The organism is Sanguibacter suarezii NBRC 16159, assembly GCF_001552735.1.
In the GTDB taxonomy this organism is placed as follows: domain Bacteria; phylum Actinomycetota; class Actinomycetes; order Actinomycetales; family Cellulomonadaceae; genus Sanguibacter; species Sanguibacter suarezii.
Genome location: NZ_BCRT01000011.1, coordinates 1 through 57,671, shown reverse-complemented (window position 1 = coordinate 57,671; position 57,671 = coordinate 1). Strand labels below are relative to the sequence as shown.

Annotated in this window: 49 protein-coding genes (1 of these 49 running past the window's edge); 9 read left to right on the top strand and 40 right to left on the bottom strand. The window is 69.1% G+C overall.

The genetic code is table 11. The features are described from left to right. The 8 genes from mihF to pyrR all read right to left on the bottom strand — a co-directional run. On the bottom strand, positions 1–91 hold the beginning of the coding sequence (gene mihF / locus SS2_RS07365) for an integration host factor, actinobacterial type (RefSeq protein ID WP_066462604.1). The gene continues 221 nt to the left of window position 1, outside the view; the window shows 91 of its 312 coding nt (coding positions 1–91); its start codon is at positions 89–91; its stop codon lies beyond the left edge, outside the window. Between the two features lie 258 nt (positions 92–349). Then, positions 350–1,258, bottom strand: a complete 909-nt coding sequence (pyrF, locus tag SS2_RS07360) for an orotidine-5'-phosphate decarboxylase (RefSeq protein WP_066462602.1) — start codon at positions 1,256–1,258, stop codon at positions 350–352. Then, a complete protein-coding gene (carB, locus tag SS2_RS07355; protein ID WP_066462599.1) occupies positions 1,255–4,578 on the bottom strand; it encodes a carbamoyl-phosphate synthase large subunit in 3,324 nt (1,107 codons plus the stop codon). The genes pyrF and carB overlap by 4 nt, the downstream gene beginning before the upstream one ends. Positions 4,579–4,581: 3 nt before the next feature. Beyond that, positions 4,582–5,859, bottom strand: coding sequence for a glutamine-hydrolyzing carbamoyl-phosphate synthase small subunit (carA, locus tag SS2_RS07350; protein WP_066462597.1), 1,278 nt, complete (start codon positions 5,857–5,859; stop codon positions 4,582–4,584). After that, on the bottom strand, positions 5,856–6,422 hold the full coding sequence (locus tag SS2_RS07345) for a PH-like domain-containing protein (RefSeq protein ID WP_157607231.1): 567 nt from the start codon (positions 6,420–6,422) through the stop codon (positions 5,856–5,858). Before SS2_RS07345 ends, carA begins: the two co-directional genes overlap by 4 nt. Then, positions 6,419–7,765: a dihydroorotase gene (locus tag SS2_RS07340; RefSeq protein WP_066462595.1), complete on the bottom strand. Its 1,347-nt coding sequence runs from the start codon at positions 7,763–7,765 to the stop codon at positions 6,419–6,421. The genes SS2_RS07345 and SS2_RS07340 overlap by 4 nt, the downstream gene beginning before the upstream one ends. Then, a complete protein-coding gene (locus tag SS2_RS07335; protein ID WP_066462594.1) occupies positions 7,762–8,793 on the bottom strand; it encodes an aspartate carbamoyltransferase catalytic subunit in 1,032 nt (343 codons plus the stop codon). The genes SS2_RS07340 and SS2_RS07335 overlap by 4 nt, the downstream gene beginning before the upstream one ends. After that, positions 8,790–9,395 (bottom strand): bifunctional pyr operon transcriptional regulator/uracil phosphoribosyltransferase PyrR, encoded by a 606-nt coding sequence (gene pyrR / locus SS2_RS07330; protein ID WP_066462593.1) that lies wholly within the window; start codon positions 9,393–9,395, stop codon positions 8,790–8,792. The genes SS2_RS07335 and pyrR overlap by 4 nt, the downstream gene beginning before the upstream one ends. 232 nt (positions 9,396–9,627) lie before the next feature. Here pyrR and SS2_RS07325 point away from each other — a divergent pair, with 232 nt between their 5' ends. Next, a complete protein-coding gene (locus SS2_RS07325; protein WP_066462592.1) occupies positions 9,628–11,556 on the top strand; it encodes an oxidoreductase in 1,929 nt (642 codons plus the stop codon). Positions 11,557–11,736: 180 nt separating this feature from the next. Here the strand turns inward: SS2_RS07325 and SS2_RS07320 are convergent, their stop codons facing one another. Continuing rightward, the gene (locus SS2_RS07320; protein WP_066462770.1) at positions 11,737–13,461 is read right to left on the bottom strand and encodes an AMP-binding protein; all 1,725 of its coding nucleotides are present in this window, start codon (positions 13,459–13,461) and stop codon (positions 11,737–11,739) included. Between the two features lie 100 nt (positions 13,462–13,561). On the opposite strand from SS2_RS07320, the gene SS2_RS07315 reads away from it, so the two are divergent. Then, complete coding sequence (locus tag SS2_RS07315) at positions 13,562–15,748, top strand: putative bifunctional diguanylate cyclase/phosphodiesterase (protein WP_066462591.1); 2,187 nt, start codon at positions 13,562–13,564, stop codon at positions 15,746–15,748. Positions 15,749–15,835: 87 nt separating this feature from the next. Here SS2_RS07315 and nusB read toward each other — a convergent pair whose 3' ends face one another. The 9 genes from nusB to aroC all read right to left on the bottom strand — a co-directional run bounded on the left by nusB (position 15,836) and on the right by aroC (position 23,999). After that, entirely contained in the window at positions 15,836–16,252 is a 417-nt protein-coding gene (nusB, locus tag SS2_RS07310) for a transcription antitermination factor NusB (protein WP_066462589.1), read from the bottom strand. A 1-nt stretch (position 16,253) separates the two neighbouring features. Beyond that, the gene (gene efp, locus SS2_RS07305; protein WP_066462588.1) at positions 16,254–16,817 is read right to left on the bottom strand and encodes an elongation factor P; all 564 of its coding nucleotides are present in this window, start codon (positions 16,815–16,817) and stop codon (positions 16,254–16,256) included. A 120-nt stretch (positions 16,818–16,937) separates the two neighbouring features. Next, on the bottom strand, positions 16,938–17,393 hold the full coding sequence (locus SS2_RS07300; protein ID WP_066462587.1) for a hypothetical protein: 456 nt from the start codon (positions 17,391–17,393) through the stop codon (positions 16,938–16,940). Beyond that, positions 17,378–17,968: a hypothetical protein gene (locus SS2_RS07295; protein ID WP_369405203.1), complete on the bottom strand. Its 591-nt coding sequence runs from the start codon at positions 17,966–17,968 to the stop codon at positions 17,378–17,380. The genes SS2_RS07300 and SS2_RS07295 overlap by 16 nt, the downstream gene beginning before the upstream one ends. Positions 17,969–18,370: 402 nt before the next feature. Continuing rightward, positions 18,371–20,143: an HNH endonuclease signature motif containing protein gene (locus SS2_RS07290; RefSeq protein WP_083941928.1), complete on the bottom strand. Its 1,773-nt coding sequence runs from the start codon at positions 20,141–20,143 to the stop codon at positions 18,371–18,373. Positions 20,144–20,473: 330 nt separating this feature from the next. Next, complete coding sequence (locus tag SS2_RS07285; protein ID WP_066462581.1) at positions 20,474–20,911, bottom strand: type II 3-dehydroquinate dehydratase; 438 nt, start codon at positions 20,909–20,911, stop codon at positions 20,474–20,476. Positions 20,912–21,020: 109 nt separating this feature from the next. Next, positions 21,021–22,166, bottom strand: coding sequence for a 3-dehydroquinate synthase (gene aroB, locus SS2_RS07280; RefSeq protein WP_245643430.1), 1,146 nt, complete (start codon positions 22,164–22,166; stop codon positions 21,021–21,023). Further along, complete coding sequence (locus SS2_RS07275) at positions 22,163–22,801, bottom strand: shikimate kinase (protein ID WP_083941926.1); 639 nt, start codon at positions 22,799–22,801, stop codon at positions 22,163–22,165. The genes aroB and SS2_RS07275 overlap by 4 nt, the downstream gene beginning before the upstream one ends. Positions 22,802–22,811: 10 nt before the next feature. Further along, complete coding sequence (aroC, locus tag SS2_RS07270) at positions 22,812–23,999, bottom strand: chorismate synthase (protein WP_066462574.1); 1,188 nt, start codon at positions 23,997–23,999, stop codon at positions 22,812–22,814. A gap of 222 nt (positions 24,000–24,221) precedes the next feature. Here aroC and SS2_RS17935 point away from each other — a divergent pair, with 222 nt between their 5' ends. From SS2_RS17935 to SS2_RS17355, 3 genes are all read left to right on the top strand, one after another. Beyond that, positions 24,222–25,022, top strand: coding sequence for a Fic family protein (locus tag SS2_RS17935; RefSeq protein WP_245643428.1), 801 nt, complete (start codon positions 24,222–24,224; stop codon positions 25,020–25,022). A 73-nt stretch (positions 25,023–25,095) separates the two neighbouring features. Further along, positions 25,096–25,515 carry a Fic family protein gene (locus tag SS2_RS17930; RefSeq protein WP_245643427.1) on the top strand — a complete coding sequence of 140 codons (420 nt, stop codon included), beginning with the start codon at positions 25,096–25,098 and terminating at the stop codon, positions 25,513–25,515. Between the two features lie 508 nt (positions 25,516–26,023). Continuing rightward, positions 26,024–26,257 carry a hypothetical protein gene (locus SS2_RS17355; protein WP_157607230.1) on the top strand — a complete coding sequence of 78 codons (234 nt, stop codon included), beginning with the start codon at positions 26,024–26,026 and terminating at the stop codon, positions 26,255–26,257. 493 nt (positions 26,258–26,750) lie between these two features. Here the strand turns inward: SS2_RS17355 and SS2_RS07260 are convergent, their stop codons facing one another. The 20 genes from SS2_RS07260 to SS2_RS07165 form a co-directional block, all read right to left on the bottom strand. Continuing rightward, positions 26,751–27,518, bottom strand: coding sequence for a hypothetical protein (locus SS2_RS07260; RefSeq protein WP_157607229.1), 768 nt, complete (start codon positions 27,516–27,518; stop codon positions 26,751–26,753). Beyond that, positions 27,515–28,216, bottom strand: coding sequence for a PilN domain-containing protein (locus SS2_RS07255; protein WP_066462570.1), 702 nt, complete (start codon positions 28,214–28,216; stop codon positions 27,515–27,517). Before SS2_RS07255 ends, SS2_RS07260 begins: the two co-directional genes overlap by 4 nt. Continuing rightward, positions 28,213–29,262: a type IV pilus assembly protein PilM gene (gene pilM, locus SS2_RS07250; RefSeq protein ID WP_066462568.1), complete on the bottom strand. Its 1,050-nt coding sequence runs from the start codon at positions 29,260–29,262 to the stop codon at positions 28,213–28,215. Before pilM ends, SS2_RS07255 begins: the two co-directional genes overlap by 4 nt. A 95-nt stretch (positions 29,263–29,357) precedes the next feature. After that, entirely contained in the window at positions 29,358–30,173 is an 816-nt protein-coding gene (locus SS2_RS07245; protein WP_245643426.1) for a prepilin peptidase, read from the bottom strand. A 2-nt stretch (positions 30,174–30,175) separates the two neighbouring features. Next, on the bottom strand, positions 30,176–31,672 hold the full coding sequence (locus tag SS2_RS07240; RefSeq protein WP_157607228.1) for an RICIN domain-containing protein: 1,497 nt from the start codon (positions 31,670–31,672) through the stop codon (positions 30,176–30,178). A 56-nt stretch (positions 31,673–31,728) separates the two neighbouring features. Beyond that, entirely contained in the window at positions 31,729–32,391 is a 663-nt protein-coding gene (locus tag SS2_RS07235) for a type II secretion system protein (RefSeq protein ID WP_083941922.1), read from the bottom strand. Further along, a complete protein-coding gene (locus SS2_RS07230) occupies positions 32,388–34,247 on the bottom strand; it encodes an Ig-like domain-containing protein (protein ID WP_169796274.1) in 1,860 nt (619 codons plus the stop codon). Before SS2_RS07230 ends, SS2_RS07235 begins: the two co-directional genes overlap by 4 nt. Positions 34,248–34,333: 86 nt before the next feature. After that, positions 34,334–34,771, bottom strand: a complete 438-nt coding sequence (locus SS2_RS18185) for a prepilin-type N-terminal cleavage/methylation domain-containing protein (RefSeq protein ID WP_066462560.1) — start codon at positions 34,769–34,771, stop codon at positions 34,334–34,336. 154 nt (positions 34,772–34,925) lie between these two features. After that, positions 34,926–35,369 (bottom strand): type II secretion system protein, encoded by a 444-nt coding sequence (locus SS2_RS18120; protein ID WP_157607226.1) that lies wholly within the window; start codon positions 35,367–35,369, stop codon positions 34,926–34,928. After that, on the bottom strand, positions 35,369–36,598 hold the full coding sequence (locus SS2_RS07215) for a type II secretion system F family protein (protein WP_066462556.1): 1,230 nt from the start codon (positions 36,596–36,598) through the stop codon (positions 35,369–35,371). Before SS2_RS07215 ends, SS2_RS18120 begins: the two co-directional genes overlap by 1 nt. Then, positions 36,598–38,091: a type IV pilus twitching motility protein PilT gene (locus tag SS2_RS07210; protein ID WP_245643425.1), complete on the bottom strand. Its 1,494-nt coding sequence runs from the start codon at positions 38,089–38,091 to the stop codon at positions 36,598–36,600. The genes SS2_RS07215 and SS2_RS07210 overlap by 1 nt, the downstream gene beginning before the upstream one ends. A 71-nt stretch (positions 38,092–38,162) precedes the next feature. Next, positions 38,163–39,836 (bottom strand): GspE/PulE family protein, encoded by a 1,674-nt coding sequence (locus SS2_RS07205; RefSeq protein WP_066462555.1) that lies wholly within the window; start codon positions 39,834–39,836, stop codon positions 38,163–38,165. Between the two features lie 121 nt (positions 39,837–39,957). After that, a complete protein-coding gene (locus tag SS2_RS07200) occupies positions 39,958–40,905 on the bottom strand; it encodes a shikimate dehydrogenase (RefSeq protein ID WP_245643423.1) in 948 nt (315 codons plus the stop codon). Further along, positions 40,902–42,083, bottom strand: a complete 1,182-nt coding sequence (gene mltG, locus SS2_RS07195) for an endolytic transglycosylase MltG (RefSeq protein WP_066462550.1) — start codon at positions 42,081–42,083, stop codon at positions 40,902–40,904. The genes SS2_RS07200 and mltG overlap by 4 nt, the downstream gene beginning before the upstream one ends. Before the next feature lie 117 nt (positions 42,084–42,200). Next, positions 42,201–42,695 (bottom strand): Holliday junction resolvase RuvX, encoded by a 495-nt coding sequence (ruvX, locus tag SS2_RS07190; protein ID WP_066462549.1) that lies wholly within the window; start codon positions 42,693–42,695, stop codon positions 42,201–42,203. Beyond that, complete coding sequence (alaS, locus tag SS2_RS07185) at positions 42,692–45,385, bottom strand: alanine--tRNA ligase (RefSeq protein ID WP_066462547.1); 2,694 nt, start codon at positions 45,383–45,385, stop codon at positions 42,692–42,694. The genes ruvX and alaS overlap by 4 nt, the downstream gene beginning before the upstream one ends. Before the next feature lie 140 nt (positions 45,386–45,525). After that, positions 45,526–45,918: a hypothetical protein gene (locus tag SS2_RS07180; protein WP_066462546.1), complete on the bottom strand. Its 393-nt coding sequence runs from the start codon at positions 45,916–45,918 to the stop codon at positions 45,526–45,528. Further along, positions 45,918–46,298 (bottom strand): DUF948 domain-containing protein, encoded by a 381-nt coding sequence (locus tag SS2_RS07175; RefSeq protein ID WP_245643421.1) that lies wholly within the window; start codon positions 46,296–46,298, stop codon positions 45,918–45,920. The genes SS2_RS07180 and SS2_RS07175 overlap by 1 nt, the downstream gene beginning before the upstream one ends. A 198-nt stretch (positions 46,299–46,496) precedes the next feature. After that, complete coding sequence (rpsD, locus tag SS2_RS07170) at positions 46,497–47,123, bottom strand: 30S ribosomal protein S4 (protein WP_066462544.1); 627 nt, start codon at positions 47,121–47,123, stop codon at positions 46,497–46,499. 174 nt (positions 47,124–47,297) lie between these two features. Continuing rightward, complete coding sequence (locus SS2_RS07165; RefSeq protein ID WP_066462533.1) at positions 47,298–48,689, bottom strand: replication-associated recombination protein A; 1,392 nt, start codon at positions 48,687–48,689, stop codon at positions 47,298–47,300. A 54-nt stretch (positions 48,690–48,743) separates the two neighbouring features. Here SS2_RS07165 and SS2_RS07160 point away from each other — a divergent pair, with 54 nt between their 5' ends. The 3 genes from SS2_RS07160 to SS2_RS07150 all read left to right on the top strand — a co-directional run bounded on the left by SS2_RS07160 (position 48,744) and on the right by SS2_RS07150 (position 52,114). Next, positions 48,744–50,984: an MMPL family transporter gene (locus tag SS2_RS07160; protein WP_066462529.1), complete on the top strand. Its 2,241-nt coding sequence runs from the start codon at positions 48,744–48,746 to the stop codon at positions 50,982–50,984. Between the two features lie 124 nt (positions 50,985–51,108). Then, entirely contained in the window at positions 51,109–51,498 is a 390-nt protein-coding gene (locus SS2_RS07155; protein WP_157607225.1) for a hypothetical protein, read from the top strand. Positions 51,499–51,616: 118 nt separating this feature from the next. Further along, positions 51,617–52,114, top strand: coding sequence for a hypothetical protein (locus SS2_RS07150; protein ID WP_066462526.1), 498 nt, complete (start codon positions 51,617–51,619; stop codon positions 52,112–52,114). 323 nt (positions 52,115–52,437) lie between these two features. On the opposite strand, the gene aspS is transcribed toward SS2_RS07150, so the two are convergent. Together aspS and hisS are read right to left on the bottom strand one after the other, a co-directional pair. After that, the gene (gene aspS, locus SS2_RS07145; protein ID WP_066462525.1) at positions 52,438–54,267 is read right to left on the bottom strand and encodes an aspartate--tRNA ligase; all 1,830 of its coding nucleotides are present in this window, start codon (positions 54,265–54,267) and stop codon (positions 52,438–52,440) included. A 65-nt stretch (positions 54,268–54,332) separates the two neighbouring features. Further along, a complete protein-coding gene (gene hisS / locus SS2_RS07140; protein ID WP_066462524.1) occupies positions 54,333–55,727 on the bottom strand; it encodes a histidine--tRNA ligase in 1,395 nt (464 codons plus the stop codon). A 236-nt stretch (positions 55,728–55,963) separates the two neighbouring features. Here hisS and SS2_RS07135 point away from each other — a divergent pair, with 236 nt between their 5' ends. After that, positions 55,964–57,616 carry a DUF349 domain-containing protein gene (locus tag SS2_RS07135; protein WP_066462523.1) on the top strand — a complete coding sequence of 551 codons (1,653 nt, stop codon included), beginning with the start codon at positions 55,964–55,966 and terminating at the stop codon, positions 57,614–57,616. The last annotated feature ends 55 nt before the right edge of the window (positions 57,617–57,671 follow it).

Here is a 57,671-nt window from a genome sequence, read left to right as displayed (position 1 = left end):
GGTTCTTGACCTCCGCACGTGCGCGCCGGGCAGCGGCGGCCTTCTCAAGCGCGGCGGAACGCTGTTCTGGGGTTAGCTCAGGTAGAGGCACACCGGTCACCTTCTTCTAACGCGCGGAAACGTACTGCGAAACTATCCATGATCACCAGCGTCGGCAACGTGAACAACAGACCTTCACATGCCGTCACCTGCATGATCACTCACAACTGATGAGGTCGCCCGTTGTGAGCTCGGCAGCGTCTCGCGCGCACCGCGCGCGGCCACCCGCTGATGGTCTGCGGGTGGTCGCACGCGGAGCCGCTGTGACCTCGGCACAGGTCGGTGACCTGCGCCGATGCACGGCGCGGAGTCAGGCGCGCAGCGCCTGGGCGGCGTCGTCCGCGGCCCGGCGCGCAGCGGCCAGCAGAGCCCGCACGTCCGGTCCCGCACCGAGGACGCCGCGTGAGGACGAGGCAAGAACCTGCTCGCGAGCGTCCCCGAAGACCTCGGCCAGCTCGGCCGGCCCGGCCCCCTGCGCACCCACACCGGGGGCCAGCAGCGGACCGCGCACCGCGGCGAGGTCGACCCCGGTGGTCCGGGCGGCGTCGCCGATGGTGGCACCGACCACGAGCCCGAGGGACCCCAGGCCACCGGCCGTCAGCCCCTGGGCGGAGAGCTCGGCGGCGTTGGCCGCCGCGGCCTCCCGGGCGATGAGCGCAGCCACGCTCTCCCCCGACTCCGTGCGGGCGTGCTGGACCTGCGCGCCCTCGGGGTTGGAGGTCAGGCACAGGGCGAACAGGCCGCGACCGTTCGCCGCTGCCAGGTCGATGGCCGGCTGCAGCGAGCCGAAACCCAGGTACGGCGAGACGGTCAGGGCGTCTCCGGCGAGGGGTGAGCCCTCCTGCAGGTACGCCTGGGCGTAGCCGGCCATGGTGGAACCGATGTCTCCGCGCTTGGCGTCGACGATGGTCAGCGTGCCCGCTGCGCGCGCCGCCGCGATGACCTCTTCGAGGACCGCGACGCCGGCCGAGCCGTGCCGCTCGAACAGCGCGGACTGCGGCTTGAGCGCCGCGACCCGCCCGCCGAGGGCGTCGACGACCGTCAGCGCGAAGGACCGCAGCCCCTCGACGTCGTCAGACAGGCCCCAGGCGGTGAGCAGACCGGGGTGCGGGTCGATGCCCGCGCACAGCGGACCGTGGGCCGCCATGGCGGCCGCGAGCCGCTCCCCGAAGGGAGCGGGCCGGGCCGCCGTGGCGGCGGACGGGAGCGAGGACGTCACGGGCGCACCTCGACCTTGACGTACTCCTGCAGGCTGCGGACCGTGAACGGACGGTCCCGGATGACCTCGATGCCCTGCACCGCGGCACCCAGCTGGGCGACCGTGGTGACGATCGGCTTGTCCGCCGCGGTCGTGGCTGCCCGGATCTCGTAGCCGTCGGCGCGGGCGCCCTGGCCGGAGGGGGTGTTGACGACCATGTCGACCGAACCCGCGGTGATGAGGTCGACGATCGTCGGCTCGCCGTTGGCCCCACGCCCCTCGGAGTGCTTGCGCACCACCGTGGACGGGATGCCGTTGCGGCGCAGCACGTTCGCGGTGCCCGCGGTGGCGAGGATCTCGAAGCCGAGCTCGGTGAGGCGCTTGACCGGGAAGACGATCGCGCGCTTGTCCCGGTCCGCCACGGAGATGAACACCGAGCCGGAGGTGGGCAGCCCGCCGAAGGCTGCGGCCTGGGACTTGGCGAAGGCGGTCGGGAAGTCCTCGTCGAAGCCCATCACCTCACCGGTCGAGCGCATCTCCGGGCCCAGGACGGTGTCCACGGCCACGCCCTCGGTGGTGCGGAAGCGCTTGAAGGGCAGGACGGCTTCCTTGACCGCGATGGGTGCGTCGAGGTCGAGGGTGCCGCCGTCGCCGGTCAGCGGGAGCACGCCGCTGGCGCGCAGGTCGGCGATGGAGTGGCCGACCATGACCAGGGACGCCGCCTTGGCCAGGGACACGCCGGTGGCCTTGGAGACGAAGGGCACCGTGCGCGAGGCGCGCGGGTTGGCCTCCAGGACGTAGAGCACGTCGGAGACGAGCGCGTACTGGACGTTGAGCAGGCCGCGCACGCCCACGCCCTTGGCGATGGCCTCGGTCGAGCGGCGGATCCGCTCGATCTCGGCCTCGGACAGGGACACCGGCGGCAGCACGCAGGCGGAGTCGCCGGAGTGGATGCCGGCCTCTTCGATGTGCTCCATGACGCCACCGAGGAACATCTCCTCGCCGTCGTAGAGGGCGTCGACGTCGATCTCCATCGCGTCGTCGAGGAACCGGTCGATGAGGATCGGGGCGAGGTGACCGCCGGAGCGGGCGACCTCACCGAGGGCACGCTCGACGTAGCCGGTGAGCTGCTCCTCGGAGTAGACGATCTCCATACCGCGCCCACCGAGCACGTAGGACGGGCGCACCAGGACCGGGTAGCCGATGCCGGCGGCGATCTCGACGGCCGCGGCGAGGGTCGTCGCGGTGCCGAAGGCCGGTGCGGGCAGGCCCGCCTCGGCGAGCACCCGGCCGAAGGCCGCGCGGTCCTCGGCGGCGTCGATCGCCTCGGGCGAGGTACCCAGGATCGGCAGACCGGCGTCGGACAGGCGCTGGGCCAGGCTCAGCGGGGTCTGTCCGCCGAGCTGGACGATGATGCCCTTGACCGGACCGGCGGCGAGCTCGGCCTCGTAGACCTCGAGGACGTCCTCGAAGGTCAGCGGCTCGAAGTACAGGCGGTCCGCGGTGTCGTAGTCGGTCGAGACGGTCTCGGGGTTGCAGTTGACCATGACGGTCTCGTAGTCGCCCTTGAGCGCCAGCGCCGCGTGCACGCAGGAGTAGTCGAACTCGATGCCCTGACCGATGCGGTTGGGGCCGGAGCCGAGGATGAGGACGGCCTCGCGCTCGCGCGGACGGACCTCGGTCTCGGAGTCGTAGGTCGAGTAGTAGTACGGCGTCTCGGCCTTGAACTCCGCGGCGCAGGTGTCCACCGTCTTGAAGACCGGGCGCACGCCGAGGGCGCGGCGGACCTCGCGGACCGTGGCCTCCCCCGCTGCCCGGGTGCCGCCGATGCCCCGCAGCGAGGCGATCTGGGCGTCGGACAGGCCGTGCCGCTTGGCGCGGGCCAGGACGTCCTTGGTGAGCGCGGGCGCCGCGGCGACCTCGGCGGCGATCTCGTTGATGAGCTGGATCTGGTCGAGGTACCACGGGTCGATCTTCGTGGCCTCGAAGACCTGCTCGACGGTCGCTCCCCCGCGCAGCGCCTGCTGGGTCTGGACCAGGCGACTCTCGGTGGGGCGGGCGATCGTGGTGAGCAGCTCCTCGAGGGCGGCGCCGGAGGGCGCCTCGCCGTCCCAGTGGAAGGTCGCGCCGGACTTGTCGATCGAGCGCAGCGCCTTGCCGAGGGCCTCGGTGAAGTTGCGGCCCATGGACATGGCCTCGCCGACCGACTTCATGGTCGTGGTGAGCGTGTCGTCCGCGGCCGGGAACTTCTCGAAGGCGAAGCGGGGCACCTTGACCACGACGTAGTCGAGCGAAGGCTCGAAGGAGGCCGGGGTGGAGCCAGTGATGTCGTTGGGGATCTCGTCGAGGGTGTACCCGACGGCCAGCTTGGCGGCGATCTTGGCGATCGGGAAGCCGGTGGCCTTGGAGGCCAGCGCCGAGGAGCGCGAGACGCGGGGGTTCATCTCGATGACCACGACGCGCCCGGTCTCGGGGTGCACGGCGTACTGGATGTTGCAGCCGCCGGTGTCCACGCCGACCTCGCGGATGACCGCGATGCCGATGTCACGCAGGTTCTGGTACTCGCGGTCGGTGAGCGTCAGGGCAGGCGCCACGGTGACGGAGTCGCCGGTGTGCACGCCGACCGGGTCGACGTTCTCGATCGAGCAGATGACCACGACGTTGTCAGCCTTGTCGCGCATGAGCTCGAGCTCGTACTCCTTCCAGCCGAGGATGGACTCCTCCAGGAGCACCTCGGTCGTGGGTGAGTAGTGCAGGCCCTGCCCGACGATCCGGCGCAGCTGCTCCTCGTCGTAGGCGATGCCCGAGCCGAGCCCGCCCATCGTGAAGGAGGGGCGCACGACCATCGGGTAGCCGAGGTCCTCGGCGGCCGCGACGGCCTCGTCGATCGCGTGGATGATGACCGAGCGGGCGGACTCGCCGCCGCACTTCTCCACGACCTCCTTGAACTGCAGGCGGTCCTCGCCCTTCTGGATCGCGGCGATGTTCGCCCCGATGAGCTCGACGCCGTACTCGGCCAGCACGCCGGCCTCGTCCAGGGCGATCGCCGCGTTGAGCGCGGTCTGCCCGCCCAGGGTCGCCAGGACGGCGTCGGGACGCTCCTTGGCGATGATCGAGGTGAGCACCTCGGTGGTGATCGGCTCGATGTACGTGGCGTCGGCGAACTCCGGGTCGGTCATGATCGTGGCCGGGTTGGAGTTGACGAGGATGACACGGATGCCCTCCTCCTTGAGCACGCGGCAGGCCTGCGTACCGGAGTAGTCGAACTCGCACGCCTGGCCGATGACGATCGGGCCGGAGCCGATGACCAGGACGGAGTTGATGTCTGTTCTGCGAGGCACTGGTCAGTTCTCCTTGGAGAGCGAGTCGGAGGCGGGCTCGGTGGACGCGGTCGCGGCCGAGAGGCCTTCCGCCGACGGGGCACCGGACGTCATGAGGTCGAGGAAGCGGTCGAAGAGGTATGCGGCGTCGTGCGGGCCGGCGGCCGCCTCGGGGTGGTACTGGACGGAGAAGGCTGGGATGTCCAGGCACTCCAGGCCTTCCACGACGTTGTCGTTGAGGCCGATGTGCGAGACGACGACGCGGCCGTAGCGGCCCTCGCCGTGCGGTGCCGGCGCCTCTTCCCCGATCGGGGCGTCGACGGCGAAGCCGTGGTTCTGGGAGGTGATCTCCACCTTGCGGGTGGCCAGGTCCATGACGGGCTGGTTGATGCCGCGGTGGCCGTAGGCGAGCTTGTAGGTGCCGAAGCCCAGCGCGCGACCGAGGATCTGGTTGCCGAAGCAGATGCCGAAGTACGGCAGACCGCGGTCGAGCACCTCGCGGAGCAGGGCCACCTCGTGCGTGGCGGCGCTGGGGTCACCGGGGCCGTTGGAGAAGAAGACGCCGTCGGGGTTGAGGGCGAGGATGTCCTCGATGGTCACCGAGTGCGGCACCACGTGCACGCGCATGCCGCGCTCGGCCAGACGCTGGGGGGTCATGGACTTGATGCCCAGGTCCACCGCGACGACGGTCTTGATCGGCTCCTTGCCGGCGAACTCGCCCAGCGGCTCCACGACGTAGGCGGTGGGGGTGCTCACCTCGGCGACGAGGTTGGCGCCGGCCATGGAGGCGGTGGCGCGGACCTCAGCGACGAAGGAGTCGATCGAGCGCGGGTAGCCGCCGTCGAGCAGCGCGTCGCCGGAGAAGATCCCGGCGCGCATGACGCCGGCCTCGCGCAGGTGGCGGGTGAGGGCGCGGGTGTCGACCTCGGAGATCCCCACGATGCCCTGGCGGACGAGCTCGTCGTCGAGGGTCCCCTCCGAGCGCCAGCTGGACGGGCGGCGGGCAGGGTCGCGCACGACGAAGCCGGCGACCCAGATCTTCACCGACTCCGGGTCGTCGTGGTTGACACCGGTGTTGCCGATGTGCGGAGCCGTCATGACCACGATCTGGCGGTGGTAGGAGGGGTCCGTCAGGGTCTCCTGGTAGCCGCTCATACCGGTGTTGAAGACGATCTCTGCGGTCGTGGTGCCGGTCGCGCCGTAGGCACGTCCGGCGAAGGTGCGGCCGTCCTCGAGAACGAGCAGCGCGGCGTCGGAGACCGCCTCGCCGGGGGTCTTGGTCGCGTGCAGGTGCGTAGTCACTCGGACTCCTTCAGGTTGTGCGAGTCAGGGGGAAGCGGGGGCGGGGTGGCCACGAGGGCGGTGACCGCATCGATGAGGGTGGATCGGTCCGCGGCGTGCAGGGTGCGGATCCCGGTGTCCAGGGCGGTGGGGGTGCCGTCCGCGGCGAGGGTGGTCCATCGAAGGACGACGATGCCCTTCCCGCCGACGTACTTTCCGGCGATGCCGGAGGTCAGCCGCGCGCCGTCGAGCGCGCTGACCGGGATGAACAGGTCCGTGGCACCGGCGCGGGCGATCTGCACGCCGGCGTCGTGGACCTGCACGACGGCGCGGGCACGGAACCCGAGGTCACCGGCGCCCACCCGGTCGAGCCAGTCGCCCGCACCGGTGGTGGAGACGTAGGTGCCTTCGATCGGCGCGGTGCGCGCCTGGCCGAGCGCTGCGGCGTCGGGCAGGGTGGGCAGGGCGCCGACGCGGGGCTCGCTGCGGCGGGCCAGGCCGCGCCAGCCGCGCCACATCCCCCACAGGATCAGCGCGCCGACGGCGAGCATGAGGCCGACCGCGACCGGCATGGGGAGGTTCATGCGAGGGTCCCCGCCCGCTCGACGGGGCGGGCGTCGAGCACGGTGGCGCGCCCGCGCAGGAAGGTCGCCACGACCTGCCCGGGCAGCTCCTGGCCGCCGAAGGGCGAGTTGGCGCTGGCGGTGGCCTGCTCGGTGGGCACGACCAGGCGGGTGGCGGCCGGGTCGACGAGCACGACGTTGGCCGGTTCGCCGACCTCCAGCGGGCGTCCCTGCGGGCGCGGCCCGTCGGTGATCCGGCCGATCCGGGCCGGCGCGGTGGACAGCACCCGGGCGACGTCGGCCCAGGTCATGCGACCGGTGTCGACCATGGTCTGCTGGACCACGCTGAGCGCGGTCTCCAGGCCGGTCATCCCGAAGGCGGCCGCGGACCACTCGCAGTCCTTGTCCTCGCGGGTGTGCGGGGCGTGGTCGGTGGCGACGATGTCGATGGTGCCGTCAGCCAGGCCTTCGCGGACCGCCTCGACGTCGGCCGCGGTGCGCAGCGGGGGGTTGACCTTGAACAGCGGGTCGTAGCCGCGGGCCAGCTCGTCGGTGAGGACGAGGTGGTGCGGGGTGACCTCGGCGGTGACGTTGATCCCGCGGGCCTTGGCCCAGCGGATGAGGTCGACCGACCCGGCGGTGGACAGGTGGCACACGTGCAGGCGGGAGCCGACGTGCTCGGCGAGCAGGACGTCGCGGGCGATGATCGCCTCTTCGGCGACGGCCGGCCAGCCGGCCAGGCCGATCTCGGCGGAGACGACGCCCTCGTTCATCTGGGCGCCCTCGGTCAGGCGCGGCTCCTGGGCGTGCTGGGCGATGACTCCGTCGAAAGCCTTGACGTACTCCAGGGCGCGGCGCATGAGGACCGGGTCCCAGACGCACTTGCCGTCGTCGGAGAAGACGCGGACCTGGGCGGCGGAGTCGGCCATCGCGCTGAGCTCGGCGAGGTGGGTGCCGTCCAGCCCGACGCTCACGGCGCCGACGGGGTGCACGTCGACCCAGCCGGCCTCGGTGCCGATGCGCCAGACCTGCTCCACGACGCCCGCGGTGTCCTGCACCGGGGTGGTGTTGGCCATGGCGTGCACCGCGGTGAAGCCGCCCGCGGCGGCGGCACGGGTGCCGGAGTGGATGGTCTCGGCGTCTTCGCGGCCGGGCTCGCGCAGGTGGGTGTGCAGGTCGACGAGGCCCGGCAGGGCGATGAGCGCGCCGGCCTCGATGACGACGGTGGAGTCGTCGGCGGTCAGGGTGCCGGCGGGTTCGATCGCGGCGATGACGCCGTCGGCGAGGAGCATGTCCACGCGGTCACCACCCAGGGGGGCGACGTCGCGCAGGAGGTACCGGTCCTGGGTGGGAGCCGCGGTCATGACTGGCCTGCCTTCTGTGATGAGACTTCGTTCGACATGTCTCCTGCGAGCAGGAGGTAGAGGACTGCCATGCGCACAGCGACGCCGTTGGCGACCTGCTCGACGATGACCGCGCGCGGGGAGTCGGCGGCCTCGGCGGAGATCTCCAGGCCGCGGTTCATCGGGCCGGGGTGCATGACGATGGTGTGGTCGGACAGGCGCGCCAGGCGGCGCGGGTCCAGGCCGTAGTTGCGGGTGTACTCCAGCGGGCTGGGGAAGAACCCGCCACCGGCGCTGGACATCCGCTCGCGCTGCACGCGGAGCATCATGACGGCGTCGGGCTGCAGGTCGGTGAGCACCTCGTCGAGGTTGTAGGACACCTGGCAGGGCCAGGCGTCCACGCCGACCGGGACGAGGGTCGGCGGTGCGACGAGGGTGACCTCCGCGCCCAGGGTGTGCAGCAGGTGGACGTTGGAGCGGGCGACGCGGGAGTGCAGCACGTCTCCCACGATGGCGACCTTGAGGCCTGCGAGGTCTCCCCCGATACCGGCGCCGGGCAGCGGCTGAGCAGCGGGGTCACGGGCGTCGCGGCGCTCTCCGGAGAGGTGGCGGCGCAGGGTGTACGCGTCGAGCAGCGCCTGGGTGGGGTGCTGGTGCATCCCGTCGCCGGCGTTGATGACCGAGGAGTCCACCCAGCCGGAGGCGGCCAGGGTGTGCGGGGCGCCGGAGGACTGGTGGCGGATGACGACCGCGTCGGCTCCCATGGCCTGCAGGGTGAGGGCGGTGTCCTTGAGGGACTCCCCCTTGGACACGCTCGAGCCCTTGGCGGAGAAGTTGATGACGTCGGCCGAGAGTCGCTTGGCGGCGGTCTCGAAGGAGATCCGGGTGCGGGTGGAGTCTTCGAAGAAGAGGTTGACCACGGTGCGTCCGCGCAGCGTGGGGAGCTTCTTGATCTCCCGGGACTGGGTGGCGGCCATCTGCGCGGCGGTGTCGAGGATCCGGATCGCGTCGGCGCGCGAGAGGTCCTTCGTGCTGAGCAGATGCTTCATGCGTGGGCCTCCCCGGCGGGCTGGGAGATGAGGACCGCGTCGTCACCGTCGATCTCGACGAGGCGGACCTGGACCCGTTCGCTCAGGGAGGTGGGGAGGTTCTTGCCGACATAGTCGGGGCGGATGGGCAGCTCGCGGTGGCCTCGGTCGACGAGCGCGGCGAGCTGGACCGCGCGGGGGCGGCCGATGTCGCTCAGGGCGTCCAGGGCGGCGCGGATGGTCCGTCCGGAGAAGAGCACGTCGTCGACGAGCACGACGACGCGGCCGTCGATGCCGCCGTCGGGCAGCTCGGTCGAGCCGATGAGGCGGGGCGGCTGGCGGTGCAGGTCGTCGCGGTGCATCGTCACGTCGAGGGTGCCGACGAGGGCGGACACGTCCAGGCCGGGCTCGACCTCGGCGAGGCGTTCGGCGAGGCGACGGGCGAGCGGCACACCGCGGGTGGGGATGCCGAGCAGGACGACGTCGGCGCCGCCCTTGTTGCGCTCGAGGATCTCGTGCGCGATGCGGGTCAGCGCACGGGAGATCTCCGCAGCTCCGAGGACCTCGGTCGACTCGGGGGGCATGTTGGGACCGGATGCGGGCGTCACAGGGCCAGATGTCATCTGGCGACCTCCTTCTCCGCCTCTCTGGACGGCTCTTAAAGGATGGCAAGCAGGATGGCTCGATCTTACCTCCTGCGAGGAGGCGCCCTGATCGGTGTCCACGGACGGGGACGGCGGCCCTCCTACGGCTCCCAGCAGGGCGAACGGTGGGTGGACCGGGACCATCAGCCCAGGGGTGAACACGGTTTCAGTGATCAGATGAGACGTACCTCACCCCCCCTCTGGAGGAACCATGACCACGTACGACACCCTGCTGCGCCCTACGACCCTGGGCTCCCTCGCCCTGCCCAACCGGATCATCATGGCGCCCATGGGCACCGAGATGTGCACCGAGGACGGGCGGTCCACCGACCGCGAGATCGCCTACTACGTCGAGCGGGCACGCGGTGGGACCGGTCTGGTGCTCACGGGCATCACCGCGGTGCAGCAGGACGTGGAGCAGCTCGCGCACGGCCTCGGCCGGATCGACACCGACGCCCACGTCCCCGACCTCGCTCGGCTCACCGCCGCGGTGCACGCGGTGGGCGGGCGCATCGGCCTGCAGCTCACCGCGGGCCTGGGACGCAACATCAACACCCTCACCCCGAGCCAGCCGCCCGTCTCTGCCTCGGACAACACGTGGTTCGCCGACCCGTCGGTCACCTGCCGCCCACTGACCACGCAGGAGATCGCGCTCATCGTCCAGCGCTTCGGAGAGGCAGCAGCGCGCGCGGCCGCCGCCGGCTTCGACGCGATCGACATCCACGGGCACACCGGGTACCTCATCGACCAGTTCCTCTCCGCCGTGTGGAACCGGCGCACCGACTCCTACGGCGGGTCGGTGGAGAACCGCTGCCGCTTCGCGGTGGAGATCATCGAGGCCGTCCACGCCAACGCCCCGGGACTGCCGGTGAGCTTCCGCCTCAGCGTCGACCACAAGTTCCCCGGCGGGCGCGGGGTGGCCGAGGCCCAGGCCATCGCCGTCGAGCTGGAGAAGGCCGGGCTCGACCTCATGATCGCCGACGACGGCTCCTACGAGGCCATGGACTACGTCTTCCCGCCCTACTACCTCGGTGACGCGTGCATGGTGCCCGCCGCCCGGGCGCTCAAGGAGGTGCTGAGCATCCCGGTCATGGCGGTCGGCAACATCACCCCCGAGGACGGGGAGCGGATCCTCACCGACGGCGACGCGGACTTCATCGGCATCGGGCGTGGTCTCATCGCTGACCCGGACCTGGTCAACAAGCTCGCGGCCGGACGCCGGGAGGACATCCGCCCGTGCATCCGCTGCAACGCGATGTGCGTGGGCAACGCCTTCTACGCCCTGCCGCTCGGGTGCGCGGTCAACCCCCAGGTGGGTCAGGAGCGGGAGCGGGTCATCACCCTGAGCGAGCGACCCCGCCACGTGGTGGTCGTCGGCGCCGGCCCGGGTGGGCTGGAGGCCGCCCGGGTGGCGGGCCTGCGCGGGCACCGGGTGGACGTCTACGAGGCCAGCGACCGCCTGGGCGGGGTGCTGTGGCCCGCGGCGACGCCGGACTTCAAGAAAGAGCTGCGCTCCATGATCGCCTGGTGGGAGCGTCAGCTGGCCGCGCTGCCGGTGACCGTCCACCTCTCGCACCCGATCAGCCCCGACTCCCCCGAGCTGCTGGCCGCCGACGAGGTCATCGTGGCCACCGGCTCGGTGCCGATCCTTCCCTCCGCGATCACCGGGATCGACCGTCCCGAGGTGATCGACGTGCTGGCCTTCCACGAGGGCGCCCCGGTGGGACGCCGTGTCGTGGTGGCCGGCGGCGGGCTCTCCGGCTGCGACGCGGCCCTCGAGCTGGCTGCGCAGGGGCACGAGGTGACCGTCGTGGAGCTCGCTGACGACCTCGCCCGGGACATGATCCTCATCAACCGGATCACGCTCCTGCGCGACCTCGCCGAGGCCGGGGTGCGGGTGCTCACCTCCCACGCGGTCAGCCACGTCGACGACGCCGGCGTGCACGCCACCGGCCCGGACGGCGAGGTGGTCCTGGCCACCGACACCGTCGTGGCCGCCTTCGGGGTGCGTGCAGACGCCGCGCTCGCAGCCGCGCTGACCGAGGCGGGTATCGGCTTCCGGGCCGTCGGGGACTGCACGACGCCGGGCAAGGCGGGCGACGCGATCAACGCCGGCTTCGTGGCGGCGCTGGCGCTGTAGGCCGTTCGACGATCAGCAGGCGGTCCGCGCCTCGTGCGCGGGCCGCCTGACTCACGCCTGACTCACGCCTGACTCACGCCTGAGTAAGGTCTGACTGTCGACGACGAGGGTGGGTCCGGTATCCGGGCCCACCCTCGTCGTCTGCGTCCCCGGTGACCCGGGGATCCGGTCAGGACTGCGTCAGCCGGCGGACATCACCTGGTCGCGGACCACGCGGCGCAGGACCTTGCCGATCTGGGACCGGGGCAGGTCCGGCAGGATGACGAGCTGCTTGGGCAGGGCGTACCGGGCGATGTTCTTCTCGCACCAGGCCCGCACCGCGTCCAGGTCGATGCTCGTGGCGTCGGCTGCCAGCACCAGGGCGGCCACGACCTTCTCGCCGAGGTCTCCCCCGGGCAGCCCGACGACGGCGGCGTCAGCCACCCCGGGCATGCGGCGCAGGCACTCCTCCACCTGGGAGGGGAAGACCTTGAAGCCGCCGGTGATGATCATCTCCTTGATGCGGTCGACCACCTCGACGAAGCCGTCGGCGTCCATGACCACGACGTCACCGGTGCGCACCCACGTTGTGCCGTCGGCGACGACCAGGGCCTGCGCGGTTTCCTCCGGGCGCTGCCAGTAGCCCTCGAAGACCTGCGGGCCGGCGATGAGGAGCTCACCGCGCTCACCCGGCGCCACGTCCTTGGTGGGGTCGTCCTGGTCCACGACGCGGATGTCGGTCGAGGGGAACGGCAGGCCGAGCATGCCCGGACGCCGTGCTTCCGACAGCGGGCTGCCCAGGGCGACCGGGGAGGTCTCGGTCATGCCGTAGCCCTCGATGGCCAGTCCTCCGGTCGCGGTCTCCCACGCCTTGGCGGTCGCAGCCGGCAACGGCATGGCTCCGCAGATCGCGTACCGGAAGGACGTCAGGTCCGCACCCTTGGCCGTCGCGCCTGCGGCAAGACGGTCCAGCATCGGGGGGACGGCCGGGAGGAAGGTCCCCGGTCGCCGGCGCTGAGCCTCCAGCACCGAGGCGACGTCGAACTTGGGGAACAGCACGAGGGTCGCGGCGATCGCTAGGGAGTAGGACAGGCACAGGGTCAGGCCGAAGGCGTGGAAGAACGGCAGCACGCCGTAGACGACCTCGCCGGGCTCCCCCGCGTCTGCCTTGTGCCGCGCTCCGGTCCACTCCGCGCCCTGGACCGCGTTGGCCACGAGGTTGCGGTGGGTGAGCATGGCGCCCTTGGGGGTTCCGGTCGTGCCGCCGGTGTACTGCAGCAGCGCGAGGTCTCCCCCGGCGGGGCGGGGGAAGGAGTCAGCCAAGGGGCTGGCACTGCGCACCAGGGTGTGCCACATGAGCGTGCCGGCGGGCACATCCGCGCGCATGGCCGACTTCAGCTGGCGTGCCTTCTTGATCGGCAGGGACAGCGCGAGGCGCTTGACCGCAGGCAGGTCACGGGACATGTCCACTGCGATGACCGTGCGCAGCGCGGTGCGGGAGGCGACCGCCAGAGCCTTGACGGCTGTGTTCTCCCAGCAGATGGCGACCACGGCGCCGGAGTCGGCGAGCTGGTGCTCGAGCTCAGACTCGGTGTAGGTGGGGTTGTGCTCGACCACGACGGCGCCCAGTCGCAGCACGGCGTAGAACGCCACGACGTGCGCATGGCAGTTGGGCAGCGCGATCGCGACCCGGTCACCGGCCTTGACGCCCAGGTTCCGCAGCGCCGATGCCGCGCGGTCGACCTCGTCGACCAGCTGTGCGTACGTCGTCGTACGGCCCATGAAGTCGAGGGCGACCCGGTCGGGGAACGCACGCCCAGCACGTTCCAGAGCTGCGCCTAACGGCTCGTCGGGCACCACGACGTCAGGCGAGACCTCGGGGGCGTAGGAGGACAACCACGGGCGCTGTGCGTAAGGCGAAGTCACGCTCACAGATTAACCTACGGGTCCGTAAGTTACTAGGACGTAGGTCGCGCTCCCAGGGATCCCGCCTCAAGTCCCCGCGAGGTATGCCGATAAACGTCACATGGCCGACACAGTTGCCGTCTGGACCGTCATGGCGCAGTGCATCGCCGCAGGTCTTGTCGCCGGGCTCTGCGTCCTGCACACCGTCTGGCGCGGCGACGACCCCGCCAACGAGCACTCCCGATGGACCCTCATCTGGTCCATGGCGCTCGCGGCCGTCTTCTTCTGCGACGCCCTCGCCCTCGCCTCGCGAGGGAGCTCGTGGCACGACCCCTTCACCGTGCTGGCCTCCGTCGCGCTCGCGGTCGCACTCGTCCTCGCGCTGCCGGTGGCCCGGTCCTACGCCGACGGCCCACCGTTCCGGACCTACCTGGTCCTGGCCAGCGCGGGCTTCGCGGTGCACGTCGGGCTGCTCGTCGCCGGGGCGGTCACCGCCCGCGCCGAGCCGCGCACCACCGCGCTGGAGACCACCGGCGGGGTAATCTCCTTCCTCGTGCCGGCCGCCGTCGTCGGCCTCTATCTCGCGGTGAGCCTGCGGCGCACGCCGAGCCAGCGCACCCGCCAGGCACTTGTGGGGGCGGCGTCGCTGAGCGTGGTCCTGCTGGGCGCCTCCTATCTCGCTCCGAGCGAGACCGTGCGCACCGCCCTCACCAGCGCGTGGCTGGTGCCGCTCATCATCGCCCTGGAGATCCTGGCGCTGCGCCGCATCCGCTACGGCCAGCACCTCGCCGAGCAGCAGCGCTCGATGCGCGACGCCCAGGCACGGGTGAGCAACCTGGCCTGGTACGTGCGCGACCCGCAGGCCCTGCTGCGCCGCGCCGAGGAGGAGGCGCGCGCCCTGCTCGGCGACCCGACCATCCGCGGCACCATCCGCACCCTGTCCCGCGGGCGGTTCGTCACCGACCTGTCCCCCTACCCCCTGGTACGCACGGACCCCGGCGACCGCAAGCTGCTGGTCGCCCTGGCGAACATCGTCTCGGCCGCCGCCGAGCGCCAGGCGCTGGCAGACCGTCTCAGCCGGGCCGCCTTCTCCGACGCGCTCACCGGCCTGCCCAACCGCAACGCGATCGACGAGCACCTGGTGAGCGCCCTGGAGCGAGGCAGCGTCGAACGCAGTCGGGTGGCGCTGCTGTACGCCGACCTGGACGGGTTCAAGCGGGCCAACGACCAGTACGGGCATGCCTGGGGAGACCGGATCCTCGCCCTCGCCGCGGCGCACCTGCGCCGCACCGTGGGCGACGACGCCTTCGTCGCCCGGCTCGGCGGCGACGAGTTCATCATCGTTGTGGAGCGCGCCGGCGACGACGAGGAGCTGGTGCGCCTGGCCCACCGGATCCGCACCGAGTTCCAGCGCACGTCCCAGGCCCGCCCCATCCCCCGGATCAGCGTGGGCATCACCGCCACGGTGCCCTCGGACACGGTCGACGCCGAGGCTCTCACCCGCTGCGCGGACATCGCGATGCTCGAGGCGAAGCGGGTCAAGGCCGGCGTGATGCTCTTCGACAAGCGCCTGGAGGACCAGGTAGCCGCGGAGAACCGGTTGCACCGCGAGATCAACGCCGCAGTCCAGGAGGAGCAGTTCTGCGTGCACTTCCAGCCGATCGTGGACACCGTGACCCTCGCTGTCCTGGGCCTGGAGGCGCTGGCACGGTGGGAGTTCGGCGGTGAGCTGCGCGAGCCCAAGGAGTGGCTCGACTACGCCGAGACGTCGGGATTGATCGTCGCGATCGGCAACATGACCTTCCGCAAGGCCTTCGCCGCGACCGAGCGCTTCGACCTGCCGGTGGCGATCAACCTCTCTGCCCGCCAGCTCGCCGAGCCGTCTCTCATCGGCGACCTCACCGCAGCATGGGGTACGCGCGACTGGTCCCTGCTCACCGTGGAGATCACCGAGGGTGCGCTGCTGCAGGACGAGCAGCAGGCGGTGAGCGTGCTGGGCCGGTTGCGCGGACGTGGAGCGCGGATCGCCCTGGACGACTTCGGGACCGGGTACAACTCACTGGCTCGCCTGGCCACCCTGCCCATCGACATCCTCAAGATCGACCAGTCCTTCGTCCGGGACATGGCCAGCCCCGCCGGGCTGGCGGTGCTGCGCGCCATCGTCACCCTGGCGGGCGCCCACGACCTGGAGGTCGTGGCTGAGGGGATCGAGCGGGTGAGCGAGCTCGAGGGCCTGGTGAGCCTGGGCGTGCGCCGTGCCCAGGGGAACATGCTCGGCCGTCCGGCCGCCGCTCTCCCGGTCCGCTGAGGGAACAGGGTGGGAACGACGGAAGGAGCCGCCCTGTGGGCGACTCCTTCCGGGTGGTGCGGGTGATGCTCGGTGCAGCGGGTCAGCCTAGGCGAGGATCGTCGGCTTGAGCTCGACGATGCGCCCCAGCAGACCGTTGATGAACGCCGGCGAGTCGTCCGTCGACAGCGACTTGGACAGCTCGACGGCCTCGTCGATGGCTACTGCGTCGGGCACGTCCTCGTTGAAGAGGATCTCCCACGTGCCGATGCGCAGCAGCGCACGGTCGACGGCAGGCATGCGGTCCAGAGACCACTCGTGGGAGTAGGTCTCCAGGAGCTCATCGATCCAGTCAAGACGCTCGAGGACTCCTTCGACGATGTCGATGGAGTACTGCGGCAGCGCAGACTCGGTCCCCGGCTCCACCAGTCGGTCGGAGAGCAGGCGGATCGGGTCCAGGTGACGCTGCTCCGCTTCGAAGAGAACGTCGAGTGCGCGCTTACGCGCCTTGGTACGGGCTCCCACGTCAGTCGTTCACTCGGCCGAGGTAGCTCGAGTCCCGGGTGTCGACCTTGACCTTGGTGCCCTGCTCGAGGAACAGCGGGACCTGGATCTCGTGGCCGGTCTCCAGCGTGGCCGGCTTGGTGCCACCGGTCGAGCGGTCGCCCTGCAGGCCAGGCTCGGTGTAGGTGATCTCCAGGATGACCGAGGCGGGGAGCTCGATGTAGAGGACGTTGCCCTCGTTCGTCGCCACGACGACGTTCTGGTTCTCGAGCAGGAAGTTCTTCGCGTCGCCGACGGCAACCTCAGGGATGTTGATCTGGTCGTACGTCGACAGGTCCATGAAAACGTAGTCCGTGCCGTCCTTGTACAGGTACTGCATGTCGGACTTGTCGACGGTCGCGGTCTCGATCTTCAGGCCCGCGTTGAAGGTACGGTCAACGATCTTGCCGGAGGTGACGTTCTTCATCTTGGTGCGGACGAACGCGCCACCCTTACCGGGCTTGACGTGCTGGAACTCAGTCACGGTCCAGAGCTGACCGTCGATCTTGAGCACGGTGCCGTTCTTGATGTCGTTAGTGGTAGCCACGTTCGGTCTTCCTGTCGAGTTTGCAAGGATCAGCGCTCGTCGATCACCCGGAAGGGGACGTGCCAGGGACGGACCGCGCGAGAGCGGTGTTCATTCTAACCCGCCGATCCTTCGTCGCGGTCAGCCGATCAGCCACAGCGCGAGGACGCCCAGGCCAGTCGCCCAGACCATCGAGGCGAGGGTGCCGATGACGAACCGCTCGGAGGCCTCAGGCTTCTCACGCAGCTCGGGGTACCGGCCCAGGCCCTTGATCGCCACGAGGATCGCAATCCCGCCCGGGTAGCCCACCAGGATCAGGCCGGTGATGGCCAGGCGCTCCAGGATGCCGATCCAGGTTCCTCCGCGCAGCGCGGCGACAGCCTGCGGGCTGGTGGGGCCGACGTCGGGCACGGGTGCGGCCTCTGGGCCGTCCGGCCCCTCCTCCGCGCTCGCATCCGGGGCAGGCGCTGGCGGGAGCGACTCGCGGGCGGTGTTGCGCGCCGCGAGGGCGAGGACGCCGCGGGTGACGTAGTAGCCGCCGACGATGCTCAGGACCAGCGATCCGATGACGATCGCAAAAGTCACGCCTGGTCCCATGCGTCTGCCTCCTGGAGTAGTCGAGTCGCGAGTGGCCAGGCCGCGACCTCTTCGGCCCACAAGGCGGTACGTACCCGCTGGCTGACGGCCTGCTCGCTGATGCCGAGGATACGGGCGACGTCGCGCTGGGTCGGGGGCGACTCGCCGCCGCCGTCGGCGGGCCGTAGCAGGTCGACGACCTCCCAGCCGTGGGCCGTGCGGCGCTCCACGATCGCCCCGAGGAGGCGGAGCAGCGCTTCGGCGTCGGACGCGACGTCGCCGGTCGCCGAGTCCCCCACGACGGCAACCGGGACGGACGCGGACTTGCTCTTGGCTCGCTCGACGGCTGCCCGCGCGCGGATGAAGGCGGGGCCTGCCGCCTCACGGGAGTGCTCGGGCAGGGGCTCGTTGACAGACCCGATGCCTAGCCCGATCCACCATCCGCCCGCCCGGAGGATCTCCAGCACGATCATCAGGGTGGGCCGTGGCTCGGTGAGCACCATCTGCACCTCGTCCCCCACCGTCCGCTCGAGCGGGAGACGCACTCCCGGAAGCCGGAGCGTCAAGGAGTTGATGCGGCGCAGGAGATCAGGCACCCCGTCACCGCGGGTTGTGCTCCGCTGCTGGTCAACTGTGAGAACGAACATAAGTCAAGACTAAGGCCTTGATTCTTGTAAATCAATGCTTCAGCCTTGACTCCCGTCGTCGTGCCTTGGTTTTTACGCGGTGCGGTGAGTTGTGTGTCGCGGCGGATCGACTCGATCCGCTTGGCACACTATTTATCCTACTTGGTGATGCCGTCGTGAGAGGCTTCATCGGTGTCGGCCCTCCCATCGGCCTGGCCATACGCCGCTCCATGTCCGCACTCCTCGCCTCCACCTCCACGCCCACCCTCGGCCCAACCCCCCGCTCTTGCCCCTCGGTAGGGGCGTTCGGTTCAGGCGATCCGTCAGCAACCGTGTGGTCTACATCTGTGTGAGCGTGTCAGGTCAGCGGGGTCAGCTCGTCCAGTCGGGCTCGTCGAAGAGTGTGCTGGAGAGCAGCCCTCCCCCACGCTCGGTCCCCCGAGTCGGCGCGCTGTCCCGAGCCGTTGCGCTCACGCGATCCCTCGACCGGCCGACTGGCGCGTCTGGCACACCCAGAGGCGGTGGGCGTCGCTCACCTGCCAGCGTGCGCGGCGCCCTGCCCATTCTCGCGTCTGCTGGCATACCTGACACACCTGCTGGTGCACGAACTGAAACACCTGCCGGCACACCTGCTGGTGCACGAGATGGCGTACCCGCCGGCGCGCCTCGTGGCTTTCCGGGCGGTGAAGCCGGCGAAGGTCCGGCTCGGCCTTGCGGTCGGCTGAGCTGGACGTCCCGGCTGCCGCCGGGGCGGCGTCGGACGGTGAGGTTGTCGCGGTGGACTTCGTGATGGTGGAAGTTGCAGAGCAGGATGCCGTTGTCGACAGACGTGTTCCCTTGATCGCGGTCCCACCAGTCGATGTGATGGACCTCGCACCACCGGGCGGGCTTGGTGCAGCCGGTGAACTGGCACCCGCGGTCGCGAGCAATGATCGCTCGACGCTGCTCGCGGGAGTACAGCCGCACCGTGCGGCCCAGGTTGACGGGTACGTCGTCGGCGTCGACCACGATGCGGGTGAGCTCGGCGTCGCACAGGATCCGGGCCACCTCAGTGAGCGGGACCGGGGTGCCGTCCTCGAACGTCACCGGGTCCACCGGCTCCGGCGCACTCAGAGCCGACGCACTCGTGATCGTCGTGGTCGACGCGGTGTCGTTCACGGAATCGACATTCTCGGCGTTCGAGCGCGTAACATCAGGGCGCGCCGTGCCAGGACACACTGTGCCAGGGCGAGCAGTTGCAGGCCGCACGGCTGCCGCTTGGGCGGCACGGCGGCGCAGCTCACGACTGGCCTGGGCGAAGGTGGCCTCGGTCATGATGACCGAGACGTGGGGACGCACCAGCGCTCCACCCTTGAGCGACCCACCGTTCACCGCCCGCTCGGCGACGTCGACGAGGGCGTCCGCGCAGCGTTGGCCGTAGTCCCGGTCGTCGTCGTCTCCGGGACGGTTCATCGCCGCCTCCAACGCGATGCGCAGGGTCTGCCCGGCCACAACGTCAAGGAACCCCTTCACGTGCGTGCCGGTGGCGGTGTGACTGACCGACAAGAACCGGCGTCGACGCGCCTCCTCATGCGTGGCATCGTGCGCCACCGAGTCCCTGCGCGCCATCCACACATCCGCTTGCTTGGCGAAGGTATCCGCGTCCTGACCTGCCGCAAGATCCATCAGTTCCTGCGTGTCGCTGCTGGTCAGCGGGCCAGCGCTGGTGCGCTCCACCTGCGCTCGGACCCGCCCCAGCACCTCCGCGTGCACCAACGTCACCACACCGCTGGCCACCGCTTCGGCGACCTCCGCTGACTCCTCGAGTTCCATAGCGACCGTGAGCTGGGACCGGGCGACCCGCCGCCCCTCCCCCGAGACCTGCCCACGCCACACCTCAAACGAGGGATAGCCGGCCTTCTTCCACTCCCCGCAGTCGCGCTCCGCGACCAACAACGCCGCACGCTCCGCGGTCAACGCTGCGATCGACCGGTCCAGCTCGAGGATCCGCGCACACCGCACCCGCGACTGCACCGAGAGCGGCTGGACACCGGGCATGATCCCGGGACCAGTAATAGAAGGAGCAGGACCAGGCGAGGTGGCAGGGACGGCACCGACGAGCGCCAGCCCACCTACATCCACCGCGCTGCGCGTGCTGCCTGCCATGCCTCACCGCCCGACGTCGTTGTCGAAGAGTCCCACAGGCCCGAACCGCCTGGACCTGACTGCTGATACGACCCTAGACCGAGGCACTGACAAGCCGAGGTACCGGCAAGCAGACGCCGCCGTCCGGCCCGTCCACCCGACTGAGCGGTCAACCGGCCACCGGCCTCCGCGCACTGGACTCGCGGACCTCCCGACTCCCAGCACGCTCAAGGCTCAGGCCTGGAATGCCTCACATCAAGGCTGCAGTATTGAACTATCGGCAGCGTCCGTGGCGACCTCGGCGACTGGCGCCACTGCTTGGCACACTATTAATCGAGCGGAGATGCTCTCTCAGGCGGGCACAAGCGCCAAAAGCGCCAGCCGGTAGGAGTCGAAGCCGAACCCGGCAACCGTCCCCGTCGCGACCGGCCCGATCACCGACAGGTGCCGGAACTCCTCGCGGGCGTACGGGTTGGAGATGTGCACCTCGATCAACCGGAGCCCACCCTTGGTCACCTGCGCGGCGGCGTCGCGCAGCGCGTAGGAGTAGTGCGTGAAGGCGGCGGGATTGAGCACCACGTCGCTGCGCGTGTCGACGGCCTCGTGCAGCCAGTGCACCAGCTCCGCCTCATCGTCGCTCTGGCGGACCTCCACGTCCAGCCCCAGCTCACTCCCCCACTGCGCCCCGGAAGTGACCAGATCGGCGAAGGACAGCGAGCCGTAGACCTCCGGCTCGCGCACACCGAGCCGGCCGAGGTTGGGTCCGTTGAGAAGAAGTACGCGCGTCATGGCCGTGAGCCTACTGGAGACTGCCTGCCCGACGGCGACCCGCCCACCGCCGCGATGACGCTGCCGTGCGGATCGCCCTGGCTCCAGCGGCCAGACCCGACGGCGGCGACTACAGCGAGACGACCCGGCTGGTCGGGGCCTCCGCGCTGATCTCCGCGTACGCCGCGGCGAGCAGCGCCGGGTCCGGGCCCTCCAGACGAGCGGGCTTGCCGACGGCCTCGAGCACGACGAAGCGCAGCAGGTCACCACGGGACTTCTTGTCCCGGCGCATGACCGAGAGCAGCTGCTCCCAGCGGTCCCCGCGGTAGGTCACCGGCAGGCCCACCGAGGTGAGGATCGCCCGGTGGCGGTCCACCACGTCGTCGTCGAGACGTCCGGCGAGGCGAGCGAGCTCCGCCGCGAAGACCATGCCGACCGAGACGGCTGCCCCGTGCCGCCAGGCGTAGCGCTCGACCTGCTCGATCGCGTGGGCGAGGGTGTGGCCGTAGTTGAGGATCTCGCGCAGCGAGGCTTCCTTGAGGTCTTCGCTGACCACGCGGGCCTTGACCGCGACGGACCGCTCGACGAGCTCGCGCACGACCGACCACAGGTGGTCGTCGGCCACGGGCCAGGCCTGCAGCGCGGCCGCGTTCTCCTCGACGAGGTCGAGGATGACCGGGTCGGCGATGAACCCGGTCTTGATGATCTCGGCCAGCCCGGCCACGAAGTCCCACTTGGGCAGCGTCTCCAACGCGACGAGATCGCAGAGCACGCCGCTGGGGCTGTGGAAGGCGCCGACGAGGTTCTTGCCCTCGGCGGTGTTGATGCCCGTCTTGCCGCCGACGGCCGCGTCGACCATGGCCAGCAGCGTCGTCGGGATGTGCACCACCTGGATGCCGCGCAGCCAGGTCGCGGCGATGAAGCCGGCCACGTCGGTCGTCGCGCCGCCGCCGATGGAGACGATGGCGTCCGAGCGGGTGAAGTCGGACTGGCCCAGCACCTGCCAGCAGAAGGCGACGACATCGATGGACTTGGCGCCCTCGGCGTCAGGGATCACGGCGAGCAGGGCCTCGTAGCCCTGGGCGAGGAGGTCCTCGCGCACGGCCGCGGCGGAGGCCTCGAGGGCCTCGGTGTGCACGATGAGCACCTTGCGCACGCTCGTCCCGAGCAGCCCGGGAAGCTCGCCGAGCAGCTGGCGCCCGATGACGACGTCGTAGGTGCGCTCGGCGGTCACGCGGACGCGGGCGGGTGTCTGGATGTCGTTCTGGTCGCTCACGCGGGGTCCTCGGTACTGGTGGTGTGGGGATCCTCGGCGGTGAGCGCGTGCAGAATCTCCTGCGCCACCTGCGAGGACGTCTTGTTGTCGGTGTGCACGTGCACGGTGGCCACCCGCTCGTAGACGGGGCGGCGGGCCTCCATGAGGGCCTGCCACTTGGCGCGGGGGTTGCCGAGCAGGAGCGGGCGGGACTGGTTGAAGCCGACCCGCGGCGCGACGTGGGCCAGCGAGACGTCGAGGAAGATCACCACTCCCCCGGCGGCGGAGTACGCGGCCAGGGCGCCCTCGGTCGATGGGTCCAGGACGGCTCCGCCGCCGAGGGCCAGGACACCGTCGTGGCTGGCCAGCGCTGCGGCGACCGCCTCTCGCTCAAGGGCGCGGAAGTGCGGCTCGCCCTCGTCGAAGAAGATCTCCGCGATGGCCTTGCCGGCCGTGGTCTCCACGTCGGCGTCGGTGTCGCGCCAGGTCACGCCCAGGGCGTGGGCCAGGGCGTGCCCGGTAGTCGACTTGCCTGAGCCGGGCGGGCCGATGAGCACCGCGCGGGGACCGGGCCTGCTCGCGCCCGCCGTCGCGGGCTGAGCCGGCGCCGGAGTGGCCGGCGTGGAGCGCGGGGGGTGAGGAACCGGGGTGGTCATGGCTCCGGCCTCAGCGCAGCAGCTCGGGGATCGCCTCGAGGTAGGACTCGGCGTTGCGCCGGACCTCCTCGACGGAGTCGCCCCCGAACTTCTCCAGCACGACGTCGACGAGGGTCAGGGCGACCATCGCCTCGGCGACGACGGCGGCGGGCGGGACCGCGCACACGTCGGAGCGCTGGTGCTGGGCGGTGGCCGGCTCCCCCGAAGCGACGTCGACCGTGGCCAGGGCGCGCGGGACGGTCGAGATGGGCTTCATCGCGGCGCGGACGCGCACGACCTCGCCGTTGGTCATGCCGCCCTCGATGCCACCGGCGCGGTTGGTCGCACGGCGGATGACGCCGTCGTCCCCGCGGGACATCTCGTCGTGGGCCTGGGAGCCGCGGCGGGCCGCGGTGCGGAAGCCGTCGCCGACCTCGACGCCCTTGATGGCCTGGATCCCCATGAGCGCGGCGGCGAGCTTGGCGTCCAGGCGGCGGTCGCCGTGCACGTAGCTACCCAGGCCGGTGGGCACGTTGTAGGCAAGGACCTCGATGACTCCCCCGAGGGTGTCGGCGTCCTTGTGGCACTGGTCGATCTCGGCGACCATCTCCGCGGAGGTCGCGGGGTCGAAGCAGCGCACCGGGTCGGCGTCGAGGTAGGCGACGTCGTCGGCGGAGGGCAGCGGGGCGTCGTCGGGCACGGCGACGTGGCCGATGCTCACCACGTGGGAGACCAGGCGGATGCCCAGGGCCTGCTCGAGGAACTTCGCGGCCACGGTGCCCAGCGCCACGCGGGTCGCGGTCTCGCGGGCGGAGGCGCGCTCCAGGACGGGACGGGCGTCGTCGAAGGCGTACTTGCGCATGCCGACGAGGTCCGCGTGCCCCGGGCGCGGGCGGGTGAGCGGGGCGTTGCGGGCGCGGTTGAGCAGGGCAGGGTCGACCGGGTCGGAGGCCATGACGTCGACCCACTTGGGCCACTCGGAGTTGCCGATCTCGATGGCCATCGGCCCACCCTGGGTCACCCCGTGGCGCAGGCCGGCGAGGATGCGCACCTCGTCCTGCTCGAACTTCATCCGGGCGCCGCGGCCATAGCCGAGCCGGCGGCGTGCCAGGGCGTCCTGGATGTCAGAGGTCAGAACCTCCACACCTGCGGGAACACCCTCGATGATGCCCACGAGTGCGGGGCCGTGCGATTCACCTGAAGTCAGCCAACGAAGCATGCGTGCATCTTCCCACGACGGATGGACCCCTGGCTGCGAGCGCCCGTAAGTCGGACGCCCCCCCCGCAGCTCGCCGCCCAGGGCTCGTTCAGGGCCACTCCGGACCCGCCGTCCGCGAGCGCCTGCTGGGTCGGATGGGTAGCCGTCGTCCTGGAAGGAAATCATCTTTAGTCTTCCTAAAGTTGATTTACACCAGGACTTGTTGACGTCAGGAGGGATCGCATGGCCCACTACGTCGAGCTTGTGTGGAACCCGCGGGACTCTGCTCACCTGAGCCGGAAGGACCTGGCGCCGGGCCGCTATCGCACATTCGTCCCCGACGAGCTCCGAAGCCACCTGCCCAGGGTTGGCCAACCCGCTCACCAGGCGGCTGAGGATGCTCTCGGGGCTCTCGCCCGAGCTGACGAGCGCATCGGGGCGCGCGGTCGCTGCCTCCATCACCTCCTCATCCGGTCGGAGAGCACCTCCTCGTCCTGGATCGAAGGCAATCGGGTCACCCCCAAGAAGCTGGCCGTCGCCGAGCTCCTCAGCAGCGGCACCCGGGTCGCTTTCGATGTCGTCGCGAACGTCCTGGCGACGGAGGAAGCGACCACCGACCTTGCCGATCGCACCCGCCCGGTCACTACCGCCGACATCGAGCATCTGCAGCATGTGATCGTACCGTCGCGGGTCCCCGGCCTGCGCACTGAGCAGAACTGGGCCGGCGGTCCCGGATGGAGCGCGCTGCGCGCCGACGTCGTTCCGCCGCCCGAGTCTGAGGCGGGGCGCCTCGTCGACGATCTCGCCCGCTTCGTCACCGAGACCTCGGGAAATCCACTCGTGCGAGCGGCGATCGCACACGCGCAGTTCGAGACCATTCACCCGTTCATCGACGGCAACACGCGCACCGGGCGCACCCTCAGCCACACGGTCCTCCGTCGCGGGAATGCTCTGCGGAACACCCTCATCCCGATCAGCACCGTCTTTGCCGGTGACCCCACGACCTACATCGCCGGACTGACCTCCTACCGCCTGCCGCGCTGACCCGCCTCGCCTGGACGACTGGAACATCGCCTTTGCGCAGGCAGCAGAGCTCGCTGCAAGCAACGCAGTACGCTTGTCCACGGACCTCGGTGACCTTGACTCACAGGTTCATAAGGACCTCGTCAGCTACCGCCACGCCAACGGGCTCTCACCCGCCAGGCCTCGTCGCGACGCCGTGGTGCTGCGCATCCTTGATTCACTGGCCACTGATCTTGTGCTGACCATCGAGACGGCCGCTCGCAAGCACGGGGTCTCGACGGCGGCAGCTCACCGCGCACTCGTCGAGCTGGCCAAGGTGGGCATCCTCTCCCGCACCAAGGACCACAAGGGCAAAGTCATCTGTTGGACTGCTGACCAGCACCTTGCACTCATTGCACTGACCGAGCGCAGCAACCGCGTCGGCGCCGGTGACACGGAGGTTCGCCGCCCACACCTGGGGCCGCCTGCGCCCGCTCGACACCGTGCCACACCGGACCGCGCCGCGCAGGGATGACGCAGCCGCCGTTCGCGGGAACGCGATGCTGGCGACAGGGCCACGTTCGCGAACGATCGGCCGAGCCGTGCCTGTTTGCACACATCTCAGAAACTCGAACGTCTGTTCGCTCAAGCAGTCTGGCTCCCCTGGGGACCAGCACTGCCGCTGCCGGGACAGCGATCGCGCCCTCACGATGGACAACCCTGAGCCCCTCGAACACCATCGTCACCGGCCGGCCACCCCAAGCGGACGGTTCGTAGTCCTCCAGCGCAGCCAGCCCGGAGGACAGGTCCGGCTCGTCGGTCGGCGGGTGGGCGACCACGACCATCTCGTCCCACGGATCGTAGACATACCGCGCAGGGCATCACACACGTGCGGCAGGCCCCGCAGCAGGTCTGCCGACCGGGCATGGAGTTCGCGGGCGGTGCAGGTCGTAGGTCTGGCGGGTCAAGGAAGTCGAGAACACGCGATTGTTCACCGCTCGTGGCGTGGTGGCGTCCGCCGAGACCCACCCATCTGTCCCCCGATGGCCTCGACCACCGCGAAGGTGCTCCGTCGCCAGCACTTGGTGCCACGTATATGCCAACACGAACTGGCCACCGGAATTCATGAAGACATGGTGGCCAGCCGCCTGTTCACCGACCGCCAGCCCACGATAGAAACCATCCATTCGGAATTCTCTTCCGCGATCCGGTACCTAGAAATTTCGCCGGAACCCCTCACTCGCGATCCACCAAGCGTGCGCAACGGTGATCCGTGAGGCTGGCTCGGGAGCCATCTCGACCCCAGATACGCGTTCCTGGGCGTAGCCGGCCGTGTCGGCATCTTCCTCGACACTCGAGCTCGCTCGTGTGTCAGACGGGCCAATGCCAAGAAGACGCCCTGCCGTGCATACAGCACTGCCACCGTCGGGGGCTCCGAGTCGGCGGCCACCCAGCTCGCGCCAAGGTCGATCCCCACTCGGAGCGCATCTCTGTCACGCTGCCGGACAGTACAAGACCCCGCCCTCCCCCAGATCCCGGCGTGGGCTTTCTTCTGGAAACCACCCATGCCGGGTGGACGACCTAGCGCGTCACGTAGTCCCCGGTTCGCGCGCTTCAGGCGACTTCATGCGTGTGTAGGGGCGGCGAATCGGTCTCGCAGCCCTTTGTCAGGTGCCGAAAGTCTCAGGTCGTTGCCACCCACAGCGGACACAAGGAGGACTCAGAGGCGCATGCGCGGCACCTGGGTCGGGCCTCCTTTGCTCACCGAAGCTAGCTTCCGGCCGCCGGGAAAAGTGGGTTCTTCTCATGTGGCGGTACAGGCAACGGGGAGATCGATCCGGGATCTATGGCGTCAGGAACAGCATTCGGATCTGCCAAGACATACATCTGGCCCGAGATCACGAGGTTCAAGTCACCAGGTGCTGTCGGAGGAAGCCCACCCGATCCGTCGGCCTGCTTCTGCCCGGTTCCTGCCAGTCCCGTGATGAGGAACGCCCGAGGGTTGATCGTCTGCAGCTCACCCATAAAACTCAGCACGTTCTGATAGGTGCCGACGACCTCGATCGTGATCGGCATCTGGTAGAACCCGGCGAACAGATTGGCAGGAGCAGGAGCAGGAGCGGCCTCGTCGCCTGCACTCTCCTCAGCGTCTTGTGCTGACGCCGTAGCGGGTCCAGCTACCACGACCTCCGTCGATGGGGTGATCGTGAGCGATGCGATCGTCACAGAGTGCGTGACTGCGATCGCCGCGATCTGGCTCTGAAACTCTCCCTGTCGTGGCGACGTGGGGATCTGCTGGCGCAGATCAGCCAGCTGGGCGCGGTATGTCTCGATGTCGGCAAACTGGGCCGCAAGAGCCTCGATCTGCTTCTTCTCACGTGCGTTCCGGTCGTCCTGGGAGACGGCCTCGGCCGTCGTCTCCGCCGTGGCCTCCCGGACCGGAGCAATGAGCAGGAACCACGCGCCCACCAGCAGGGCGATCGCGATCACTGCGGTCCCCGTTATCCATGACTTTGCTTTTGGGTTGCCCATGATCACTGGCCTTCTTCGAGGAATCGCAGGGACAGCGCCGACGTGTCGGCCTGGATGGTCGCGGTGACGACGTAATAGACCGTGCCGTCTTCTTCCGTAATCGTCGAGCTCTGCAGGGTCGGGTCGGCGAAGCCAGGGATAGAGTCGAGGGCATCCAGCAACAGTGAGGCATCGGCCAGGGTCAGCGAACGAGCGCTGAACATCACTGACCCGGATCCCATCTGCGCCGTCGGTTCAGCAGGGAGCACCATGGGCGCTAGCGGCGCAGCCTGGGTGACGTTGAAGGAATCGATGCTCACGTTCACGGGAAGCACTGCGGCGATTGCGTCGATGTATGGTCGCCATTGGATTTCAGTTGACATCCCAAAGCCACGTGCCGCCGTGATGTTCTCGAGCGCCTTGAGTACGGCGGGGACTTCGGCGTACTTCTGCCTCTCGCGAACCAAAGCCGAGGCTTCGTCCTGGGACTCTGCGAGGTGGTCGTTGGCCGACTGGTCAGCTAGTTGCGCCCAGCCGTAGACCCCACCCGCGAGAATGAGAACCAGAACAAGCCCAGCGGCTAGCAGCCGCTTGAGCTGGGACAGTCCACGCCCCGCCCGCACTTCGGGTGGCAGGAGGTCCACCTGGGGCATGCGGGGTGCGCCGAGCTGGCTGGAGCTGCGCTGCTTCGGAAGGCTGGACGCCTTTGTGAGCATCGAGGTCATGCTGCAACTCCATATGCGAGGCCGATGGGCAGAGCCATGCGCGACTCGTGCCCGATGAACTGCTCCCGACCACCGAGGCTCTTTGCCACATGCAGCGGGGCCAGAGGGTCGCCTAGCGAGACGTTCAGCCGACTAGCGCTGGCCAGATACTGGCCCAGTCCAGGTAGGTGGGCACCACCACCGGTGAGGGCGACCATGTCGATCGCTGAGCCGTTCTGAGTTCCGGTGAAGAACGTAAAGGTGTTCCGGATCGCCTCGATGAGGTTGTTCGAGACGTGCGACAGCGCCGCCGCGGCCTCAGCGTGTTCCGGGCGGGTCGCTCCGCCGACGCCGATCTCAGACTTCAGCCGCTCGGCATCACTGTTGGAGACACCGAGTGCACGCGCAACAGCGTCCGTGGCTTCCTGTCCACCGTGGGGAAGTGCACGGACAAAGCGCGGCACGCCCTGGTCGACGATAACCACATTGGTGATTCGGGCCCCGATGTCGACGAGCGCGGCAGTCTGAGTCCTCAGCGCGCCGTGAGTCAGTCCGCGCAGCAGAGCAAAAGCGTTGAGATCGACCATGACCGGGCGGAGCCCTGCAGACTCCACCGCGAGAACGTTGGCAGCGATAGTGTCCCGTGCGGCCGCCACCAAGAGACCGTCGAGGGTGCGCCCGTTCTCGCCCTCGAAGTCATCTGTCGGATAGAAGTCCAGGAGCGCATCGTCCGTAGACATCGGGATCATGTCCTGCACCTGATAGGCGAGCGCAGGGCGGAGCTGGCGCATCGGCATCCAGGGGAGGGAGAGCTCTCTGACGGCAACGCGCTGGTTGCCGATGCCCAGGATGACTTCCTTCGACTGGAACTTGCCCTTGCTCCACAGCTCCTTGAGCGCTGAGGTGACTGCGGGCGAGTCCGCGACCTCGCCGTCCCGGATCGCTCCCAGTGGAAGCGCCACCTCGGCATAGCTGACGAGCGTGCCGCGGTCGGAGGTGAACTCGATCTCGGCAGCGCGAACCGCAGTCGTCCCGATGTCCAGCCCAATGGCTCGATGCTTGGCCACAAAAAGTCCTTTCTCGGCCCAGATGATCTCAGTTGCTTATCGGCACGGGCGTTATCCGCCTTGAGGCGGGAAGCACGAGCTGATCTTGCGCGCGGTCACTGCATCAGGGAGAGGTACGCACCCCATATGCCCTCGCCCCAACCGATGCCGATCGCTGCGCCGGCAAGCATCCACGGGCCGAAGGGGATACCCGTCTTGCGGTGGGCGCGCTTGCTCAGGACCAGCCCGATGGAGAAGATGCCACCGAGCAGAAATGCTCCGAAGGCCCCAACCACGAGTGCGCCCCACCCCATCCACGCCAGCCCGATTCCAAGGACACCGGCGAGCTTCACGTCTCCGAAGCCCATCCCGCCTGGGTAGGCGACCATGGCACCGAAGTAAAAGGCGTACAAAAGCATCCCCCCCATCGCCGCACGAAGCATCGCAGACCAGTCTCCGTCTACGGCACTCGCCACAGCGAGAAGTACGGGAAGCACGAGATAGGCGGGCAAGACGATCACATTAGGCAGGCGCTTGACGTCAAGATCGATAAGCAGTAGCGCGATACCGATTGCAGCAAGGTAGAGATACGCCACGACTTCGACAGACGGACCGACACGGAGATACACGAGGGCGAACATGACACCAGTACCGGCCTCGACCAACGGATAGCGCATGGAGATGGGGGCCCGGCAAGCGCGGCACCGGCCCCGCAATAGGACCCAGGACAGTACCGGCACGTTGTCGCGAGCTTGAATCGTATCCGCGCACCCAGGGCATGCACTCGGTGGGCTGACGATCGACTCACCTCGCGGTACCCGCCAGATGACGACATTAAGGAACGACCCGACGAGCAGCCCAAGGCCACCGATCGCGACGATCGCGAACGTCCGCAAAAACTCGTCGTCGACGAGGAAGTCGTTCAGTTCCACGATCAGTTGGAGAGTTCTCGATAGTTGTCCAGGGATGCGTTCTGTGCTGTCGGCGGTGCGTTCCACTTCTGCGCAGGCTCGCCGGAGCATGCCGCGACGACGATGGTGGACCAGTTGACAAGATCTGGGGCGGCAGGGTCGTAGGGCGGCTTGGGTCCGATCGAGATGCACCGATCATACCGGTCGCGGAAACGCCAGCTCTCCGCGTAGACCCCGGTGTCCGCATCACGTGTCCAGGTCACGTCGTCACCGCTGCACGTGGTGGTGAGCGTGACGTATGCCGGGCTCGCCGTCGTCGACGGCGTCTTGAGGCAGTACTTCTTCGTCGTGTTCTTCTCCTGGTTGACGTAGATCTGCTGCGCTCCCTTCGAACCCTTCTGGTTGGGCGGCTCGATGTAGTACCACTCGTGGTTCCAATCGAGCAATCCGCCGGCCGGGCTGGGGTCCTGCTTGCAGGGGTAGACGATCATGAACGCCTTTCCCACCTGCTGCTGGGTGACGTCGAAGCAGCGCCCAAACTCGAGAAAGTTGACGATTTGATTGGTTGTGGCGGACGCCTTCGCAGCTCCGACGCGGGCGTCGGGATCGAACGATGACCAAGCGATGTTGTTCCCGCAGTCACCGACGGCGAGTTTGAGACCCAGTGGGACGCTCTTCGATGCCGCACCGGTGCCGAGGCAGAAGCCCGAGTAGTTGGTGTTGCCAGCGTTCTGCACCTTGAAGAGAGCACCGCCGTGCCACGAGAAGAGCTGGTTGCTCGCTCCGTTGCAGACTTGCAGCGTCGCATTGACGGCGCCGCTGCTCGGGCGCCCGGTGATGCACAACGGAGTCGATCCCGCTAGGTCGGTCACCGCGAGGTGGATGCCGTAGTCATCCTTCCAGCTCCACAGGCGACGTGGATCGTCGGTGCGGCACTGCTCGGCCGAAACGTACGTGATGGTCGAACCGACCGTCTGTCCGTCCGCCTGCAGGCACGTAGCGACACCGAAGGAGTAGATCGCCCCACCCTCAATGTTGTTGTTGGTGACTTGGAACGTGTAGACGGTCTCGAGCTTGCGGTCCCCAGCCGTCGAGGCAAGCCCGGGGACTCCGCTGTCGAGCCCCTCGGAGGTGATCACGGCGAAGCTTGGCGCAGCCGAGAGCCCTGTGGCGCCGCACGTCAGAGCGTTCGTTGACCGCCACGCGGCGCTCCGCCCCTTCGGGTCCTCGTCAAAGTACGTGACCTGCACCTTGTACGAATAGTCGGTGGACACCCCGTTCACCTGGCCCTGGACGGTGCACGGTAGCTTGCTGGGATCGCCGAGGACCTGGTGGCTGATGGCATGGACGGCCGTTGCCGACCGCATCTGGCTCAGCGCAGCGTCGACGCCAGCCTCGGCAGCCACGATCGTGCGGCTATTCTTCGCGGCGAACATCGTCGGCTGGACCTGCGCCACGACTACGCCGAGCATGAGCACGCTCAGCGCACCCACGACCATGATCAGCAGGACGGCGGTCATGAGGGCCATGCCTTCATCGCCGGGCTGGCGTGTGGTCTGATCGAGTCGGTGAGCTCTCACGGGCGTCCCGTTCCTGGTTGCTGGCACACGGGCGAGTCGCTTGCGCCATTGTTGTCGACGTCGGCATTGGTCGTGGTCGAGGTGTCCGTGTTCCGTGCCACGAACTGGGAATCGAGCTGAGCGCCCTTGTTGGTCCCTGGGCCCACGTCGAGGAAGACGCGCAGCTGTTGGTTGGTGTTCACGCTACCGGCCTTGGTGAACACGAAGGGCCGCTCCGCCGGAAGCTTGTTGCGCACACGTGAGGCAAGCGTGGACCAGGCGCTGGGGGCAACCCCTGCGGTGACGTTTGCCCACGACCTGCGCTGGACGGTTCCGGAGGACGGCACGTAACGCCACTGTATGCACGTCGGCTGCGTCCCCGCTTCCACCGCTGTCATAAGGTACTCCACGTAGTAGGCCCCGCTCGTGCCCGTGCCCGGCATGTTGATCGCCGAGGCGTACCGGACCTCCTTGTCGAGACGCTGGAACACCCGGCGCACCTCGTCGCCGGCGTCCGCGACCGACTGGGCGCGCGCGGTGTCTTTCGTCATGACGACCACCCCTGACATGAAGACCGCGATGACGACCGTGAAGATCCCCATCGCCACGATGAGCTCCACCAGTGTCATGCCCGCGTCCCGATCAGCCTTGACGCGACGTCCACCCCACCCGGCGTTCACTGCTGCACCTTCACTGTCGCTGTGGCGACGGGAGTCGTGAATGGCTGTGAGCCATACGTCATCGTCACCGTGTATCCGAAGGTGCAAGTCGCGGACTGCGTGCCACTCCACACTGGCCTTGTGAACTCGAAAGCTCCCAACCCTGTGTCTGACGCCACCGTGACTATGGCCGGTGTTCTCACCGTCTTCGACGGGGCTGGCCCTTCGGACACGCAGACGGGTGGGGACGCAACCGCATAGGTGATCCCAGTGGTCTTGGCATTCGGGATGTTTGTGAGGCCCGCCCCGATCACAGTGATCGTCTGCTTGTCAGTGCGGGTGATTGTCGGCGTATGCGTGTACGCCTTGGCCACCGGTGTGACCCTGATGGTCGCGGTCTTGGTCGCGGAGCGGGTGCCCGTGGCGTCCTCGAGCTGGAACGTGAAAGCGTAGACGCCGACCGTGCCAGCCTTCGGTTGGTACTTCATAGCTGTGGATCCCGCGCCGGTGAGGGTACCAACCGATGCGGCAGGGGTCGTGCCCACCGCGACGACCGGTGTCATCGGGAAGACCTTGTAGCCGGCTGGGCCGATCGCCAGCGTGGTCTGGCCCGGAGTCATCGTAGCGGGGATGTCTACTACCACGTCGGTGGCCGAGACGATCGGGGCGGTAACCGAGATCGTGATCGTCGCCTCGAGGAGGCTGTTCTGTGCCGAGGCATCAATGACCGTGTACTTCAACGTGGTCGAAGTGAGTGGCGCCGAGGCGCTCGCAATGAACCTGATGTCGCTCCCGACCACAGTCGCCGTTCCGAAAGAACCGGCCGGCGGCGTGGTGATGGAGGGAACGAGGCCGGTGCCCAAGTCGTTCGCGACGGCCGGGATGACGACCGTCCCACCCCTTGCGACCGTCGCCGTGTCGTTGACCGCCTTGGGCAGCACGGCGATGCGGACTGTCGCCTCGTTCGAGTTGCGTCCCTGGACGTCCCGGAGCTTGTAGGTCAGCTCGACGGGGCCGGAATAGTTCGTGGGGGCGGTGTAGTTGATCGCGCCCATCTTCAGACCGCTCGAGACGACAACTGCAGTTCCGTAGGCGGGCGCAGTGAGGATGGTCGTCGGGTTAGAGGTAACAGTACTGATCACATCGTTCGCAAGGACGTCAATCATCGTCAGCGGGTCACCGGCAGAGAACTTCGCTGCGTCATCATAGGCAACGGGCTTCGTGGAGAGGTTCCAGCTGGCGTCCGTCGACGGGTCGATGAGCGCGCTCAGCCGGTAGGTGCACCTCCCGGAGTCGCACTGGTCGGCCTTCCCTGCCGCCCAAGTCACTACGACAGTCGCACGGTACATCTGGACGCTGCCGACGAGGTTGGCCGCGGTGCACGACTGCCTTCCGACGCTGGCTGCAGCGGGGCGGTAGCAGGTGCCGATGAGAGTCGTGATCGTGTAGTCCATCCCCGACGCCGTCGTCTCACGGACCTGCGGGAGAGAGTCGTTCGCGTGGCCGGACTGGGGGGTGATGGCGTCCCAAGTGGCGACCGTCTGCGCGGTGTCCTGGGGATCCGCAGCCGCCCACACGGCCTGCACGTCGGCCTTCGAGCGACCCGTGAGAAGACCGCTCGTCGCGGCGGGAGTGGCCGGGCGGGGGTCGATAGAGCGAACGAGCTCCATGCCCTGCGTCGCGATGGTCGACGCGGCCTGGGTGCGCTGGAGGTGCGAGGCGTTCTGCGCGCCGCGCACGAAGAAGAGGAGAGCCCCGGCAGCGACGATTCCGATGAGGAAGAGAGCGACCACGACCTCGATCAGAGAGAAGCCCTCCTCGACGCCAGCGTGCACGCCGTGTCGCGCTTCATCGGGCTGGGGTGTGGCAACGTCCACGGCCGTGTTGTCTCCTGTCAAGGTGTCCGGATGCGGCCTCGTGGGGAATGGGCTTGCGCCCATTCCCCACGATATTCACTGAGTGATCAGGGGCACGGTGTGGTGGTCAGACCGCCGGTGGTGCTGTTGTAGTACAAGCCCGCAACGGCCTTGTCACCCTTGGCGTTGGTGCCGGTGATGCAGTATCCGTCGGTACCGACGAGCTTGGCAGACAGAACGTTCCCCGGGCTCAGCGCGACGTCCTTGTTGTCGGGCGCGGCGCCGATCGTGACCTTGGGCGTGCCCGCAACGTTCGCCGTCACGGCGATATACGCCTGCTTGTCGGTGTAGTACGTCTCCATCTCGTTAGCGACGGTACGGAGGTCAGACTTCACGGAGGAGTCGACAGCCTTCTTGCGCTGGTTCATGAAGACCGGGATCGCGATCGCCGCGAGAATGCCGATGATGATGATCACGACGAGGAGCTCGATGAGCGTGAAGCCCTTGTCCTTCTCGTTCATGGACTTGTGGATGCGAGCAATCATGCTCGGCCTCTTTTCAGATTCAGTGTCATATGAAGAATGAAGCCGGTCACATGTCGTCGACCGGGTCGCACGCGTCTGCATCGACCTTCTCGGTCCACATCTTGAGGGTTTGCGTCACAATCGCGTGAAATTCACCCGCTCTGGAGGGAACTCATCACGGAAGGTTGAAGGACAGCGTTCCAGCACAGACTTCGTCGTCTCTGTCGCCCAGTCCGCTGCCCCCGCGATAAGTCCAGTCCTGAGTTCCTCGAACTCCCGTCGTCCTGGAACCCATGAGGCAATAGCTGTCGCCACTCTCGTAGACTTCGATGGTCGTACCCGCCGTGAGCCGGAGTCCCTCACGCAGGGTGGCCTGCGACAGCGGAGCGCCCACAGTGCGGATCGCCTCGACCGCCCCGGCCACGAGGCGCAAGTCGCTCTTGACCGTCGCGTCGGCGGCACGCTCACGCTGTCCCATGAGAAGCGGGACGACGATCGCTGCGAGTATCCCGAGGATCGCGATGACGACAAGCACCTCGATCAGCGAGAAGCCCCTCTCGCTGCGCCGAAGGTACCCGCTCTCCCGACGCGCTGGAAGGTGGCCATGCGGAGTGCTCATCACTGGATGAGGTCGAAGATGCCGAAGATCGGCATGTACATGGCAATGACCATCCCACCGATGACCGAGCCCAGGACGACGATCATCAATGGCTCGATGAGGCTTGTGAGCTGTTCCGTGGTGGCCTCGACCTCTTGGTCGTAGAACTCCGCGATCTTGGCAAGCATCGTGTCGAGGGCACCGGTGTCTTCACCGACCGCCATCATCTGCACCACCATCGGCGGGAACACCTTGTGCTCGGCGAGCGGTCCCGACAACGACTTACCAGATCGCACAGACTCCTGCACAGCCTTCGTCGCTCTCTCGATGACGATGTTTCCGCTGGTCTCCCCGACGATGTCCAGAGCCTGCAGGATCGGCACGCCCGCGTGGATCATCGCACCGAAGTTCCGCGTGAAGCGAGCGACGGCGATCTTGCGGAAGAGGTTGCCGAAGACCGGTGCCTTGAGCTTCCACGGGTCGAGCAGCTCACGGACCGAACGGTCGTTCTTGTGCTTGGCCCACCACGCGCCGAACACGCCGAGGGCAACGACTGTGGGGATGGCGCCCCACTTCACGCCGACAGACATCTGCATGAGGATCTTCGTCGGGAGCGGGAGCTCACCTCCCAGGGAGGTGAACATTCCGGCGAAGACCGGCACGATGAACAACAGCATGCCAGTCGTGGCGAGGATGGCGATGACGAAGACGACCACGGGGTAGGTCATCGCGGACTTGATCTTCCCGCGCAGCTTGACCTCGTCCTCGAAGTTCTCCGCAACGGACACGAGGACCTGGTCGAGGAATCCGCCGATCTCTCCGGCCTTGACCATGTTGATCATGAGCGGCGGGAAGGTCTCGGGATGTCGGCCGAGCGCCACCGAGAAGGCCGCACCAGTCTCGACGTCGCTGCGCACCTGTCCCAAAATCTTGGCTAGCGGCTTGCTTTCGGTCTGCTCGGCGAGGATGCTCACCGAACGAAGCAGAGACAGTCCCGCGTTGATCATGGTGGCGAGCTGCCGTGCCATGATCGCCAGATGCTTGAGCGTGATCTTCTCGCCGAAGCCCGGGATGGTGATCTCACGCTGCAGCCCGGTCGACTGCACCTCGCTGATCGAGACCGCGGAGACACCCATCGTCTTCAGGCGGCCTGCCACAGCAGCCTGGTTCGGGGCCTCGAGTCGCCCCTTAACCAGGGCACCCTGCTTGTCCCGGATGACGTAGTCGAAAACCTTCGTGCCGGTGGCCATCACACTGTCCTGTTCTGGTGGCTGGAACCGCCCATGTTCGCGTTGGCGAGGCCAGCTCCAGCGGTCGAACCGGTCGCCCGCCCCGTCAGCCGGTTGTAGTCGGTGATGTGCTGGCACTTCTCGAGGCCGGTCTCGTAGGAGATGCGTCCTGCCCGGGTCAGGTCGGCGAGGTGCTGGTCCATCGTGTGCATGCCTTGCTGAGACCCGGCCTGCATCGCCGAGTACACCTGGTGCGTCTTGCCCTCACGGATGAGGTTGCGGATGGCCGGTGTCGCGATCATGACTTCGGTTGCGACCGCACGGCCGGGCCCGTCGGCGCGCTTGCACAGCGTCTGACAGACCACACCCTGCAGCGCGCCGGCCAGCTGCGTACGGACCTGTCCCTGCTGCTCGGGCGGGAAGACATCGATGATGCGGTCGATCGTCTGCGCTGCGTCCTGTGTATGCAGGGTTGCGAAGACGAGGTGTCCGGTCTCGGCCGCGGTGAGCGCGACGGAGATGGTCTCGAGGTCACGCATCTCGCCGACGAGGATGATGTCTGGGTCCTGGCGCAGCACGTGCTTGAGAGCGTTCGCGAAGCTGTGGGTGTCGGACCCGACCTCACGCTGGTTGATGATGGACTTCTTGTGCCGGTGCAAGAACTCGATCGGGTCCTCGACCGTCATGATGTGGTCCGAGCGCGTGCGGTTCGCCAGGTCGACGATCGACGCCAGCGTCGTGGACTTTCCCGACCCCGTCGGCCCCGCCACGAGGACCAGCCCACGCGGAAGTCCCGCAAAGTTAGCCACCACAGCAGGGATGCCGAGGTCCTCGAGCGGCTTGATGTCGTAGGGAATCACGCGGAAGGCTGCGCCGATGGACTCACGCTGCTGGTAGAAGTTCACGCGGAAGCGTGCCAGGCCGCGGACGGCATACGAGAAGTCGAGCTCGAGGTTCGCCTCGAACTTCTCGCGCTGCTTCTGGGTGAGAATCGCATAGAGGGTGCGCTGCAGACTCTCCTGCGTGACCTGTGCGTGCTGATCGAGGGCAAAGAGCGAGCCGTCTCGGCGCACCATCGGCGGGGCACCAACGGTCAGGTGGAGGTCGGAACCCCGTGCCTCGACCATCTCGCGGAGAACCGCATCGAGCACGACGTCGCTGTCCTGGACCTGACGGGACATGCCGATGCGGGCCTGGCCCGACGCCGGACGGGCACGCTGAGCGGGAGGGGGTGGCGCAGCGTGCTGCTGGGGAGCTGCGGGAGCCTGCGGCTGTGGAGCGACGGCAGACACCCGCACGGGAGCAGGCGCTGCCTGCTGTGCTCGAAGCGCCATGAGGTCAGACGTCGCAACCCGCTGCGACGGGTGCTGCGGCGTGCCTGCGGCGGGAGGTGCGCCCTGGATCGGGGCCGGCTGGACCGCCGCGGACTGGGGCTGCCACTGTCCGGCCTGGTCGGCCATGGTTCGCCGGGTGGCGAACGGTGCCGCACCATCCGGCAGGGTGGACTCGCTCATGGGTCAGCCTCTCGCGTCGACAGCCACAGTGCTCATGTGACGTCTTCTTATCGGCGCCGCGACAGCGGACCTTAAGCCACCACTCGCATGATCTCCTCGATCGAGGTCTGCCCTTGGACGACCTTCATCCAGCCGTCGTCGCGCAGCCTACGCATTCCCTGGTCAACCGCCGTCTTCATGATCTCTGCCGAAGAGGACCCGGCGACCGCGTGGCGCTCGATTTCTTCGGTGACCCGCATGACCTCGTGGAGGGCCAGGCGCCCTCGATACCCGGTCCCCGAGCAGGTGGTGCACCCGCCCGTCCGGTAGAGCTGCGGCTTGGGCTCCCCAGGCACCCACGGAAAGCGAGAGGCGATGAGCTCGACCTCATCCGGCTCATATGGCACCTTGCACTTGCCGCAGAGCTTGCGAGCCAGCCGCTGGGCGACGATGCAGTCGATAGCTGACCCAACAAGGAAGGGTTCGATGCCCATCTCCACCAACCGGGTCACCGCGGACGGCGCGTCGTTGGTGTGGAGAGTGGACAGCACGAGGTGACCGGTGAGCGCGGCCTCGATGGCGATCTGCGCGGTCTCGTGGTCGCGGATCTCGCCGAGAAGCACGACGTCGGGGTCCGAGCGCAGGATGGAGCGCAACGCGCCAGCGAAGGTCAAACCTGCCTTGGGGTTGACCTGCACCTGGTTGATGCCGTCGAGACGGTACTCAACCGGATCTTCAACCGTGATGACATTGATCTCGGGCTTGGAGACGGCATTGAGCGTGGCGTAGAGAGTTGTCGACTTCCCAGAACCGGTAGGCCCGGTGACAAGGATCATTCCGTACGGCTTGTTGTACGCCTCCGAATAGACCGCGTAGTTCTCCTCCCCGAAAGAGAGGTCGCGCAGGTCCAGGCTGGCGGTGGAGTTGTCGAGGATGCGCATGACGATCTTCTCGCCCCACACCGTGGGCAGCGTCGCCACACGCAGGTCGATCTTGCGGCCGTTGTGCACCACGGACATGCGCCCGTCCTGGGGCTTGCGTCGCTCGGCGATGTCGATGTCGGAGAGGATCTTCACGCGCGAGGTGACCCCGGCGGAGATGCTCTTGGGCGACCGCTGCATCTCGTGCAGCACGCCGTCGATCCGGTACCGCACCCGCAGGTCGTGCTCGGCCGGCTCGATGTGGATGTCGGAGGCCCGGTCAGTGATCGCCTGGGTGACGATGAGGTTGACGTAGCGCACGATCGGCGCGTCGTCCTCGACCGATCCGCCGATCTTGGACAGATCAACGTCCTCCAAGCGGCCTTCCTCCACGAAGGCATTCGTCAGGTTGTCCATCTCGTCGTCGGCGCGCACGTAGCGGTCGATCGCCCGGGACAGGTCCTCGTGCGTGGCGACCACCGGCAGCACCTGCATGCCGGTCATCGAGCGCACGTCGTCGACGGCGAGCACGTTGCCCGGGTCGGCCATCGCCAGGACGATCGCGTCCCCCTCGAAGGCGATCGGCAGCACCGTGTACCGCCGGCACACGGACCCGTTGAGACGGGTCACCGCGTTCCGGTCCACCGGGAACACGTCCAGGTCCACGAACTGCATGCCCACCTGAGCGGCCAGCGCCGAGACGAGCTGCCCTTCGGAGAGCACTCCCAGCTCCACCAGGACGCGCCCCAGGCTGGTGCCGCGGATGATCTGTTCGTCGAGCGCGGCCATCAGCTGCGCCTCGCTCACCAGACCCTCTTCGAGCAAGATCTCACCGAGCTGCTTCATGGATTCCCCTCACCGACCGCTGCGCACCACCGCGGACAGGGGCGTGCAGCGAGATTCAATCGTCCGAGGAGTTATCGGCAGAACCGTCGCCGAAGGTGAGCGTGACGAGGATGAAGTTCGCTCAGGATGCCAGGGCGCGGTCGAGCGCGTCGGACATCGCCTGGACCGGGGCGATGCGCCCGGTCATGAGGCGCACCTGCTCGACGGCCTGGTGCAGCAGCATCCGCTGCCCGCCGACGACCGCCCCGCCACCGGCCCGCCACGCGGCCGACAGCGCCGTCGTGCGAGGTTCGTAGCTGACGTCGAGCAGCACGCCGTGCAGCGCAGACTCCCCCGGCACGCGGTCTGCGAGCAGCCCGGTGAGCTCCCCGGCGACGGCGTCCGCCCCGTGGGCGGGCAACGTGGAGACGACGACCCCTGCGGTGAGCATCGCGCGCGCGGCACCGTCGATGGTGTGGAAACGCGGGCTCACTCCCATCCGGTGCGCGGCCCGCTGCAGGTCCCCGGTCCGCCCGAGAGAGCGAACATAGACGTTCGCCGATGCCTGCCCCAGCTCGGCCAGCGCCGCCAACGTGGACGACGCCGTGGCACCGGCTCCCAGCACCACCGCGCCGCGGCGGACAGCCGCCCGCAGCGCCTCGACGCCGGTGACATCAGCCGACGAGGCATCGGGCGCGGTGAATCCTTCGCCCAGCGCAGTGACCAGGCCATAGACGTCGGTGTTGGTACCCACGAGCGTCCGCCCGCCCCCGGTCCCGGAGAACACCACGGTGTTCACCGCCCCGGTCACCTCAGCGAGAGGTTCGATGTGGTCGAGCATCCCGATGATGGTCTGCTTGAGCGGCATGGTCAGGCTCAACCCGGCCCAGGAGTCGTCGAGCCCCCCGACGACCTCCGCCAGCGTCTCCTCGGTGACGTCGAGCGCGCTGTACTCCCACCCGGTCAGGCCGAGCGCGGCATAGGCCGCCCGGTGCAGCACCGGGGAGAGCGAGTGGCCGATCGGGTGACCGAGCACCGCGGCGCGCCTGACTGCCACCAGCGCGCCAGCGCCGGCTTCGACCGGAGTCACTCCTTGTCCGCGTTGTGCGCCTCGCGCCACGCGTCGTAGAGCTTCCTGTTCTCCTGGTGCTCTGCCCACGTCTCGGCGAACTTCGTCACCTTGTTCACCGGGTCGACCGCCACCCAGTAGAGGTACTCGGTGTCCGCGGGCGTGAGGACCGCCTGCAGGGAGGCGACCGAGGGCGACGCGATGGGTCCCGGCGGAAGACCGGCGTTCTTGTACGTGTTGTACGGGCTGTCGTACTCCAGGTCGGCGCTCGAGGTGCTCGCGTCATCGGATCCGCCGATGACGTAGTGCAGCGTCGCATCCATCTGCAGCTTCATGTCGATCGCGAGCCGGTTCGCGATCACCGAGGCCATGAGTGGTCGGTCCTCGTCCGTGCCCGCTTCCTTCTCGACGATGGAGGCGGTGGTGAGCAGCGTCTGCCGGTTCTCGACCGGGACAGCCAGGGAGTCGAGGGTCGCGACGGTCCCCGCCACCATCTGGGCGATCATCTGGGTGGGCGTCGCGTCCAGGGCGAACTCGTAGCGCGCCGGAGCGAGCCAGCCCTCGGCGTTGCCACCGGCCTCGGCCGGCAGCCCGATGGCCGCGGCGTCGTTCATCGCGGCGGTGACGTCAGCCTCGGAGAAGCCGGTCACCTTGACGATCCGGGCGATGGCCTTGGCCTTGTCGAAGCCGTTCGGGATCTCGACGATGAAGTCGGCCCGGTTCGCCGAGTCCAGCAGCGCGGTGACCGCGTCGGAGGCCTTCATCGACTTGAAGAGGTTGTACGTTCCCGGCTGGATCGACCCGGCCTGCGGGTTGGCAGTGTACGCGGCGACGAAGGCCTTGGTGGAGGCCACCACACCAGCCTCGGTGAGGACCTCACCGATCTGTGACCCGGCGGCACCTGTCGCCACTGTCACCTGGACCGAGCCGGTGCCCGGGCCGGGGTAGTCGACGATCTCGTCGACGGGCTCGGAACCGAAGAGGTCGAAGCTGTCGAAGAACGCGGTGCCCTTGGTCCAGACGAAGTACCCACCCGCCCCGACGAGCACGACGGCGATGAGCACGCTGATGAGTGCGCGGCGGCGGCGCTGGGCGGCCCGCTTGCGCGCGGCTCGCAGCTCTCGCTTCTCGCTGCGAGAGAGCTGCTGTTCGTCATCAGGCCGCTCGATGCGTGTCGGGCCCTCGAAGAGATCGTTCACCGGTCTGGAGCCTCCACACTCATCATGGTCGTCGTTGCGCCGCGCGGACAATGCCACAACCTACTGCACAAGCCTGGTCAAGAACACATCCGCGACGCCTCGTCGCAGGATGTCACGTCAGGTGACCAGCTCCCCGGCGCGACCACCGCTGGCCCGCTCGCGTTCGAGAGCCGACTGCAAGATCACCACGGCGGCGACCTGGTCGATCACCGCACGGTGCTTGCGCCCCGCTCGACCCGAGGCGTGCAGTGCCTGGTGGGCACTCACCGTGCTCATGCGTTCGTCGACCAGATGCACCGGGACGGGGTCGATGATCCGGGCCAAAGCACCAGCGTACGCCCGCGCACTGGCAGAAGCCGAGCCCTCTGCGCCAGAAAGATGGCGCGGAAGACCGACGTACACAACTTTGACACCTCGTTCGTGCACCTCGGTCGCAATCTGCGCGACGTCCGTGGGCACAGCGGCGGGGTTCTTCTCCGCCGTGACCATGTCCCGGGCCAGCGTCTCCACGGGCGTGGCGACGAGCCCGTCGGGGTCGCTCACCGCGACCCCGACCCGCACGCTCCCGACGTCGATGCACAGCCGCGGACCGCGCTCGAGCGCGTCGCTCATGCGCGCAGGACCGCCGCGACGCCGTCGCGCACGCCGGCGAGGGCGGCCGGCAGCGCGGCGGCGTTCTGGCCACCACCCTGCGCCATGTCGTCCTTGCCGCCACCGCCGCCGCCGAGCACGCCCGAGGCGGCCTTGGCGAAGGCGCCGGCCTTGAGGCCGCGCTCACGGGCAGCCATGTTCGTCACGATGACCACGAGCGGACGGTCCTTGGACACCCCACCGATCGCCACGACGGAGGGCTCACCCTCGCCCAGGCGTCCGCGCAGGTCCAGGGCGAGCGCCCGCAGGTCGTCCGCGGAGGCCACCTCGCCGGCGTCGTGCACGACGACGCGGGCACCGCCCACGACCTCGGCGCCGGCGGCCAAGGCACCGGCCGCACCCAGGAGCTGGCGCTGGCGCAGCGCGGCCAGCTCCTTCTCGGTCTCCTTCAGGCGCGCGAGCAGGCCGCCCACGCGGTCCGGCAGCTCGTCCGTGCGGACGTTGAGCAGACCGGTGAGCTGACCCACCAGAGCGTGCTCCTTGGCGTGGAAGCCGTAGGCGCCGTCACCGACGAGAGCGTCGACGCGACGCACCCCGGAGCCGATGGAGGCCTCACCGAGCAGGGTGACCAGGCCCAGCTGGCCCGACCGCTTGACGTGCGTGCCGGCGCACAGCTCGCGCGACCAGTCGCCACCGATGGAGACCACGCGCACGCGGTCACCGTACTTCTCCCCGAACAGGGCCATCGCGCCCAGCGCGCGGGCCTCGTCGATGTTCATGACCTGGTCGGTGACCTCGAGGTCTTCGGCGAGCTGGGTGTTGACCCGCTCCTCGATCTCCTTGAGCGCGCCCTGCGGCACGGCCTGGCTGGAGCGGAAGTCGAAGCGGATGCGGCTCGGGGCGTTCTCCGACCCGGCCTGCGTCGCGTCCTTGCCCAGGGACTCCTGGAGCGCCTTGTGGATCATGTGGGTGGCGGAGTGGGCACGGCTGATCGCCTTGCGCCGCGCCACGTCGATGGTGGCGGTGCCGGTCTCCCCCATCGTCACGATGCCGTCGACGACGCGCCCGCGGTGCACGGACAGGCCCTTGATCGGCGCCTGGACGTCGTCGACCTCGATGGTCGCGCCGCCGTCGAGCACGATGGTGCCCTGGTCGGCGAGCTGGCCACCGGCCTCGGCGTAGAACGGCGTGCGGTCGAGGATGACCTCGACCGTGGACGGAGCCGTGGCCACCGGGCCCGGCGTCCCGTCGACGACGAGGCCGACGACGCTCACCCGGGCCGTGGTGTCGGTGTAGCCGAGGAACTCCACGGGCTTGGCCATGTCGCTGGCCAGGGACTCGTAGGCGGCCTTGTCGGCGCCGCCGTTGCGCTTGGCGAGGGCGTCCGCCCGGGCGCGGCTGCGCTGCTCCTGCATGAGGGTGCGGAAGGCCGTCTCGTCCACGGTGACACCGTGCTCGGAGGCCATCTCCAGGGTGAGGTCGATCGGGAAGCCGTAGGTGTCGTGCAGGGCGAAGGCCTCAGCGCCGCCGAGGACCGGGGTCGCTGACGGTCCGGCCTTGGCGATGGCCGAGCCGACGGCCGACTCGAGGATCGTGGTGCCGGCGGTGAGGGTGCGGCGGAAGGCGTCTTCCTCGGCGTAGGCGATGGCCGAGATCCGGTCGAAGTCCGTGGCCAGCTCGGGGTAGGAGTCCTTCATGACGTTCATGCTGGCGGGCAGCAGCTCCGGCAACGAGGGGTCCTCGACGCCGAGCAGGCGCATGGCGCGCACGGCGCGGCGGATGAGGCGGCGCAGCACGTAGCCGCGGCCCTCGTTGGAGGGGCGGATGCCGTCGCCGATGAGCATGAGGGCGGAGCGGATGTGGTCGGCGACCACGCGCATGCGCACGTCGTCCTCGTGCACGGCGCCGTAGACCTTGCCCGAGAGGCGCTGAGCGACCTCGATGACCGGGAAGACCTCGTCGATCTCGTACATGTTGTCGACGCCCTGGAGCAGGAACGCGACGCGCTCCAGGCCCATGCCGGTGTCGATGTTGCGCTGCTTGAGCTCACCGAGGATGGGGAAGGAGTCCTTGCCGCCGCCGTCACCGCGCTCGTACTGCATGAACACGAGGTTCCAGATCTCGATGTAGCGGTCCTCGTCGGCGACGGGGCCACCCTCGACGCCGTAGGCGGGGCCACGGTCGATGTAGATCTCCGAGCAGGGACCGGCCGGGCCGCGGGCGCCGGTGGACCAGAAGTTGTCCTTCATGCCGCGGGACTGGATGCGCTCGTCGGGCAGGCCGGCGACCCGCTTCCAGATCTCCCGGGACTCGTTGTCCTCGTGGAAGACGGTGACCCAGACGAGGTCCGGGTCGAAGCCCAGCTTGCCGTCGTCGACGGATCCGGTGATGAAGTCCCACGCGTACGTGATGGCTTCTTCCTTGAAGTAGTCACCGAAGGAGAAGTTGCCGTTCATCTGGAAGAACGTGCCGTGCCGGGTCGTCTTGCCGACCTCTTCGATGTCCAGGGTGCGCACGCACTTCTGCACGCTCGTGGCCCGCTTCCACGGGGCGGTCTGCTGACCGGTCATGTACGGGATGAACGGGACCATGCCCGCGATGGTGAAGAGCGTGGACGGGTCCGGGGAGATCAGGGACGCGGACGGGACCACCGCGTGATCGCGCTCGGCGAAGTATGTGAGCCAACGCTTGCGAATCTCGGCGGTGCGCATGATGTCCTCTATCGAAGGCGGTGATGGGAAAGGCGGTGCGGGCGCCGCGCCGCGGATGACGCAGCGGACGACGCTCTGGGTGGCACCTCGGCAGGGCGGAGGCGCGACTCAATCTTAGTCGGACGCAGCACCCGACATGGTCAGAAGGAGTAGCCGAGCTCGTCGTCGACGGAGTCGTCGTCGTCGATCGCGGCGTAGCGGGCGCGGGTGGCGGCCTCGCTGGAGTGCCGTCCCGCGCTGCGCCCGGGCGCTGAGTCATAGGCGTCGCGGCGGGCCTGCAGGTCCTCCACGGACCCTTGGGTCGTGGCCAGGAGCGCGTCTGCGAGCTGGGCCGCGCGCTCGTCACGGGCGGCGCGGAAGTCTGCCATGAAGTGGCCGGCAGCCTCGGACAGGGCGGAGCCGGTGGCCGTGGCGGTCGCTGAGGCGCGGTCCACGACGGCCGCGGGTGCGTACTGACGGATGACCTGACGTCCCTTGACCACGACCACGACCGTCAGGACGACGCCCGTGCCGACCCAGAACAGGCGGGCCATCAGTGGGCCTTCCTGCCTGCGCCGTCGCGCACCCGGGAGGTCGCCTGGCCGAAGGCCTTGCGCACGCCGTAGGAGAAGGCCGCGACCTTGACCAGGGGGGCGCCGAAGGTGGCGGCGTACAGCCCGGTGAGCGCGGAGACGTTCTGGCTCACCTCCGCAGCGGCGGTGGTGATGGTGTCGACCTTGACGAGCTGGGTGTTGGTGCTGGCCACGGTCTGTGCCGACTCGTCGAGGATCGGCACGGTGTGCTCGGTGAGGTCCTTGATCGACTGCGTCGTGGTGTCGAACACCTTGCCCAGCTTGACCAACGGCACAGCGACGAGTCCGACCAGCGCCACGAAGGCGACCGCCGCGATGAGTCCCGCAATATCTCCGACCACTGTCGCGCTCCTTGCCATAGACACCAAAGTCGACCCCGACCCCGTGAGCACGGCCATTGGCGGCGCTCTGCGGACGTCAGGCAGCCTTGCTCCGCACCGGGCGGAGAAGGCACTGGGGACGAGACTACCCGCACACAAGAACGCCCCGCCCGCAGCAGCGCTGCGGACGGGGCGTCCTGGAGGCAGATCAGAAGCTGATCAGCGCGAGTAGTGCTCGACGACGAGCTGGACCTCGGCGGTGACCGGGACCTCAGCGCGCTTGGGGGAACGCACCAGCGTGAAGGACAGCTTCTCGAGCTGGACGTTCAGGTACGGCGGGACGGCCGGCAGGACGTCGCGGTGCGCACCGGCGGCGGCGACCTGGAACGGGACCGTGGCCTGGCTCTTCGGCTTGACCTGGACCGTCTGGCCCGGCTTCACCTTGAACGAGGGGCGGTCGACGATCTTGCCGTCGACGAGGATGTGGCGGTGAACCACGGCCTGGCGAGCCTGGAGCGTGGTGCGGGCGAAGCCGGCACGCAGCACGAGGGCGTCGAGACGGACCTCGAGGATCTCGACGAGAGCCTCACCGGTCAGACCCGGAGCCTTGCGAGCCTCTTCGAAGGCACGGGCCATCTGCTTCTCGCGGAGGCCGTACTGGGCGCGAAGACGCTGCTTCTCACGAAGACGGACCGCGTAGTCCGACTCGGTGCGGCGACGGGCGCGGCCGTGCTCGCCCGGGGGGTAGGGGCGCTTCTCGAAGTGCTTGACGGCCTTCGGGGTGAGCGCAATGCCCAGCGCGCGGCTCAGGCGAACCTGGCGGCGCGAACGGGTCACAGAAGACATAAAAAGTCGTCCATTCCTGTCGTGATTGACGTCGCATACCTCACGCGGGTCGCGTGGGATGCGGGACCAGCCGACGGAACGGGCCGGGCGTCGTACGACGCGGGTCCCGCTCACAGGGCCGAGGTCCCAGTGGTCACCAGTGAAGGCAACCTGAGAATTCTAGCATCGATGCGGCTAGTCCCCGCGCAGGATGGCGCGGATCTTGTCCATCCGCTCGGTCACGGCCCGCTCGTACCCGCGGTCGCTCGGGCGGTAGTAGCGCGACCCGACGAGCTCGTCGGGCAGGTACTGCTGGGCGGCGACCGCGTGCGGGGCGTCGTGGGCGTACTGGTAGCCCTGCCCGTGCCCGATCGTCTTTGCCCCGGAGTAGTGGGCATCACGCAGGTGCGCCGGCACCGTCCCGGCCTTGCCCGCGCGCACGTCGGCCAGAGCAGCGTCGATGGCCAGGTAGGCGGCGTTGGACTTGGGCGCGGTGGTGATGTGCACGACCGCCTCGGCGAGGATGATCCGCGCCTCGGGCATCCCGATGAGGGCGACCGCGGTAGCCGCGGCCGTCGCCGTCTGCAGCGCGGACGGGTCAGCCATGCCGACGTCCTCCGCTGCCGAGATGACGATCCGTCGCGCGATGAACCGCGGGTCCTCCCCCGCCGCGATCATCCGGGCGAGGTAGTGGATCGCCGCGTCCACGTCCGACCCGCGCATGGACTTGATGAAGGCGCTGATGACGTCGTAGTGCTGGTCCCCGTCACGGTCGTAGCGCACCGCGGCGACGTCGATGGCCCGCTCCATCGTCGCCAGGTCGAGCACGACCGGCTCACTGGTCTCCTCGGTGTCCGCGTCGTCGTCGGACCCTCCGGACAGTGCGGCTCCGGCCGCGGCCTCCAGGATCGTCAGGGCCTTGCGGGCATCGCCGCCGGCCAGGCGCAGCAGGTGGTCCATCGCGTCGTCGGCCAGGGTGACGGTGCCGGCCAGGCCGCGCTCGTCGGCGACGGCGCGCTCCACGAGGGTGCGCACGTCCTCCACTGTGAGCGGCTGCAGGGTGAGCAGCAAGGACCGGGACAGCAGCGGGGAGTTGACCGAGAAGCTCGGGTTCTCCGTGGTCGCGGCCACGAGAGTGACCCAGCGGTTCTCCACGCTCGGCAGCAGGGCGTCCTGCTGGGACTTGGAGAAGCGGTGCACCTCGTCGATGAACAGGACCGTCTCGGCGCCGCCGGTGGCCAGGCGCCGCCGGGCGTCCTCGATGACCGCGCGGACGTCCTTGACCCCCGCGGTGACCGCGGACAGCTCGACGAACCGCCGGCCCGAGCTGGCGGCGATGAGGTAGGCGAGGGTGGTCTTCCCGGTCCCCGGCGGGCCCCACAGGATGACCGATCCGGGCGCCGCACGGCGCGACGACTCCTCCGCGGGCTCCACGAGACGGCGCAGCGGCGAGCCCGGCACCAGCAGGTGCGCCTGCCCGGCGACCTCGGCCAAGGAGGCGGGACGCATGCGCACCGCGAGGGGAGAGCTCGTCCCGACGCTGGGGACGCCGCTGGTCGCCTGCGTCGTGGCGTCGAACAGATCCATGGGGCCAGCCTAGGTCCTCGGGCGAGACGGTCCTCGTGTGCGATGCTGTGAGGCGTGTTCGAGAGTCTGGGTCGCCGCATCGCCGACCATCCCCGCAGCGCCATCGTGACGTGGGCCGTCATCACGGTCCTCGGCTTCTCCCTCGCCGTCTTCGGCGTCCACGGGGAGAGCCTGTTCTCGCGGCTGACCTCCGGGGCGCCGGTCATCCCGGGGTCCCAGAACGACGAGGGCCTGGCCATCCTCGAGGAGATCAACCCCTCGGCGGAGAACATCTCCCTCATCGTCGACGGCGCCTCGCCGAGCGACCCGGGTGTGGCGGAGGTCATGGCCGGCGTGCATGCCGAGCTGGTGAGCATCGAGGGCGTCGAGTCGGTGCTCGACCCGATCATCGTGCCCGCCGGGCCCGAGAGCGACGTGGGCAAGATGTTCACCGCCCAGGACGGCGACGGCTTCCTCGTCGTGGTGGGCATCGAGGCGGGCCTGCCCGACGACGTCGAAGCCGCCGCGGTGGACGACGTCACCGCCACGCTGCGCACCGCAGCGACGGACCTGACGGCTCAGGACCCTGAGGTGAGCGGACTGGTCGGGGGGAACTCTCTCATCCTCGACGCCATCACCTCCCAGGTCGAGCGCGACCTCACCACCGGTGAGGCCATCGCGCTGCCGATCGCGCTGCTCATCATGGTTGCCGTGTTCGGCGGGTTCCTCGCCGCCGCGATGCCCATGGCCGGCGCCTTCGCCTCGATCGGCACCGGGCTCGGCGCCCTGCTGGCCATGTCCTACGTCATGACCATCGACGCCTCCATCGTCAACGTCGTGACGCTGCTGGGCCTGGGGCTGTCCATCGACTACGGGTTGCTCATCGTCTCGCGCTTCCGCGAAGAGCTCTTGCGTCAGAACGCCTCCGCCACGGAGAACCGCGAGAAGCGCCGCCGCAGCCGCGACGACGCCCAGGTCGCCCAAGCGCTCGTGACGACGATGGGCACCGCCGGGCGCACGGTGGCCTTCTCCGCCCTCACGGTGGCGATCTCCACCGCTGGCCTCATGGTCTTCACCCCTGAGGTCCTGCGTGCCATCGGCGCCGCCGGACTCATCATCATCCTCGTGGCCGTGGCCACCGCGCTCACGCTCGTCCCGGCGCTGCTGCGGCTGGCCGGCAAGCGCCTCGTGCGGCCGGACATCTTGTCCACGGTCCCAGGCCTGCGCGTGGTGCTGCGCCACTCCTCCGCGGTAGACAAGGACGAGGGTTTCTTCTCCCGCTTGGCGAGCCGGGTGCAGCGCCACCCCGCGTGGGTCGCGGGCGCCTGCGTCGTCGTGCTGCTCGTCCTCGCGGCGCCGGTGCTGGGGCTGCAGATGCGCAACTCCGGGATCGAGCTGCTGCCGACCTCCTCACCGCAGCGGCAGTTCGTCGTCGCACTGAGCGAGCAGTACCCGGCCACCGCGGCTCCGGAGATCCGGGTGCTCGTCGAGGGAGACCAGGCCGCGGCGCAGACCTTCGCGGACGCCGTCGCCGGCATCGACGGCGTCGAGGCGGTCACCGCGCCGGTGGCCATCGACGACTACGCGACCTTCGGGGTGGACATCCCCTCCGGTGATCCCGGCGGAGAGCAGGCTCTGGAGGTGGTCTCCGCCATCCGTGACCTCGACCCCAGCAGCCCGTTCTGGGTGATCGGTCAGGCCGCCGGTCAGCTGGACTTCACCGACGCCCTCGCCGACCGGGTGTGGTGGGCGGTCGCGATCGTCGTGCTGGCCACCTTCGTGCTGCTCTTCCTCATGACGGGGTCGGTGGTCATCCCCATCAAGGCGCTGCTGACCAACGCGATCTCGCTCGCCGCCTCGCTGGGAGTCCTGGTGTGGGTGTTCCAGGAGGGGCACCTGTCCTCGCTGCTCGGCTTCACGTCCACGGGAGGGATCGAGACCTTCGTCGTCGCGCTGGTCATCGCCTTCGCCTTCGGGCTGGCGATGGACTACGAGGTGTTCCTGCTCTCACGGATCAAGGAGCTGCATGACGCCGGGGTCGACTCCGAGACGGCGGTGCGGGTGGGCCTGCAGCGCACCGGACGGATCATCACGTCGGCCGCTGCGATCATCATCGTCGTGTTCGCCGGCTTCGTCTTCGGCCAGCTGCTCATCATCAAGCAGGTCGGCTTCGCCCTGGCGGTGGCGATCTTCATCGACGCCACGATCGTGCGGATGCTGCTCGTCCCCGCCACCATGACGCTGCTCGGGAAGTGGAACTGGTGGGCACCTGCCCCGCTGCGCCGGCTCCATGAACGGATCGGCATCACGCACTGACCGATGGTTCAGACGGCGGGCGCTCCCTCTGGTGCGCCCTAGCCCCTGAGTACCGCTGAACAGCGGCGACGATGCACCTGGCGTGGCGCAGACAGCCGGAGGTCCGTCGTGCCACACTGTCCGGATGAATCCGACCTCTGCCGGTATGGGACCCGCCGCGCGGCGCGTCATGGAGCGCCACGAAGCTGCGGTCACGCGGTACCGGCGCTGGACGATCGCGGCCCGCGCGGTGACCGTCACGCTGATCGTCGTCGCGCTCGTGCCCTTCGTCGCGATGGCCTTCATCGCCAACGGTCTCGGCACGCCGACGGCGCTCAACTTCGTACCTACCGGCCTGCTCGTACCGTGGTTGCTGTGGCGCGACGACGTGCTCACGCTGCTGGGCCGCCCCGGCTACCCGAGCTTCCCCGGCGAGATGCTACGAATCGCCCAGCAGGACGACGACCGCGCGGCCAACCCGCTGCCCTTCGGCTCGGTGCCCCCGGATCCGCGCCTGCGTCCCCGCAGCTGGTAGTCCCGTGCCCGACGACGCACACCTGGAGCGTTTCCGGCCGCCCGCGGGTGGCACACCGGTACCCGTCGAGCCGGACGCGCACGTTAGCCCCGTCGGGGCACCCCGCCGGAGCGAGGGCGTGACCGCAGGAGACGGCTTCACCCCTGTCCCATGGACGGTCTCGGAGGCGGCCTCAACGTCTGCCACCACCTGGGACGAGTGGTCGCACACCCACCGTGACCGCCGTGAACGCGCGGCCCTCGTGACCCGGATCCGCGGCGACCGGGGTATCCAAGGCCTGCAGCACGCCCACGCGGTCGCGCAGCACCGGTCACAGGTGCGCCGAGCCGCTGCCGCCACGGTCGCCGCGGCGGTCATCTTCGGTCTTCTGTGGTTCCGGGTCATCAGCGCCCGAGATGCGGCGATCGAGCAGGGCCTGGGTGACCGGGGATTCGCCCCCGGCGGCTTTGTGCTGCTCCTGTTCACGGTGCTGCTGGCCGTGTGGCTGCTGCGACTGTGGCGCGCTGTCTACCGGGCACGCGTCGACCCCCTGCGGTTCGCCCCGCTCCCCGACTCCCCCGACGCTCCCCGCCACGGCGCCTTCGACGGCACCGCCCAACCCCCCACCCGCTGGTAGCAACCCACCCACCTGCACCCAGCGTTTCCCACCTCTCCCCTGCCCCCCGCCCCCGCCCGTCACCCTCGACGAACTCGTGAACCCGCTCGCGAACTCGTGAGCCAGACGGTCTCAGGTGGCCAGAGATGCCCCTGGCTCACGAGTTCGGCGATCCGTTCACGAGTTCGGCGGAGGGCTCACGAGCTCGGGCGTTCGGGGGCGGGGGGCTGGGGTGGGTGGGGTGGGTGGGGTGGGTGGGGTGGGGATGCAGGGAGCCCCCCTCGGGCGTGGGCTCGAGGGGGGCTCGGGTGCTGCGGGGCCGGCGGGCCGGTCCTAGCGTCGGGTCACGGGGCTGCGACGGCCTCGGTCGACGTCCCGGCCGTGGCATCGGCCGGCTGCGCGTCGGCGGCGGGGGCCTTCGCCTTGGCGTCGACCCCGGCTTCCTTGCGCTGCTGGGCGGTGATCGGGGCGGGTGCCTGCGTCAGCGGGTCGAAGCCGCCACCGGACTTCGGGAAGGCGATGACGTCGCGGATCGACTCCGAGCCGGTGAGCAGGGCGAGGATGCGGTCCCAGCCGAAGGCGATCCCGCCGTGCGGCGGGGCGCCGAAGGCGAAGGCGTCGAGCAGGAAGCCGAACTTCTCCTGGGCCTCCTCCTCGCCGATCCCCATGACAGCGAAGACGCGCTCCTGCACGTCGCGGCGGTGGATACGGATCGAGCCGCCACCGATCTCGTTGCCGTTGCAGACGATGTCGTAGGCGTAGGCCAGCGCCTCACCGGGGTTCTGCTCGAAGGTGTCGATCCACTCGGGGGTGGGCGAGGTGAAGGCGTGGTGCACAGCGGTCCACGCACCCTCGCCGACGGCCACGTCGTCGTCCTCGCCCGTGGGCTTGAACAGCGGCGCGTCCACGACCCACACGAAGGACCACTCGTCCTCGTTGATGAGGCCGGCCTTCTTGCCGATCTCCAGGCGGGCGGCGCCGAGCAGGGCGCGCGACGCCGCCGCGGAACCGGCAGCGAAGAACACCGCGTCGCCCGGCTTGGCGCCGGTGGCTGCGGCCAGGCCCTCACGCTCGGCCTCGGAGAGGTTCTTGGCGACGGGGCCGGCGAGCTCGCCGTCCTCGGTGAAGGTCACGTACGCCAGGCCCTTGGCCCCGCGCTGCTTGGCCCACTCCTGCCAGGCGTCGAAGCCGCGGCGCGGCGTCGAGGCCCCACCGGGCATGACCACAGCACCGACGTACGGTGCCTGGAACACCCGGAAGGGGGTGTCCTTGAAGTACTCGGTGAGCTCGACCAGCTCGAGGTCGAAGCGCAGGTCAGGCTTGTCGGAGCCGTAGCGCTCCATCGCGTCCTTGAAGGTGATCCGCGGGATCGGCGTCGGGATCGTGTACCCGATGAGCTCCCACAGGGCCACGAGGATCTTCTCGCCGAGGGCGATCACGTCGTCCTGCTCGACGAAGCTCATCTCCACGTCGAGCTGGGTGAACTCCGGCTGGCGGTCGGCGCGGAAGTCCTCGTCGCGGTAGCAGCGGGCGATCTGGTAGTACCGCTCCATGCCGGCCACCATGAGCAGCTGCTTGAACAGCTGCGGGGACTGGGGCAGCGCGTACCAGGACCCCGGCGCCAGGCGCGCGGGGACGAGGAAGTCACGGGCACCCTCAGGGGTGGACCGGGTCAGCGTCGGCGTCTCGATCTCGACGAAGTCCTGGGCGTCGAGCACGCGGCGCGCGGCCGCGTTGGCCTTGGCACGCAGGCGCAGCGCGTGCGACGGCGCGGGACGGCGCAGGTCGAGGTAGCGGTGCTTGAGGCGCGCCTCCTCACCGATGGTCTCGGTGCCGTCCAGGGCCGTGGAGACCTGGAAGGGCAGCGGCGCGGACTCGTTGAGCACCACGACGTCGCTGGCGACGACCTCGATCTGGCCGGTGGCCAGGTTGGGGTTCTCGTTGCCGTCCGGGCGCTGGGAGACCGTTCCGGTCACCTGCAGCACGAACTCGCTGCGCAGCGGGTGGGCCACGGACTCGTCGCGTATGACCACCTGGGCGATGCCGCTGGCGTCGCGCAGATCGATGAAGGCCACGCCTCCGTGATCACGACGACGATCCACCCACCCGGTGAGGGTGACGGTCTGGCCGATGTTCTCGGCCCGTAGCGATCCGGCAGTGTGAGTGCGTAGCACGAAGAAGCCCTTCAGACGTGGGGGTGTGGCATCCGGTCACCCGGACGGACAAGCAGAGGTCAAGTCTAGTCGGTCGGCTGCGCAGCCGCGGCGACGCTCGGCCACCAGTCAGCGGCCGGCGGTTCCCAGGCGGTCGGGTCGGCCTCGGACTGAGTCCCGGTGCGGATGTCCTTGACCTGGTGGGCCACGGGCTCGCCGTCGGCTCCCAGCCCGGCGGGGAACCAGACGAAGGGCACGCCGCGCTTGTCGGCGTACTTGATCTGCTTGCCGAACTTCGCCGCGGTCGGGGCGACCTCGACCGGGATGCCGCGCGCCCGCAGGGCGGTCGCCACGGCGTCGGAGGCCGGGCGGGTCTCCTCGGAGGTCACCGCGACGACGACGGCGCTGGGCACCGAACGGCTGGCTCGCACCAGGCCGGCGCTGAGCAGCCGGGAGACCAGGCGGGAGATGCCGATGGACAGCCCGACGCCGGGGTAGGTGTTGGCGCCGTCGGAGGCGAGGGTGTCGTAGCGACCGCCGGAGCAGATGGAGCCGAGCTCCTCGTGACCCACGAGCACCGTCTCGTAGACCGACCCGGTGTAGTAGTCGAGCCCGCGGGCGATCTTGAGGTCGGCGTGGACCACGCCCGGGGCGCGCACGGCTGCAGCCTCGATGAGGGCGCCGAGCTCGCGCAGGCCCTCGTCCAGCAGCTCAGAGGTCACCGAGCGGGCGGCGGCCAGCGCCTGGACCCGGTCGATCACGGTGGTGTCGGCTCCGGAGATCGCGGCGAGCTCGAGGCACGCCTGCGCCTGCTCGTCGCTCATGGCGACCTCGGCGACGAGGGCTGCGGCGACCTTCTCGGGGCCGATCTTGTCGAGCTTGTCGATGATGCGCAGCACGTCGTCGACAGCGTCGATGCCCAGCCCGCGGTAGAAGCCCTCGGCGACCTTGCGGTTGTTCACCAGGATGCGGACCTTGGGCACACCGATCGCCTCGAGCTCGGCCAGGGCCGCGGCCATGACCAGCGGCACCTCCACCTCGAAGTGGTAGGGCAGGTCTCCCGCGCCGACCACGTCGATGTCCGCCTGGGTGAACTCGCGGAAGCGGCCGTCCTGGGGGCGCTCCCCGCGCCAGACCTTCTGGATCTGGTAGCGCTTGAACGGGAAGGCGAGGTGGCCGGCGTTCTCGAGCACGTAGCGGGCGAAGGGCACGGTGAGGTCGAAGTGCAGTCCCAGGCCCTGCTTGTCGGCGGCGGAGACGTTCGCGTCGTCCTCGGCCTGCAGCCGGCGGAGCACGTAGACCTCCTTGGAGGTCTCCCCCTTGCGCAGCAGCTGGTCGAGCGGCTCGACGGCGCGGGTCTCGATGCCGGTGAAGCCGTGCAGCTCGAAGGTGCGGCGCACGGAGTCGAGGATGTGGGTCTCGACGATGCGGTCAGCCGGGAGCCATTCGGGGAAACCTGAGAGGGGTGTGGGTCGGGCCATGGAGCAGATTCTTCCAGATGCGCCGAGGTCCACGCGCCGCGCAGGATGGACACGTCAGCACAGCGCCGAACTCTTCTCTAGACTATGGGTGCAACTCGTCGATGCTGGGAGCAGGCACACTGCCCCCGCAGCGCCGGCGAGACAGCAGATCACCGGCTTGGGTATCCCCAAGCAGTCGCTGACGACCAGTACGCGCTCACGCGCCCGCGCCGTCATCATCCAAGGAGTTGAGCCCAGTGAGCGAGAGCACCGACCACGCTACGGACGCCGCGCAGGACGCTGTGGTGACAGCCGACGCTCAGGAGGCGACCGCCGCCTCGACGCAGCCCACGGTCCCCACGCCCGACGACGCAGCACCGGCCGAGGCCGCGCCCGCGACTGCCGAGGCAGAAGCCGCACCGGCGCCGGACGACGCCACGCCGGCGCCTGCTGAGCCTGAGGCAGCTGCGGCAGCTGAGGCAGAGCCCTCCGAGGCAGAGCCCGCCGCCGCGACGACGCCCGCTCCCGCTGCAGCACCCACCCCTCGCCCGACGCCGCGGCCCACCCCGCGTCCGGTCCCGCGCCCCACGCCGGCAGCAGTCACCCCTGCCGCCGTCGAGCCGGTCGCAGTCGTCCCCGACGAGGGCGCTCAGACTCAGGCGGCCCAGGCCTTCGGCCGGGTCGACGAGGACGGCACGGTCTACGTGACCGAGGCCGCCGGTGAGCGCGTCGTGGGTCAGTTCCCCGGTGTGACCCCGGCCGAGGCGATGAGCCTGTACGTCCGCCGCTTCCTCGACCTGCAGGCCAAGGTCGCGCTCTTCGAGGCACGCCTGGGCACCGCCGAGCTCACCGCCAAGGAGATCGACTCCACCCTGGCCAAGCTCACCGAGGAGGTCGCCGAGCCCGCTGCTGTGGGTGACCTGGACGGTCTGCGGGCCCGCGTCGAGGCACTGCGCACCATCGCGGCCGGTCGCCGCGCCGAGCTCGAGGCTGAGCGCGCCGCCGCCAAGGAGGTCGCGCTGGCTGCCCGCACCGCGATCGTCGAGGCTGCTGAGCGTCTGGCGAGCACGGACCCGGCCAAGATCCAGTGGAAGCCGGCCGGTGAAGAGCTGCGCGTCCTGCTCGAGGCCTGGAAGGAAGCCCAGCGCTCCGGTCCGCGCCTGGACCGTCCCAGCGAAGAGGCTCTGTGGAAGCGGTTCAGCCACGCCCGCACCACCTTCGACCGCGAACGCCGTCACTTCTTCGCCGAGCTGGAGAAGCAGAACTCTGGCGCCAAGGCGACCAAGGCCGCTCTCGTGGCCGAGGCCGAGCGTCTCGCCTCGAGCACCGACTGGGGTGCAACGGCCGGGGCGTACCGCGACCTCATGGCTCAGTGGAAGTCCGCCGGCCGCGCCAACCGCAAGGACGACGACGCTCTCTGGGCCCGCTTCCGCGCCGCTCAGGACGCCTTCTTCGCTGCCCGTGACGCTGCCAACGCCGAGATCGACGCCGAGTACGGCGAGAACCTCGTGGTCAAGGAGGCCATCCTGGCCGAGGCTGAGGCTCTCCTGCCGGTCACCGACCTGGCCCAGGCCAAGGCCGCCCTGCGCAACCTGCAGGACCGCTGGGAGGCCGCGGGCAAGGTCCCGCGCGGTGACGTGCAGCGTGTCGAGGCCCGCATGCGTGCCGTCGAGACGGCAATCCGTGACTCCGAGCAGGCCAAGTGGACGCGCACCAACCCCGAGACGCGTGCGCGCGCCGAGGGCATGCTCGCCCAGCTCGAGGCCGCCATCGCCGGGCTCGAGGCTGACCTGGCCGCCGCTGAGGCTGCCGGGAACAAGCGCAAGGTCAAGGACATCGAGACCGACCTCGCCGCACGCCGCGCCTGGCTCGAGCAGGTCGTCAAGGCCGCCGAGGAGTCCCGCGGCTGACACCAGGCCCCTGGTGACCGGTTGAACCGCTGAGGGCGGGTGCGCATCCTGGATG

Coding starts and splice junctions, on each gene's coding strand:
- SS2_RS07210 (WP_245643425.1), bottom strand. CDS start 38,091: ATGAGCGAGTCCACCCTGCCGGATGGTGCGGCACCGTTCGCCACCCGG.
- SS2_RS07275 (WP_083941926.1), bottom strand. CDS start 22,801: ATGACCACCCCGGTTCCTCACCCCCCGCGCTCCACGCCGGCCACTCCG.
- SS2_RS07315 (WP_066462591.1), top strand. CDS start 13,562: ATGGCCGACACAGTTGCCGTCTGGACCGTCATGGCGCAGTGCATCGCC.
- SS2_RS07285 (WP_066462581.1), bottom strand. CDS start 20,911: ATGACGCGCGTACTTCTTCTCAACGGACCCAACCTCGGCCGGCTCGGT.
- SS2_RS07255 (WP_066462570.1), bottom strand. CDS start 28,216: ATGACCTCGATGCTCACAAAGGCGTCCAGCCTTCCGAAGCAGCGCAGC.
- SS2_RS17935 (WP_245643428.1), top strand. CDS start 24,222: ATGGCCCACTACGTCGAGCTTGTGTGGAACCCGCGGGACTCTGCTCAC.
- ruvX (WP_066462549.1), bottom strand. CDS start 42,695: ATGAGCGACGCGCTCGAGCGCGGTCCGCGGCTGTGCATCGACGTCGGG.
- SS2_RS07335 (WP_066462594.1), bottom strand. CDS start 8,793: ATGAAGCATCTGCTCAGCACGAAGGACCTCTCGCGCGCCGACGCGATC.
- SS2_RS07325 (WP_066462592.1), top strand. CDS start 9,628: ATGACCACGTACGACACCCTGCTGCGCCCTACGACCCTGGGCTCCCTC.
- SS2_RS07345 (WP_157607231.1), bottom strand. CDS start 6,422: ATGAACCTCCCCATGCCGGTCGCGGTCGGCCTCATGCTCGCCGTCGGC.
- alaS (WP_066462547.1), bottom strand. CDS start 45,385: ATGCGCACCGCCGAGATTCGCAAGCGTTGGCTCACATACTTCGCCGAG.
- SS2_RS07155 (WP_157607225.1), top strand. CDS start 51,109: ATGAATCCGACCTCTGCCGGTATGGGACCCGCCGCGCGGCGCGTCATG.
- SS2_RS07165 (WP_066462533.1), bottom strand. CDS start 48,689: ATGGATCTGTTCGACGCCACGACGCAGGCGACCAGCGGCGTCCCCAGC.
- SS2_RS17355 (WP_157607230.1), top strand. CDS start 26,024: ATGGCCTCGACCACCGCGAAGGTGCTCCGTCGCCAGCACTTGGTGCCA.
- SS2_RS07300 (WP_066462587.1), bottom strand. CDS start 17,393: ATGGGACCAGGCGTGACTTTTGCGATCGTCATCGGATCGCTGGTCCTG.
- SS2_RS07215 (WP_066462556.1), bottom strand. CDS start 36,598: ATGGCCACCGGCACGAAGGTTTTCGACTACGTCATCCGGGACAAGCAG.
- rpsD (WP_066462544.1), bottom strand. CDS start 47,123: ATGTCTTCTGTGACCCGTTCGCGCCGCCAGGTTCGCCTGAGCCGCGCG.
- SS2_RS07180 (WP_066462546.1), bottom strand. CDS start 45,918: ATGGCCCGCCTGTTCTGGGTCGGCACGGGCGTCGTCCTGACGGTCGTG.
- pyrR (WP_066462593.1), bottom strand. CDS start 9,395: ATGACATCTGGCCCTGTGACGCCCGCATCCGGTCCCAACATGCCCCCC.
- SS2_RS07240 (WP_157607228.1), bottom strand. CDS start 31,672: ATGACCGCCGTCCTGCTGATCATGGTCGTGGGTGCGCTGAGCGTGCTC.
- hisS (WP_066462524.1), bottom strand. CDS start 55,727: ATGGCCCGACCCACACCCCTCTCAGGTTTCCCCGAATGGCTCCCGGCT.
- SS2_RS07340 (WP_066462595.1), bottom strand. CDS start 7,765: ATGACCGCGGCTCCCACCCAGGACCGGTACCTCCTGCGCGACGTCGCC.
- SS2_RS18185 (WP_066462560.1), bottom strand. CDS start 34,771: ATGATTGCTCGCATCCACAAGTCCATGAACGAGAAGGACAAGGGCTTC.
- SS2_RS07205 (WP_066462555.1), bottom strand. CDS start 39,836: ATGAAGCAGCTCGGTGAGATCTTGCTCGAAGAGGGTCTGGTGAGCGAG.
- SS2_RS07290 (WP_083941928.1), bottom strand. CDS start 20,143: ATGGCAGGCAGCACGCGCAGCGCGGTGGATGTAGGTGGGCTGGCGCTC.
- SS2_RS18120 (WP_157607226.1), bottom strand. CDS start 35,369: ATGAGCACTCCGCATGGCCACCTTCCAGCGCGTCGGGAGAGCGGGTAC.
- aroC (WP_066462574.1), bottom strand. CDS start 23,999: ATGCTTCGTTGGCTGACTTCAGGTGAATCGCACGGCCCCGCACTCGTG.